51 protein-coding genes and 8 pseudogenes are annotated in these 56168 nt (G+C 70.5%); 36 read left to right on the top strand and 23 right to left on the bottom strand.

Features of this window, described 5'->3' with window-relative positions:
• Positions 1-2: 2 nt before the first annotated feature.
• Positions 3-818, bottom strand: coding sequence for a hypothetical protein (locus ACIRP7_RS41090; RefSeq protein WP_403670726.1), 816 nt, complete (start codon positions 816-818; stop codon positions 3-5).
• A gap of 459 nt (positions 819-1277) precedes the next feature.
• On the opposite strand from ACIRP7_RS41090, the gene ACIRP7_RS41085 reads away from it, so the two are divergent.
• The 3 genes and pseudogenes from ACIRP7_RS41085 to ACIRP7_RS41075 form a co-directional block, all read left to right on the top strand.
• The gene (locus tag ACIRP7_RS41085; protein WP_403670723.1) at positions 1278-2009 is read left to right on the top strand and encodes a Mu transposase C-terminal domain-containing protein; all 732 of its coding nucleotides are present in this window, start codon (positions 1278-1280) and stop codon (positions 2007-2009) included.
• A gap of 86 nt (positions 2010-2095) precedes the next feature.
• Complete coding sequence (locus ACIRP7_RS41080) at positions 2096-3064, top strand: TniB family NTP-binding protein (RefSeq protein WP_403670760.1); 969 nt, start codon at positions 2096-2098, stop codon at positions 3062-3064.
• Between the two features lie 922 nt (positions 3065-3986).
• Positions 3987-4097: pseudogene (locus ACIRP7_RS41075) on the top strand (AAA family ATPase); the annotation flags it as partial.
• Between the two features lie 98 nt (positions 4098-4195).
• Here ACIRP7_RS41075 and ACIRP7_RS41070 read toward each other — a convergent pair.
• The 6 genes and pseudogenes from ACIRP7_RS41070 to ACIRP7_RS41045 all read right to left on the bottom strand — a co-directional run bounded on the left by ACIRP7_RS41070 (position 4196) and on the right by ACIRP7_RS41045 (position 9348).
• Positions 4196-5326 (bottom strand): pentapeptide repeat-containing protein, encoded by a 1131-nt coding sequence (locus ACIRP7_RS41070; protein WP_403670720.1) that lies wholly within the window; start codon positions 5324-5326, stop codon positions 4196-4198.
• Between the two features lie 177 nt (positions 5327-5503).
• Positions 5504-6688 carry an IS701 family transposase gene (locus tag ACIRP7_RS41065; RefSeq protein ID WP_403670717.1) on the bottom strand — a complete coding sequence of 395 codons (1185 nt, stop codon included), beginning with the start codon at positions 6686-6688 and terminating at the stop codon, positions 5504-5506.
• A gap of 72 nt (positions 6689-6760) precedes the next feature.
• Positions 6761-6859: pseudogene (locus ACIRP7_RS41060) on the bottom strand (IS5/IS1182 family transposase); the annotation flags it as partial.
• Between the two features lie 201 nt (positions 6860-7060).
• Positions 7061-7831: an aminoglycoside phosphotransferase family protein gene (locus ACIRP7_RS41055; RefSeq protein WP_403670714.1), complete on the bottom strand. Its 771-nt coding sequence runs from the start codon at positions 7829-7831 to the stop codon at positions 7061-7063.
• 104 nt (positions 7832-7935) lie between these two features.
• Positions 7936-8868, bottom strand: a pseudogene (locus tag ACIRP7_RS41050) (IS5 family transposase).
• Positions 8869-9180: 312 nt separating this feature from the next.
• Complete coding sequence (locus ACIRP7_RS41045) at positions 9181-9348, bottom strand: hypothetical protein (RefSeq protein ID WP_403670712.1); 168 nt, start codon at positions 9346-9348, stop codon at positions 9181-9183.
• 109 nt (positions 9349-9457) lie between these two features.
• Between ACIRP7_RS41045 and ACIRP7_RS41040 the strand changes: the two genes are divergently transcribed.
• A complete protein-coding gene (locus ACIRP7_RS41040; protein WP_403670709.1) occupies positions 9458-10558 on the top strand; it encodes an IS630 family transposase in 1101 nt (366 codons plus the stop codon).
• 451 nt (positions 10559-11009) lie between these two features.
• Here the strand turns inward: ACIRP7_RS41040 and ACIRP7_RS41035 are convergent, their stop codons facing one another.
• On the bottom strand, positions 11010-11654 hold the full coding sequence (locus ACIRP7_RS41035) for a TetR/AcrR family transcriptional regulator (RefSeq protein WP_403670706.1): 645 nt from the start codon (positions 11652-11654) through the stop codon (positions 11010-11012).
• Positions 11655-11820: 166 nt separating this feature from the next.
• On the opposite strand from ACIRP7_RS41035, the gene ACIRP7_RS41030 reads away from it, so the two are divergent.
• On the top strand, positions 11821-12783 hold the full coding sequence (locus ACIRP7_RS41030) for a zinc-dependent alcohol dehydrogenase family protein (RefSeq protein WP_403670703.1): 963 nt from the start codon (positions 11821-11823) through the stop codon (positions 12781-12783).
• Between the two features lie 513 nt (positions 12784-13296).
• Here ACIRP7_RS41030 and ACIRP7_RS41025 read toward each other — a convergent pair.
• A complete protein-coding gene (locus ACIRP7_RS41025) occupies positions 13297-14643 on the bottom strand; it encodes a helix-turn-helix domain-containing protein (protein ID WP_403670700.1) in 1347 nt (448 codons plus the stop codon).
• Positions 14644-14837: 194 nt separating this feature from the next.
• Here ACIRP7_RS41025 and ACIRP7_RS41020 point away from each other — a divergent pair.
• Positions 14838-15570 (top strand): annotated as a pseudogene (locus tag ACIRP7_RS41020) (DUF4232 domain-containing protein).
• A gap of 254 nt (positions 15571-15824) precedes the next feature.
• Here the strand turns inward: ACIRP7_RS41020 and ACIRP7_RS41015 are convergent.
• Complete coding sequence (locus tag ACIRP7_RS41015) at positions 15825-16718, bottom strand: LysR family transcriptional regulator (protein WP_403670697.1); 894 nt, start codon at positions 16716-16718, stop codon at positions 15825-15827.
• A gap of 102 nt (positions 16719-16820) precedes the next feature.
• Between ACIRP7_RS41015 and ACIRP7_RS41010 the strand changes: the two genes are divergently transcribed.
• Complete coding sequence (locus ACIRP7_RS41010) at positions 16821-17921, top strand: alcohol dehydrogenase catalytic domain-containing protein (RefSeq protein ID WP_403670694.1); 1101 nt, start codon at positions 16821-16823, stop codon at positions 17919-17921.
• 377 nt (positions 17922-18298) lie between these two features.
• Here ACIRP7_RS41010 and ACIRP7_RS41005 read toward each other — a convergent pair whose 3' ends face one another.
• A complete protein-coding gene (locus tag ACIRP7_RS41005; protein ID WP_403670691.1) occupies positions 18299-18718 on the bottom strand; it encodes a hypothetical protein in 420 nt (139 codons plus the stop codon).
• Between the two features lie 7 nt (positions 18719-18725).
• Between ACIRP7_RS41005 and ACIRP7_RS41000 the strand changes: the two genes are divergently transcribed.
• Both ACIRP7_RS41000 and ACIRP7_RS40995 read left to right on the top strand, forming a co-directional pair.
• Positions 18726-19103: a hypothetical protein gene (locus tag ACIRP7_RS41000; RefSeq protein WP_403670688.1), complete on the top strand. Its 378-nt coding sequence runs from the start codon at positions 18726-18728 to the stop codon at positions 19101-19103.
• Positions 19104-19462: 359 nt separating this feature from the next.
• Positions 19463-20329 (top strand): hypothetical protein, encoded by an 867-nt coding sequence (locus ACIRP7_RS40995; RefSeq protein ID WP_403670685.1) that lies wholly within the window; start codon positions 19463-19465, stop codon positions 20327-20329.
• Positions 20330-20679: 350 nt separating this feature from the next.
• On the opposite strand, the gene ACIRP7_RS40990 is transcribed toward ACIRP7_RS40995, so the two are convergent.
• Entirely contained in the window at positions 20680-21435 is a 756-nt protein-coding gene (locus ACIRP7_RS40990) for a DeoR/GlpR family DNA-binding transcription regulator (RefSeq protein ID WP_403670682.1), read from the bottom strand.
• A gap of 48 nt (positions 21436-21483) precedes the next feature.
• Between ACIRP7_RS40990 and ACIRP7_RS40985 the strand changes: the two genes are divergently transcribed.
• From ACIRP7_RS40985 to ACIRP7_RS40970, 4 genes are all read left to right on the top strand, one after another.
• Entirely contained in the window at positions 21484-21867 is a 384-nt protein-coding gene (locus ACIRP7_RS40985; RefSeq protein WP_403670680.1) for a DUF4406 domain-containing protein, read from the top strand.
• Positions 21864-22538 carry an NUDIX domain-containing protein gene (locus tag ACIRP7_RS40980; RefSeq protein ID WP_403670678.1) on the top strand — a complete coding sequence of 225 codons (675 nt, stop codon included), beginning with the start codon at positions 21864-21866 and terminating at the stop codon, positions 22536-22538. The genes ACIRP7_RS40985 and ACIRP7_RS40980 overlap by 4 nt, the downstream gene beginning before the upstream one ends.
• A gap of 293 nt (positions 22539-22831) precedes the next feature.
• A complete protein-coding gene (locus ACIRP7_RS40975) occupies positions 22832-23041 on the top strand; it encodes a DUF6207 family protein (protein WP_403670675.1) in 210 nt (69 codons plus the stop codon).
• A gap of 125 nt (positions 23042-23166) precedes the next feature.
• On the top strand, positions 23167-23400 hold the full coding sequence (locus ACIRP7_RS40970) for a hypothetical protein (protein ID WP_403670673.1): 234 nt from the start codon (positions 23167-23169) through the stop codon (positions 23398-23400).
• A gap of 170 nt (positions 23401-23570) precedes the next feature.
• Here ACIRP7_RS40970 and ACIRP7_RS40965 read toward each other — a convergent pair whose 3' ends face one another.
• A complete protein-coding gene (locus tag ACIRP7_RS40965) occupies positions 23571-24560 on the bottom strand; it encodes a helix-turn-helix transcriptional regulator (RefSeq protein WP_403670671.1) in 990 nt (329 codons plus the stop codon).
• A 93-nt stretch (positions 24561-24653) separates the two neighbouring features.
• Here ACIRP7_RS40965 and ACIRP7_RS40960 point away from each other — a divergent pair, with 93 nt between their 5' ends.
• Together ACIRP7_RS40960 and ACIRP7_RS40955 are read left to right on the top strand one after the other, a co-directional pair.
• Entirely contained in the window at positions 24654-25052 is a 399-nt protein-coding gene (locus ACIRP7_RS40960; RefSeq protein ID WP_403670668.1) for a VOC family protein, read from the top strand.
• Positions 24979-25452, top strand: coding sequence for a helix-turn-helix domain-containing protein (locus ACIRP7_RS40955; RefSeq protein WP_403670665.1), 474 nt, complete (start codon positions 24979-24981; stop codon positions 25450-25452). Before ACIRP7_RS40960 ends, ACIRP7_RS40955 begins: the two co-directional genes overlap by 74 nt.
• 189 nt (positions 25453-25641) lie before the next feature.
• On the opposite strand, the gene ACIRP7_RS40950 is transcribed toward ACIRP7_RS40955, so the two are convergent.
• From ACIRP7_RS40950 to ACIRP7_RS40940, 3 genes are all read right to left on the bottom strand, one after another.
• On the bottom strand, positions 25642-26868 hold the full coding sequence (locus tag ACIRP7_RS40950) for a hypothetical protein (protein ID WP_403670662.1): 1227 nt from the start codon (positions 26866-26868) through the stop codon (positions 25642-25644).
• A gap of 31 nt (positions 26869-26899) precedes the next feature.
• Positions 26900-27949: a PP2C family protein-serine/threonine phosphatase gene (locus ACIRP7_RS40945; RefSeq protein ID WP_403670659.1), complete on the bottom strand. Its 1050-nt coding sequence runs from the start codon at positions 27947-27949 to the stop codon at positions 26900-26902.
• A gap of 504 nt (positions 27950-28453) precedes the next feature.
• On the bottom strand, positions 28454-28717 hold the full coding sequence (locus ACIRP7_RS40940) for a hypothetical protein (RefSeq protein WP_403670656.1): 264 nt from the start codon (positions 28715-28717) through the stop codon (positions 28454-28456).
• A 175-nt stretch (positions 28718-28892) separates the two neighbouring features.
• On the opposite strand from ACIRP7_RS40940, the gene ACIRP7_RS40935 reads away from it, so the two are divergent.
• The 16 genes from ACIRP7_RS40935 to ACIRP7_RS40860 all read left to right on the top strand — a co-directional run bounded on the left by ACIRP7_RS40935 (position 28893) and on the right by ACIRP7_RS40860 (position 47901).
• Complete coding sequence (locus tag ACIRP7_RS40935) at positions 28893-30734, top strand: phage tail sheath family protein (RefSeq protein ID WP_403670653.1); 1842 nt, start codon at positions 28893-28895, stop codon at positions 30732-30734.
• Between the two features lie 11 nt (positions 30735-30745).
• Entirely contained in the window at positions 30746-31267 is a 522-nt protein-coding gene (locus ACIRP7_RS40930; protein WP_403670650.1) for a phage tail protein, read from the top strand.
• A 4-nt stretch (positions 31268-31271) separates the two neighbouring features.
• Positions 31272-32003, top strand: a complete 732-nt coding sequence (locus ACIRP7_RS40925) for a hypothetical protein (RefSeq protein ID WP_403670648.1) — start codon at positions 31272-31274, stop codon at positions 32001-32003.
• A gap of 1298 nt (positions 32004-33301) precedes the next feature.
• A complete protein-coding gene (locus ACIRP7_RS40920) occupies positions 33302-33466 on the top strand; it encodes a hypothetical protein (protein WP_403670646.1) in 165 nt (54 codons plus the stop codon).
• Entirely contained in the window at positions 33463-34662 is a 1200-nt protein-coding gene (locus ACIRP7_RS40915) for a DUF4255 domain-containing protein (protein WP_403670643.1), read from the top strand. Before ACIRP7_RS40920 ends, ACIRP7_RS40915 begins: the two co-directional genes overlap by 4 nt.
• Positions 34659-34943, top strand: coding sequence for a hypothetical protein (locus tag ACIRP7_RS40910; protein WP_403670640.1), 285 nt, complete (start codon positions 34659-34661; stop codon positions 34941-34943). Before ACIRP7_RS40915 ends, ACIRP7_RS40910 begins: the two co-directional genes overlap by 4 nt.
• Positions 34940-35581 carry a hypothetical protein gene (locus ACIRP7_RS40905; protein ID WP_403670637.1) on the top strand — a complete coding sequence of 214 codons (642 nt, stop codon included), beginning with the start codon at positions 34940-34942 and terminating at the stop codon, positions 35579-35581. Before ACIRP7_RS40910 ends, ACIRP7_RS40905 begins: the two co-directional genes overlap by 4 nt.
• Before the next feature lie 32 nt (positions 35582-35613).
• Complete coding sequence (locus ACIRP7_RS40900; RefSeq protein WP_403670634.1) at positions 35614-35940, top strand: LysM peptidoglycan-binding domain-containing protein; 327 nt, start codon at positions 35614-35616, stop codon at positions 35938-35940.
• Positions 35937-37058 (top strand): hypothetical protein, encoded by a 1122-nt coding sequence (locus ACIRP7_RS40895; RefSeq protein WP_403670631.1) that lies wholly within the window; start codon positions 35937-35939, stop codon positions 37056-37058. Before ACIRP7_RS40900 ends, ACIRP7_RS40895 begins: the two co-directional genes overlap by 4 nt.
• The gene (locus tag ACIRP7_RS40890) at positions 37055-37594 is read left to right on the top strand and encodes a phage baseplate assembly protein V (RefSeq protein ID WP_403670628.1); all 540 of its coding nucleotides are present in this window, start codon (positions 37055-37057) and stop codon (positions 37592-37594) included. Before ACIRP7_RS40895 ends, ACIRP7_RS40890 begins: the two co-directional genes overlap by 4 nt.
• Positions 37595-37601: 7 nt before the next feature.
• Positions 37602-37955: a hypothetical protein gene (locus tag ACIRP7_RS40885; RefSeq protein WP_403670625.1), complete on the top strand. Its 354-nt coding sequence runs from the start codon at positions 37602-37604 to the stop codon at positions 37953-37955.
• Between the two features lie 5 nt (positions 37956-37960).
• Positions 37961-38323, top strand: a complete 363-nt coding sequence (locus ACIRP7_RS40880; RefSeq protein WP_403670623.1) for a GPW/gp25 family protein — start codon at positions 37961-37963, stop codon at positions 38321-38323.
• Positions 38320-41121, top strand: a complete 2802-nt coding sequence (locus tag ACIRP7_RS40875; RefSeq protein ID WP_403670620.1) for a putative baseplate assembly protein — start codon at positions 38320-38322, stop codon at positions 41119-41121. Before ACIRP7_RS40880 ends, ACIRP7_RS40875 begins: the two co-directional genes overlap by 4 nt.
• Positions 41118-44333 carry a putative baseplate assembly protein gene (locus ACIRP7_RS40870; protein ID WP_403670617.1) on the top strand — a complete coding sequence of 1072 codons (3216 nt, stop codon included), beginning with the start codon at positions 41118-41120 and terminating at the stop codon, positions 44331-44333. Before ACIRP7_RS40875 ends, ACIRP7_RS40870 begins: the two co-directional genes overlap by 4 nt.
• A complete protein-coding gene (locus ACIRP7_RS40865; protein ID WP_403670614.1) occupies positions 44330-46471 on the top strand; it encodes a hypothetical protein in 2142 nt (713 codons plus the stop codon). Before ACIRP7_RS40870 ends, ACIRP7_RS40865 begins: the two co-directional genes overlap by 4 nt.
• 68 nt (positions 46472-46539) lie before the next feature.
• Positions 46540-47901, top strand: coding sequence for a DUF6519 domain-containing protein (locus ACIRP7_RS40860; protein ID WP_403670611.1), 1362 nt, complete (start codon positions 46540-46542; stop codon positions 47899-47901).
• Positions 47902-47920: 19 nt separating this feature from the next.
• Here ACIRP7_RS40860 and ACIRP7_RS40855 read toward each other — a convergent pair whose 3' ends face one another.
• From ACIRP7_RS40855 to ACIRP7_RS40840, 4 genes are all read right to left on the bottom strand, one after another.
• The gene (locus ACIRP7_RS40855) at positions 47921-48304 is read right to left on the bottom strand and encodes a hypothetical protein (RefSeq protein ID WP_403670608.1); all 384 of its coding nucleotides are present in this window, start codon (positions 48302-48304) and stop codon (positions 47921-47923) included.
• Positions 48305-48562: 258 nt separating this feature from the next.
• On the bottom strand, positions 48563-49045 hold the full coding sequence (locus ACIRP7_RS40850; protein WP_403670606.1) for a hypothetical protein: 483 nt from the start codon (positions 49043-49045) through the stop codon (positions 48563-48565).
• Positions 49046-49097: 52 nt separating this feature from the next.
• Entirely contained in the window at positions 49098-49550 is a 453-nt protein-coding gene (locus ACIRP7_RS40845) for a peptidoglycan-binding protein (protein WP_403670603.1), read from the bottom strand.
• A gap of 111 nt (positions 49551-49661) precedes the next feature.
• A complete protein-coding gene (locus tag ACIRP7_RS40840; protein ID WP_403670602.1) occupies positions 49662-50939 on the bottom strand; it encodes an esterase/lipase family protein in 1278 nt (425 codons plus the stop codon).
• 269 nt (positions 50940-51208) lie between these two features.
• On the opposite strand from ACIRP7_RS40840, the pseudogene ACIRP7_RS40835 reads away from it, so the two are divergent.
• The 3 genes and pseudogenes from ACIRP7_RS40835 to ACIRP7_RS40825 form a co-directional block, all read left to right on the top strand.
• Positions 51209-51547: pseudogene (locus ACIRP7_RS40835) on the top strand (transposase); the annotation flags it as partial.
• Positions 51546-51743, top strand: coding sequence for a winged helix-turn-helix domain-containing protein (locus tag ACIRP7_RS40830; RefSeq protein ID WP_403670758.1), 198 nt, complete (start codon positions 51546-51548; stop codon positions 51741-51743). The pseudogene ACIRP7_RS40835 and the gene ACIRP7_RS40830, both read left to right, overlap by 2 nt.
• Positions 51740-52453: pseudogene (locus tag ACIRP7_RS40825) on the top strand (transposase). The gene ACIRP7_RS40830 and the pseudogene ACIRP7_RS40825 overlap by 4 nt, the downstream one beginning before the upstream one ends.
• Before the next feature lie 6 nt (positions 52454-52459).
• Here the strand turns inward: ACIRP7_RS40825 and ACIRP7_RS40820 are convergent.
• A complete protein-coding gene (locus ACIRP7_RS40820) occupies positions 52460-53152 on the bottom strand; it encodes a transposase family protein (RefSeq protein WP_403670599.1) in 693 nt (230 codons plus the stop codon).
• Positions 53153-53172: 20 nt separating this feature from the next.
• On the opposite strand from ACIRP7_RS40820, the pseudogene ACIRP7_RS40815 reads away from it, so the two are divergent.
• Positions 53173-53690 (top strand): annotated as a pseudogene (locus tag ACIRP7_RS40815) (transposase); the annotation flags it as partial.
• Positions 53691-54027: 337 nt separating this feature from the next.
• On the opposite strand, the gene ACIRP7_RS40810 reads toward ACIRP7_RS40815, so the two are convergent.
• Both ACIRP7_RS40810 and ACIRP7_RS40805 read right to left on the bottom strand, forming a co-directional pair.
• Positions 54028-54483, bottom strand: coding sequence for a hypothetical protein (locus ACIRP7_RS40810; protein WP_403670597.1), 456 nt, complete (start codon positions 54481-54483; stop codon positions 54028-54030).
• Between the two features lie 230 nt (positions 54484-54713).
• Positions 54714-54822, bottom strand: a pseudogene (locus ACIRP7_RS40805) (IS5/IS1182 family transposase); the annotation flags it as partial.
• Between the two features lie 282 nt (positions 54823-55104).
• On the opposite strand from ACIRP7_RS40805, the gene ACIRP7_RS40800 reads away from it, so the two are divergent.
• Positions 55105-56168, top strand: a 1064-nt coding sequence (locus tag ACIRP7_RS40800; protein WP_403670594.1) for an ISAs1 family transposase, incomplete at its 3' end; no start/stop codon positions are given.

Below are 56168 nucleotides of genomic sequence, written 5' to 3'. Positions count from 1 at the left end.
CATCACGCGCTGGTGCCGGGCACGTTCCGCAGCAGTGCGGAGGTCATCGCCAGCAGTGTCTCCGCCTCGGCCCGGTCGTACTTGAAGTCCTTGGTGACCGCGTCGTTGTGCAGGGTGCCGCACGTCTGGCCATATAGGGCGTCCTGGATCCGCCACCACCGTTCGGTCTGGTTGCACTGGCTGCCTTGTTTCTTCGCCCCGGGGTTGTCCCAGTCGACGTTCTCCCGGACCCACTCCAGAGCCCGTCTGACCTCCAGGATCGACGCCCGGATCTCCCCCACGGTCAGCAGCCGCTGCGCCTCCCGCAGCGTCCGTCCGACCTCGTCCCGCTCCGGATCGCCGAGCGGGTACGGCACGGCCATCTCGAACGCCGCGGACGGCCCGAGCTGCTGCTCCCACCGGCTCTTCGCGATGGTGATGTGCGCCGTGTCCTGTGTACTCCCCGGATACCCGGGGGCCTGCGGCAGCGTCGCGTTGAGGTCGATCTCAAACCGTACGTCGCCAGTACGGCCCGCCTCGATCGCGTGGACCTGCAACGACGTCAGCGGGAACGACAGGCTGATGCGGTGGACGGTCACCTTCGGGGTGTACGCCAGGTTCACCGTGGTCCGGGCGAGCCGCGAGCGCTGCCCCGTCGCCTCGAAGCCGAACAAGTCCGCCTCCAGGGCGAGGATCTTCCCGGCCTCGGTGAAGGGCGACACCCCGACGGCAAGCTGAATGCCCAGCTCGTGGGCTCCCAGCGCGTGGCGCAGCCACATCTGGTCGCTGCTGACCACCGCGGTGAACCGGATGCCGTCGTCGAAGCGGAGTTCCTGCATAGCTCCCCCCAAGGGCGGGTCGATCACCCGATTCTGCCGGGCGAGGCGCCGCATCACCGCCGTTTTCCCCCCAGCCACGGGCTCCAGCCCGCAGGCCCAACGAACCCAGCGGCCGTCGATCCGGGCTCGGCTCAGTCAACTACCAAAACAAGGAGCAACGTGGCGACTCCCGCCCAGGGACCCGCCGGATACGATCACAGCACATCCGACCCACTGCCCTACTTATAGCCCTCTCAATGGATTTGCAGGCTTGTCTCAATTCTTGCAGCCTTGCAGTTCAGAGCGCTGTTTGACCGTTAGATCTCACCTTGATCGTATTCTCACTCATTGCAGCATTGCAGGTCAGAGACTTGCCAGAAGGCCATCAGGCTGCAGTACAACTGAGACGACATACCCGACACCGAGAAAGACGCCTGCTACAGCGTCGCCCAACTGCAGGACCTCCTCGATGAGTGGCTGGTGCACTACCACCACCGCCCCCACGAAGGCCTGCGCCACCCGATGATGCCCCGCAAAGCCCTCACACCGAACCAGATGTGGGCCGCGCTCGTCGCCGTCGCCGGACACGTTCCCGTCCCGCTCACCGGCCGCGACTACCTCGAACTGCTGCCTGTGCGCTGGCAGGCCATCACCCCCGCCGGCATCACCATCCACCACCGCACCTACGACCACGATCTCCTCGCCCCGTACCGCGGCCAGGCCTCCCCCGTCGCTGGCCGCGGCGGGAAATGGGAGATCCACTACAACCCCCACGACGTCCGCCAGATCTGGATCCGCCTCACCGACGGCGACCTCACCGAAATCCCCTGGATCCACCGCGACCACGTCCACCAGCCGTTCAACGACCGCACCTGGCAGCACATCCGCGCCCACGTCCACCGCAACAACCACGACGACAGCCAGCAGCATGAGGCCGGCCTGGCCGACGCCCTCGACCAGCTCATGCGCCGTGTCCACAGCGGCCACGCCACCACCACCGAACAAGCCCTCCTGGCCCGCGCCACCACACTGCCGGTTCCCGCCGCACGGCACCCGCAATACGGCGCCGGCCCCGCCACCGGCGAGCCGGCGCAGCACGGCGAGGACGACAGCATCGACGACCTCGACGACCTTCCCGAGGACGACACCCGCCCCGCCGCGGCCGCCGGATTCGGGCTCTACGACGCATACGAGGAAGCCGACAAGTGGTGAACACCCGCCCCCATCCCGCAGCTCACCAACCGCGCAGCGCACCCGCCGACGCGGGCAGCGGCAACACGGCCGAGCCGTCCTGGCCCCTGACCACCTGGCAGGGCTGGCAGCGCTTCGCCACCACCGAGCCGCCCGCCCCGCCCCAGCCCGGCGAGGCGCCCCACAGCCGCGACGAACGCCTCGCCTACCACTCCGCGTTCGTCACCATCCGCACCCCCGCCATCAGCCAGCTCGCCACCCAGGTCCGCACCCTTATGGTCCTCGGCCGCCACCAGCAGACCACCGCACGGCCCTCGCTGATCGTCACCGGACCCGCCGCAGCCGGGAAAACCACCGCCCTGCTCAACGTCGGCCGCACCTGCCACCTCGCCCACACCCGCAAAAACCCCGCATCGCCCGGATCATCCCACTCCACGGCACCCGTGGCGTACGTCCTGGTCCCGCCCGGCGCCACCGCGAAAACCCTCATCACCGAATTCGCCCGCTACCTCGGCATCCCCACCACCACCCGCATGACCCAGACCCAGATCACCGACGCCGTCTGCCACACCTACACCCAAGCGGGCGTCCAACTCGTCCTCATCGACGAGATCCACCGCCTCAACCCCCGCACCACCACCGGCGCCCAGGCCGCCGACCTGCTCAAAGACCTCACCGAACGCCTGCCCGCGACCTTCGTGTACGCCGGCATCAACGTCACCGACACACCCCTGTTCAGCGGCACCCGCGGCGCCCAGCTCGCCGGCCGCGCCACCCTCATCACCTGCGGTCCCCTCCCCGCCCGCCACGGCACCCGCCAGCCGTTCCGCGACGTCATCACCGACATCGAGAACGCCCTCGACCTCCACCACCACAAACCCGGCACCCTCCCCCGGCACGCCCCCTACCTCCACCACCGCACCGCCGGCCGCATCGGATCCCTCACAAGGCTTATCCGCCAAGCAGCCATCACCGCCATCCATGACGGCACCGAACGCATCACCAAAGCTGCCCTCGACGCGGTACAACTCGACCACCTCGCCGAAACCCACCACCGCCCCACCCGCAGCCGCTAACCCCCACCCACCGAACAGGCAAAACAGCACTGACCAGCACAAACACCAAACGAGCCTTTACACGCTAGGACTACCTACAATCCACCCCGCCACACTCCACACAGAACACATAACCCCAGCTCAGACCCCCGCCCACCCCGACCCAACCGCCCACTCGACCTCTCAGCAAACCCACAACACCCCAGGTCAGCAAGCACTCGGCACACCAACAAACCCCCCTCCGAGCGTTACTGGAGTCGGAGGCGTAACGCACGAAGCGCCGGAACTTCCCGCAGCCCGCCGGGCCCAGCTTCGTCGGCTTGGACTTCATGTACGCGCGGTTGAGGCTGCTGACCAGGCGCTCGCCCTTGGCACCGACCGGCTCGGCGAACTGGTCAAGGAGTACCCGGGACACACCATGCTGGTCAGGCTTGAGTTGCTGCGAGGCCTTGGATGCCTCCCGCACCAAGCGGTCGTATTCGGCCGGTGTGGGCGGAGGAGCGTATCTGAACGAAAGCACGAGTACTGGTTTGTACGTGGGAGTTTGTACGTGGGAGCTGACACCGCTTGTCGCTCAGAGCGGGGAACGCCCGGTTTCGACAAGGGGCGATGTATCTGAGTTCTGGCAACACCCGGGGCCTTGCGGTGGGAGCCTGGGGGTGCTCTGCGGGATGAGGGTGCGATGGCGCCACCGAAGTCCAAGGTCGATCTGTATGCGGCGATCCGCCGTGATGCCCGGGCGGGGACGTCCTACCGGGCCTTGATGCGCGAGCACGGTGTCGGATTCCGCACGGTCAAAGCGGCGTTGGAGTCGGTGTGGCCGGAGCCCCGGAAGAGGCCGCGGCCCCGGGGGACACGGCTGGATGCGTACAAGCCGTTGATCGACCAGATGCTGCGGGTTGACCTGGACGCCCCGCGCAAGCAGCGGCACACCGTCAAGCGGATCTTCGACCGGCTCACCTTCGGCGGCAACATCATCGAGACCGGCACCGAGTCCTACCGACTCGCCAGCACCAGGGCCCGGGCCGCCGGGCAGGACGCTGCCACGAGCTGACCACGGACCCCACAGAGGAGGAGTTAGTCGGCCAGGTCTTCCCGCGCGCAGCGGGCCCTTCGGTCACGGCATGGACCGCAGGGGCGGGTGCTGCGTCGTTATCCCTGGGGCTGGAGCAGTGGCGGAGGTTCGGGGCCGGGATCCTCGGTAACAACGACGCCGGCGGCCGCGTGGTCGAAACCGGCTGGCCAGCGAGTGTGCTCGCTGGCCAGCGCGCCGGTCAGACGTGCCTGCAGCAGGTCGGCTGTGCTCAAGTCGGAGCCACGCAAGTCGGCGAGGCGCAGGTCGGCGCGGCGGAAGACAGCGCCGCTGGCGTCGGCCTTGCGCAGGTTCGCCTCGCGCAGGTCGGCCTCGGTGAAGTCCGCGTCTCGCAAGTCCGTTTCGACCAGCCGGGCGCCCCGCACGTCGGCCAGAACGCAGCGGGCCCGGCGCAGGATCGCCGTCTTGAGGTCGGCGTGCCGCAGGTTGACCGAGACGAGAGACGCCTGCGTCAGGTTGGCGTGGTACAGGCCCGCCGCCTCCATACAAGACCGGTCGAGGTTGACCTCATGCAGCCACAGTCCGTCGCAGTCGGCCCGGCGCAGGTCCGTGACGCTGAGGTTGACCCAGGACTGCTGCCGAGGCTGCAGCAACAACACGCCGAGCCCGGTCAACGCCACCTGGGCGTCGGCGGCGCGGACCTCCAGCGGCACAACGTCGTTGATAGGCACGTCCGTCGCTGGAGCTTCCGGTCCGGCGGGCGGCCACGGCAGGTGTGTACGCAGGTAAGCGGCCTGGATGGAGACGACGGCCTCGCGGTCACGGGCGGAGTGCTCCGCGATCCGCCACAGTGCGTGGAGTCCGCCGATGCGTGTTTCCAGCTTGTCACTGCCGAGCTGATCGACGGCTGTGCTGAACCGGTCGGTGATATAGCCCTCCTGGGTGGCGCGCAACCCGTCCTGGCTGACGCGCAGTTGCCGCCACGTGGCGAACGCGCCGAACAGCACGACCATGCCGCCCACGGCCTGCAGAAGTGTCGTACGGACGTCGTTCACCGCTTTCAGCCGGTCCTGCGCGGCGACGCTCGCCCCGGCAAGATCGTGGTCGACCACCACACCCGGTAGAACGACGAGCACCGCGCCCAGAACGGCCAGCCCCGCTGTCCCGGCCAGCAGGGCTGCGACCGCACGATGCTTGACCAGCCGGTCGCGCCACGGCCTGCGACCGCGGCCCGGATCCCCCATCTCCATGGCATGGGAGCCTAGTACTGCAACGGTGCTTGTTCTGATTGCTGGGCAGTGTTCAGGGGCTGTGTCCGCGTCGTTTGTAGTGGCTGATGCGGGCTTGGTGCTGGCGTCGTCGGCGCCAGGTTGACCAGTGCAGGATGTGGTCAACCGGTGCTGGTCGGCGGTTGGTGAGGCGGGTGATCAGGCGTCGGATTTCGGCGAGGCTGAGGTGGATGAGCTGGGAGGATCCGTTTCTGCTTTGTCCGTGTCCAGCTCTCGGGCCCGCAGGACGGTCAGGCAGGCGTGGGCGGCCATGGCCAGGGTCATGTGGCGGTGCCAGCCGGGGTAGCGGCGGACCTGGTAGTCGTCCAGGCCGCATTCCTGTTTGGCGTTCTGGAAGCATTCCTCGACTGCCCAGCGGCTGCCCGCGATGCGGATCAGCTCGTCCAGCGTCGTGTCGGCGGGACAGTAGGCGATGTAGTAGGAGATCTCCTCGGGCCTGCTCACGCTGCGGCGGGCAAGGACCCAGTGTCGGCGGTCCTCGCGCTGCCAGGGCCGCACCTCGACGCGGGCCCAGTCGAAGATCCGCCGGCCGTGGGCTCCCTCGCCGCAGGAACGGCGTCTCCATTTCTGCCGCGGCAGGCCGGGGAACAGGTCGTGGACGGGGTGGTCGATGGACCAGCGGGTGACGACGGTGTCGTGCCGGGTGGTGGCCATGACGTGGAAGACATCGGCCTGCTCCAGCTCGAACCGCCAGCCCTTGCTGTAGCCGTAGGCGGCGTCCGCCGTGACCCAGCTGAACGGGATCTTGTCGGCGATGGCCCGGCGGACCATCGCCTTGACCATGGCCACCTTCGTGGCGAAGCCGACCGTGTCGTCGATGCCCGCCCTGCGGCAGCGGTCCCGGTCGTCCGTCCAGGACGTGGGCAGATACAACCGTCGGTCGATCAGCGTGCGTCCGTGGCCGGAGGCGTAGGCGAGGAACACCCCGATCTGGCAGTTCTCCGTGCGGCCGGCGGTCCCGGAGTACTGCCTTTGCACCCCAGCCGAACGGACGCCCTTCTTCAGAAACCCGGTGTCATCGACGATCAGGACGGCGTCCCGGTCTCCGAGGTGTTCCACCACATAGCCGCGCACGTCGTCCAGGACCTCGTCGGCGTCCCACTCGATCCGGTTCAGCAGCCGGTGGATGCGATCGGGCCCCGCGTGCCCGGCCTCCTCCGCCAGCGTCCAGCCGTTCTTGCGCTGCAGCGGCGCAACCAGCCCACGCATGTAAGCCAGCGCCGACTGACGCGGCTCCTCCCGGTTGAAACGGTGCACGAACCGCTCATGCAGAGCACCCAGTTCACCCGCCCACAACCTGACATCAGCAAGATCCCCACCCATAACCACACCAACGACCGAGTTGGCCAGCAGTCACGGCAAAGACCGTTGCAGTACTAGGCAGTGTCCTGGCGATCACGAGCGGAGCCAGATCCTGAGGGCCGCGGCAGTGACGGTGCCGAGGTGAACATAGGCACGCTTGTCGTACCTGGTGGCCACCGCGGTGAAGTCCTTCCAGGAGCGTCTCCGAGCGAATCCCGCCGTCACGCCTCGTCGCGCACCTCAGCCCCTCGCGGGAAGACCGCACAGCAGGACGGCGCACCGCCGTCGGCGAATCTGACGGACACCAACCCACGCCCGGACCGGCCCGCCCGGCGGGACAGCCGTGCCGGTGGTCCGTTCGCGTATGCCGCCGCGCTGGACGGCAGCGAGCTGCTACTGGAACAGCTGCCGGTGCGACTGGCTCCAGGCCACCTTGCGCTGGAGTTCCTGCAGATAGCCGTCAGCTACCCAGGTGGCCTGGGGCTGGTGCCCGTCGGCGGCCAGTCGGCGTACGTGATCGATGTTCTCCCGTTGCCTGTCGATGACGGCCTCGACGATGCCCTCGGTGGAGGACAAGCCGTAGGCGGAGCAGAACCGCTGCAAGCGGTGCCGGCGGTCGGGCGGCTGCGGGAAGTGCAGCCATCGGATGCTCTCGGCGTCGTCGCGGAAGGGGGCGATGTACTGCAGCGCGTAGGCCACATCGTGCAGACGTGCCGCTGGGCGGGCAAAGTCGAAGTCGATGATCCCCACAGGCCGGCATCCCTGCCAGACCACGTTCCACGGGCCGAAATCGCCATGGCAGATCACGTGACCTGCGGCCGGCACTGCCGGACCGGTTGCCCAGGCGGCCCCGTCCGGCGGACGGAAGTCCGTGGTCGCGTCGTGGTAGTCGCGCAGTAGCCGGGCGAAGGCGGTCAAGCCCTCGTCCTCCACGACTCTGTCCCAGCCCAACGGCCCTGAATCGCCGTCGATATAGGTCAGAACTTCGCGGCCCTCCTCGTCGAACCCCAAGACCCTCGGAGCGCAATGGAAACCCACCGCTTCGAGATGGCGCAGAAGCGCGTGGACCGTCTCAGTCCACGGCTGCACGGGTCTGCGGACCGTGTCGCCGATCCGCACGACCTGCCGATGAGCGTCATCCTGCAGAACGTCCTCGTTGGCCACCCCGAGAGGCTACCCACCCGGCCGAGGAAGGGGGCACTCGAATGCACTCGACGTGGACACCGCGTCTCGGGCGGGCCTGCAGCGGCTAGGACTTGTTCGCCCGATCATGTGCGGAGCCAGATGACGAGGGCTGCGACGGTGGCGGTGCCGAGAAAGACGTATCTGCGTTTGTCGTAGCGGGTGGCCACGGCCCTGGCTTGCTTGAGCCTGTTGATCGCCCGCTCGACGGTGTTGCGCTTCTTGTACCGCTCTTCGTCGAAGCCGGGTGGCCGTCCGCCGCGCGAACCTTTGCGCCGGCGGGCGGCCTGGCTGTCGGTCTTCTCCGGGATGGTGTGCCGGATGCCCCTGCGGCGCAGGTACCGGCGGCGCGGGCCGTTGCTGTAGGCCTTGTCCGCGGCGAGGCTGTCGGGCTTGGTGCGGGGCCTGCCCGGCCCGCCGCGGGGGACACGAATCTTCTCCAGAACGGCCTCGAACTGGGTGCAGTCCGCGCGCTGGCCGCCGGTGACGACCAGGGACAGCGGTCGGCAGCACCCGTCGGCGCTCAGGTGGAGCTTGCTGGTGAACCCGCCGCGCGAGCGGCCCAGGCCCTCACCTCCTGCACCACCTCCACCAGGCGGGCGAGCAGGCTCTGCCACGGCGTCTCGGCCTGGTGTTCTGGGACTTCTGCCCCCTTTGAGCCGGAGGCCGGCGGCGGATCGGTGCGAGCACCGGCCGCATGCTGGTGCGCACGCACGACGGTGGAGTCCACCGCGATGTCCCAGTCGATCTCACCGGCCGCGTCGGCCGCGGACTGGACCTGCTGCAGCAGACACTCCCCGGTGCCGTCGGCCGACCACAGCCGGTGGCGTTCATAAACCGTCTTCCACGGACCGAACCGCTCGGGCAGATCCCGGCCACTGCACCCCGGTCCGCACCCGGTGCAGGATCCCGTCGATCACCTGCCGGTGATCCCGCCACCGGCCACAACGCCCGTTGCTGACCGGAAGGAACGGCCGCAGCCGTTCCCACTCGCCATCCGTCAAGTCACCCCGCCCCATGCCTGACACAACGAGCCAACAGTCAGACAGTCACATGATCGGGCGGACAAGTCCTAGGCGCCGCCCAAAAAACGATCAAGGTGTACGACCTCGAGCGGCTGTGCTCAACTGCCACTGGCCCGACGGGCAATCACCGGACGACGCAGGGCGTTGCCAGTTCTCATCGACATTCTTGAGCCCTGTGATCGCTAAGTGCTGCCCGAAACCGTCGATAAACGTTGCCCACTCTCGTCTACGAAACCAACCCGCTGACCAGCCGTGGTCGGAGTCATGGCCAGGGTTGGCGGCAGCGTGGTCGGTGCCGTGGTCGGTCTACTCGGTGGTGTGGTCGGGGTCGGGGAGCTCTGGCGGGAAGTGCCGCTCCAGGATCCCCACCCACGTGTGCAGGCCGATGAAGCCGGTGGTGCCGGCCTGCGCCTGGACCAGCTCGATCAGGACATCAATGAACGGCTGGGCGGCTGTGCCCGGCGGTTTGTTCATTGGTTGCGGCAGCAGTTGGTGATCGTCAAGCTAGTGGCCCGTCACGATTGGTCGGCCGGTTAATTGATCTGTCGCTTTTGAAGCGGCAGGCTGCCTCCAGGCTGTGATCATGGAGGTAGTCGTGGGGCGTCGTCCGGAGGTGTTCGTCCGGCAGGTCAGTCTGGAGGAGGGAAGGCGGCTGCAGCGGATCAGCCGGACCGCGAAGGATCCGGTGAGGCTGCGGCGGGCGATCGTGGTGATGATGTCCGCACAGGGCCAGTCGGTGCCGGACATCACCGCGTTGATGCAGGTCAGCGCCGACTACGTGCGTGATGTGATCCACGCCTTCATCGAGCGGGGGTTCGACGCACTGGACCCAAAATGGAGCGGGGGACGCCCCAGGGCGATCAGTAACCGGGTGCGGGAGCACATCTGCCTGATCGCCCGGACGTCCCCCACCGACTGGGGACTGGCCGGCTACTCGACCTGGAGCCTGGCCAAACTGGCCGAACACCTGGTCAAGCAGAAGGTGGTCCCCACGCTCAGCCGCGAGACGCTGCGGCGGATACTGCACGAGGGCAAGGTCACCTGGAAGACGACGACCACCTGGAAGTCCTCCAACGACCCCGACTTCATCACCAAGATGCACCGGATTCTGGCCCTCTACGACACCCCGCCGGACGACGGGCGCGTCGTCTGCGTGGACGAGTTCGGCCCGCTGAACCTGATGCCCCGCAAGGGCAAGGCGTGGGGACCTGTCCGTTCACCGCGCCGGCTGCGGGCGACCTACAACCGGTACAACGGCGTCATGCACATGCTTGCCGCCCTCGATCTGGCCACCGGCAAGATCTACTACCGCATCCGCAGACGCTGGCGCGAGTTCCTCGGCCTGCTCAAGGCCCTGGGGGCCCGCTGGCCCGGGGAGAAGCTGTACGTCGTGCTGGACAACTTCTCCCCGCACAAGCACCCCAACGTCCGGGCGTGGGCAGCGGCGCACGACATCGAGCTGGTCTTCCTGCCGACCTACGGATCCTGGCTGAACTGGATCGAGTCCGAGTTCGCCGCCCTGCGCTACTTCGCCCTCAACGGCACCGACCACCGCAGCCACAGCGAGCAGAACGCCGCTATCGCCGCCTACGTCCGCCGGCGCAACGCCAGGACCAGGCCCAAGACCCGGTTCGCTCCCGACTCGCCCATCCGGGAATGGACCGAGTACCCCGCGGCGGCGTGATCCTCCCTACAGCACCGGAAACCGCTGTTCGGGCAGCAACCGAGGACGGCCCGAGCCGCGCCGGTGGGCCTCGACAACGGCGCGTGTGCGTGATCGGCAACCCGCTTACACCACCTTCGTCAGCACGCCGAGGCCCAATCCGACGCGCTGCCGAGCGGCGGTAAGTGGGCTGGGTGTGGTGCAGGTGCGTCAGAGCCTGCCGCACCCCCGCGGCTGACCGTGCCACGCCGCCCAGCTCGATGGAGCCGATGGGGATGGGCAAGACGGTGATGTCACCGAGGCGGACGCTCCCGGCAGGTCCCTCTCGCCTGCCCACAGCGACCGGCCGCCTTATCCGACGGCACCACATCCCACGACCGCGCTGCCAGTGAGCCCCTTCCCACCTGGCTGCGGCATGGACCCGACAGGGCTGTTTGTCTGGCGAGGATCGACGAACCTCCAGGTGACGGATCTACAACGTGCTGGGCGAGTGGGCGAGCTGCAGGCGTGGTGCCGGCGGCAGCGGCGTAGGCGCTCCCACCTCTGGTGCGGCGCGGAACGCCTCGATCACGTAGGCGGCGAAGCGGCGGGAGGTCGTGACCCGGGCGGCACGCGGCGTGTCCTGGAGGCCCCGGTGGGCCATGAGCATGAGGATCAGGTCGTCGATGACGAATTCGGGGCGCAGCTGGCCGGTCTTCTGGGCACGGCGAGCCAGTTCGCCGACCGCGCGCAAAGTCTGCTCCCGGTCGGCGGCGAAGTCCATGGCCTCGGGGAAGGCCGTCATGAAGGCGTCGGCGAATCCCCGGCTCTGCGCGTGGAGTTCGCAGATCCGCTCGACCAGGCTCCGGAATCCGTGCCACGGGTCCGAGTCCGCAAGGGCCTCGCGGACGGCGGCCCGGCAGGCCCGCCGCTGCTCGGCGAAGGTCTCCACGATCAGTGCCTGCTTGGTCGGAAAGTGCCGGTACAGCGTGGCGGGGCCGACGCCCGCATGGCGGGCGACCTCGCGCATGGGCGCACTCAGGCCCTCTTCGCCGAACACCGCGCGGGCAGCGTCCAGGATACGGGCCCGGTTGTCGCGGGCGTCGGAGCGCACGGTCTGAGGCAATTGGTTGGTCATCGTTTCTCACTTTAGCCAAACGGACGGGGGCGTCCGTTACGGTCCGATGGCGGTGCTGCCGCTCCGCCCCGGCACTTCCCCGGCGATGCCCGGCTCTGGGGGCGGGCTCGACGTCCACGGTCCGCAGCAGCTGCGGACCGTCCCTCAACCGACCCAAGGAGCAGAAGTGAAAGCCGTCGTGATCAGGACGTTCGGCGACCCCGATGGCCTGGAGGTCGTCGATGTGCCCGCGCCTGTTCCTGCCCCGGGACAGGTGCGGATCGCCACGGAGGCGATCGGGGTGGGCGGCGTGGACGCCGTGATCCGCCGGGGAACGCTGGCCGCCTACGGCTTCCGGGAGGGCCATCTCCTCGGCAGCGAGGTCGCGGGAAGAGTCGCCGCGGTCGGAGAGGGCGTGGACGCCTCGTGGATCGGGCGGCGGGTGTGGGCGTCCACCGGCCTGTCCGGCGGGTACGCCGAGCAGGCCGTCGCCGCGGTCGAGGACGTCCTCGCACTGCCCGACGATCTGACCGGCGCCGACGCGGTGACCCTCGGCGGCTCCGGCGTGGTCGCCCACTTCGCCCTGGAACGGGCCCGCTTCACGCCCGGAGAGACGGTGCTCGTACGCGGCGCGGCGGGCAGCATCGGGATCACGGCGGTCCAGCTCGCAGCCAGGCATGGCGCGAGCGCGGTGGCGGTCACCACCTCGTCGGCGGACCGTGGCACCCGCCTGCGAGACCTGGGCGCCACCCATGTCCTCGACCGCACCGGCGAAAGCGGCCCGAACGCACCTGCGGGCTTCGACGTGGTGATCGACGTCGTGGGAGGCCCCCAGCTTCCCCTCTTCCTGGACAAGCTGAACCCCAACGGGCGGTTTGTAGCTGTCGGTGTGGTCGGTGGGCAGCCGCCGACGAACTTCGGCATGCGGCTGATGGACGTTTTCCGCAAGTCGTTGTCGTTCGCCACATTCAGCTCTGACACCGTGCCCGGCCCCGACCGGCAGACCGTACGGTCGTCCCAGTTCGCCGATGCCGCGCACGGCGACCTTCGCACGGTCGTGCACGAGGTGCTGCCTCTGGACCAGGCAGCGCTGGCCCACCGCCGGATGGACGCGGGGGTGGTGTTCGGCAGGGTCGTGCTGGCGCCCTGACCCGGACCTTGGGCGAACGGGGAGTCAGCCGACCAACACGCTCACGCATGGCTCGGCGCGGGTGGCCAAGGGGAAGTCCGGGAGGGCGTCGGCGGCCGGGTCGCGGTGAAGATCCTGCACGGCAGACGTCACGTGGCCGCGCGGAGTCGGCCGGGCGACGACCACCACCTGCTGATCCCTCCAGACACCGCTGGCCAAGGAGGACTGCGCGGGATCCGCACGCCTCCAACCCTTCCTTCCGGCGCCCGGCCGGGCATCGTCTCCGCCGCCGTCTTCCCCTGGTGCGACCGGACCAGGCGCTCACGTGTCCCAGTGCGTACGCACTGTACGCACTACAGGCCGGCTCGGGCTCGGCCTGCTGTTCACCGGCGCCTTGCCGTCACGGCGGCGGTGACCGGCATTTTCGCAACGGGTCCTGCAGCCGGCGATGAGCACGCCGGGAGCCGGCGGCCGTCCGCCGGCCCACTGGTGTCAGGCGGCCGCATGCAGCATGCAGACGCCCGCGCGGAGCGGTCAGCTTGTGCGGGGGATCCAGTCGCTGCCGCCCAGGGGGTAGTCGTAGCCGGGACGGTTGACGTCGGCGCTGGTACGGAACGGGGTGCCGTCGTTGTCGACGCGGACGGTGCCGTGGCGGCTGCCGCTCGACCAGTCGAGGGTGAGGTCCCAGCGGACGTCGTGCGCCTTGGTGTGGGCGGTGACGTAGAAGACCTCGGGATCGGACTCGCTAACGCTGTAAGGGAAGGCGCGCTGGCCGTTCTTGACCGTGACGGTGGGGCTGCCGCTGTCCAGGTCCACGTCGAAGGACTTGGTCTCGACACCGCCTCCGCAGCCGACGCCCATCGCATAGTCGTTCCAGGCGAGCGGCGCGTTCCTGGACTCGATGGTCACGTGCAGCGCTTCCAGGACGACGGTCCGCGAGCCGGCGCCCTGGACGGTGAGGGCGACGCGCTGCTCGTCCGAGGAGACCGCGCCGTACGAGGCGGCCCAGCGCGGGGCGTTCTCCTCGTTCGCGGGCGGCCCCATCTGCGCGGGCGCGTTGTCGACGAGGAAGTGCTGGCTGCATGGGTTGTCGTAGACGTAGGGGCGGGTGCGGACGGTGATCGGGACCGTGGCGCTGCCGGCAGTCGGCGCGGCGGACGTGTCCGGCGCGGGGCTGCTCGGTGTGGCGGAGGCTCCGACTGCCTGCCGATCGCCGGCCGTGCCTGCGCCCGCGCTGCGGGTCGGTGCGGTAGACGTGTCCGGCGTGGGGGTGTCCTGCGAGGCGGAGGCTCCGCCCGCCTTCCGGTCCGCCGCGTCGCTCAGGTTCCCGTTCGCGCTCCCGTCGTCGTCGCCGGCCCACGGCGGATGCACCGCGAGCACCGCGGCCACCAGTACGGCTGCGGCGGCGGAGGCGACCAGCGCCGTACGGCGCCTACGCGGTGCGGCGGACCCGCCCGGCACGCTGACGACGACCGGCTCGTCCGGCACGTCCGGCGCATCCTGGACGTCGGCTCCGGGCGCCCCGGCCGCCTCGCCGGCCTCGGCCGCCTCCGGCTCGCGGGCCGCGAGGACCTCACCGGCCCGGCCCTCCCCGCCTTCGCGCCGCACCTGCGACGCCGCCGCGCGGGCCGCGTCCGCCAGGACCCAGCGGCGGTGCAGTTCCACGAGTTCCTGCGGCGTCGCCTTGCACACCCGCGCGAGGCGCTCCACCGGCGCGTAGTCGTTCGGGACCGCGGTGCCGTTGCAGTACCGGTGCAGCGTCGACGCGCTCATGTGCAGCCGCTTCGCGAGCGTCCCGTAACTCAGTCCCGAGCGGTCCTTGAGCTCCCGCAGCAGCGTCGCGAACCCCTCGGCCGGCCCGGCCCCTGCCGCCCCTGCCACCTGATCCTCCATCCCGCAGCGTCCCCCCGTGTCCCGTTCCGGCGTTCCAGGAGCACTGTATTCAACCTGGTCAGTGCCTGTTTCCGTCATTCCAGTATCCCCCTGCCCGGCAGGCGTGGCAGCTGGGACGGATCACCGAACAAGATCCAGCCATCCAAGCACCACACCAGTGTCACCAGCGAAAGAGGTACGCAATGTCCGGCACCCGAACCTCCGGTATCCGTCTCGCCGCCGCTGCCGCGACCGTCGCGATCGCCGCGCTCTCCCTGACCGCATGCGGCGACGACGGAACGGGCGCCCGCGCCGAGGACACGGGGATGGGCGTCGCGCAATCCACGGTGCCCACCGGCGGCGCCTCCGCCCCGATTCAGTCCGCGTCGCCCTCCGTGGCGAACCCCGCGTCGTCCAAGGCGCCCGGCAGCTCCGGGCACGCGGGGTTCCGGCGGCTCGAAGCCGACGACGCGGCACACCACCGCCAAGGCTCCGGCCTCCTCCGGCAAGCCGGTCACCTGCGAGGGCTCCAACACCAAGACCGTCGCGGCCCCGCTGAACCGCCCGGTGAACCACATGCTGCTCACCGTCACCAACACCGGCAGCAAGACCTGCTACCTCTACAACTACCCGGCGCTGCAGTTCACCGGCGCCCAGGCGGTGCCGCCGGTCATCGACGACTCCCACCCGCAGGCCGTGGTGACGCTCGACCCGGGTGAGTCCGGCTACGCCTCGGTGAACCTGTCCGCCGCGGACGGCAGCGGCACGAACGGCTACACGGCGAGGACCCTGGCGGTCTACTTCTACGGCCGGTCCGGCAACGAGAGCGTCGGCGCCGCCGCCCACCCGTCGCTGCCCGTCAAGGGCCTGTACATCGACAGCACGCTGAAGACCACGTTCTGGCAGCAGTCGATGGACGACGCCCTGAACCGGTGACGCACGGGCCGCGTCGCCCGCAGGTGACACAATGGCTGGGCTACTCGAAGAACTTCGGGCCCCAGCCGGTGTCACTGGCCGCGCCCGGGACGTCGGCCCGGGTGTACGACGTATTTCCCCACCAGATCTCGCCGTCGGGCAGGACCAAACTGTGGCTGCCGGGGCCGTCTACGGAGTGCGTCGGGCCGCCGCCGGAGCGCAGCCGCAGATCGCCGGCCCAGCCCGATCAGACCCGACCGCCCCGGCGGCACGTGTCAGACGGTCGAGGTGATCGCTCGGGTGACGGCTGTGATCGGCGGGGTGGGGCGGCCGGGCAGGCGCGCCACGAGAACACGGCGGATCTCAGGAGGCGCGCCTTCGACGTTGAGCAGGCTCACCCCGGGCGGTAGCACCGGCGAGAGCCGGGTCGGCACCGTTGTCACTCCGAAGCCGCCCGCGACCAGTTGGAGTTTGGTCAGCCAGTCGCGTGCGCGGTGGACGATGTGCGGCCGTCCAGGCAGGCCTGGCCAGACGCCGAGCAGTGGCTCGGAGTTCGACGACGGGGTGGCGATCCACGCGGCGTCGACCAGTTCGTCGACATGCACCGCGGTGCGGCCGGCGAACTTCCCCGCCGAAGACGTCGCCAGGACCAGTTCGGTGTCCACGGCGGTCTCGACGTGCAGGCGCGGCGACTCGCTGTCCAAGGGACGGTGGGGCGGACGGGACGTCAGCACGGCGAGGTCGATCGAGCCCGCCCGCAGCGCCCGGGTCAGGGTGGGCGTGGTGCCCTCGGTCGTCGTGACCGTGATCTGCGGGTCGGTTGCCGCGAGGCGGGTGAGCGCGGCGGGCAGGATGACGGCGCCCGCGCTCAGGAGCACTCCGAGCCGCACCAGTTCGGTCCCCGGGACGGTGCCGGTGAGGTCGGACTCGGCCGCCGCGAGGCAGTCCAGGATGGTTCGGGCGTGGCGCAGCAGGGTCAGGCCCGCGGGGGTGAGCCGCACCCCGTCGGGGCGGCGGTCGAACAGGGTGGTGCCCGCGCTCCGTTCGAGTGAGGCGGCCTGGCGCGAGACCGCCGACTGGGTGTAGCCGAGCCTGGTGGCTGCCGCGGTGAAGCTGCCGGATTCCGCGATCTGCTGCAGGACCCGCAGACTCGTACTGGAGATGTCCATGCGGTATACGCATACCAGAGATGCCAGATCATCGCTTCCCGCATGGCCCAGGGGCTCCTAGTGTCGATGCCGACGGACCTGGACGAACATGGAGACCACCGCATGCGAGCTGCAGTATTGACGCGGTTCGGCGCCCCGCTCACTGTGCGGGAGATGCCCGACCCTGAAGCCGGCGGCGGTGAGGTGGTGGTCGAGGTACTGGCCACCTGCGTCCCGCCGTACGCGGCCGAGGTCTTCGGCGGTGAACGCAACTATCCCCTGGCCCCTCCCGTCGTGCCCGGGGTCGGCGGCGTGGGACGGATCGTCCGCGTCGGCCCGGACGCCACCCGGCTGCGCGCCGGGGACCTGGTGTGGTGCGATTCCACGGTGCGTTCGCGGGACGACGCGCTGACGCCCGACATCGCGCTTCAGGGCTGGAGCTCCCGTGGCGAGGGCGGCGCGCGGCTGGCCCGGTACTTGCACGACGGGTCGTTCGCCGAACTCATGCGGGTCCCGACGGAGAACGTCTTCCCGCTGCCGGCCGCCGCAGGGGACGACCCGGCCCGCTGGGCCGCGCTCAGTGTGCACACCATCCCTTACGGCGGGCTGCTGGCAGGCGGGCTCGCGGCTGGTGAGACGCTGCTCGTCAGCGGGGCCACCGGCAACCTCGGCAGCAGTGCGGTCGCCGTCGCGCTCGCGATGGGGGCGGGCCGCGTGGTCACGCCGGGCCGCAACCAGGCAGCGCTCGACCTTCTCGCCGACAGGTTCGGTCCACGTGTGCGCCCGGTGCCGCTGACCGGGGACGAGGCTGTCGACCGAGCGGCGATGTCCGCGGCGGGCGACGGCCCGATCGACATGGTGATCGATCTACTCCCGCCGAGCGCACCCAGCTCCGCGGTGCGTGTGGCGGCCATGGCCGTGCGGGAGTACGGTCGCGTCGTCCTCATGGGCGGCGTCGGCATGCTCGGTGGCGACGCCCTCGCGCTCCCGTACCGGTGGATCATGCGCAACTCGATCACCGTACGCGGCCAGTGGATGTACCCGCGCACGGCGAACGTCGGCATCATCCGGCTCCTCACCGCGGGCACGCTGGACCTCGCCCCCGAACGCGTCCAGTCGTTCGGCCTCGATGCCGTCAACGACGCCGTCGCGTACGCCGCCTCACACGGCGGCCCGTTCGACCGCACCGCACTCGTCCCAGTGGCAACCGTCAGGCACCCTTGAGCAGGGGCCGGCCCCGCCTTGTTTCTGCCTGATCTGGGCACAACTCCCGGCGCCCTCACGGCGTTGGGCCGGCCACGCTCGCCGGGGATCTGGCTCAGGCGCTCCCGGAAATGATGAAGAAGTGTGCCCGGCGGGTCAGGGTGTCAGGGGTGCGAGCACCTGGTTGTGGGTGTGCTGGTAGATCACGGAGGTACGGAATCCGACGACTTCGCGGCGCTCGGTGAACTTGTCCATCGGTAGAGCAGGTAGTTGAGGAACTTCACCGAGGATCCGGCGATCGGGAGTGCCCACATGCGCTCGGATACGAGCGGAGACAGGACCTCAGGCATCGGTATCCCTTCCTCGTCGGCTACAGCGGGACAGTTGGTGGACGTGTATCACCCGGTGCGCTTCCCTCTGTTGTAGTACCCCTGTTGGGTGAACTCGAGGTCCAGCTCTTCCTCGTGCACCTCGGGTCCGATGGCGTTGGGGAAGGCCTCCGGATCGCGATCGTGCTGGGCGGCGATCTGATCGAGGACGGTGTGCTGGGCGGTGCTGTTGCCGTGGAACCACAGGCGAACGTGCAGCTGGATCATGCCGTTTCCGGCTTGTTCCACCCACTTGTAGCCGACCAGCGCCCGGACCGCACGGTTCACCGTGGAACGGGTGATCCGCTTCCCGCCCTTCTTGGCCGCGAGCTTGTTCAGGCCGTCGGTGATCTCCTGTTGGGTGTACGCGGCGATTCCGGTGCCGCGCTCCTGGACGTGGCCGGCCGTCGTCGGCCTCGCCACTCTGGCCGTCACCACGTACTTCTCCATCGATCACGTGCGTAAAAGCCAGCGCACCAAGCAGGCCAAGCGCTTCCAGGCCGACTACGGCCTTCTCAACGAAACCGTCGTCATCCTCGACAAGCTGGCCAGCACCGCCGCGCAGAAGGCCGATCTGACCACCCTCAGCGAACTCCTTAGCCGGATCAAGCAGGCCGAACGCCGCTTCCCTGAACTGCCCCTTGGCACCGTCGTCGTCTACATCGACGCCTACAGGAAGACCACCCTCCCAGAGGACTTCCGGCGCAAACTCAGCGCCAAACGCATCCTCGTGGACGACCTGCTGGACCTCTCCCGCCAGCAAGGAGCTGCCATCGCAGGAGCCCTCGCAGCCATCGCAACCGTGCAAAGCGAGATCGACCGCCGCACCAACTGACCACAACAGCCCAACCGCACCGGCCACGTCGCCGCCCATTGTGATCGGGCGTGCTCGAGCACGGGCCGCGGAAGTTCGGTGCCGTACGCATGGGTTTGGTTGAGTAGCTTCCTCAGGCCGACAGGGGCGTGGTGCCAGTGATCGTCCAGGCTCACTTGCGTACTGAGGTCGTCCATGAGCTGGGAGGTGACCCAGGCGGCCTCCGTGGGCCGGTCCCCTCCGCCGGGGCGTTGATCCGACCGGACACCTCCGACTGGACCGCCACCCCCGCCAGCTCGCGGGGATGAGCATCGTCGGCAGCGGCGAGGCCCCGTTCTGATGCAGCAGACCGAAGGGACGACATGCGGATTCCGGAAGGCATGACCGAGGACCAGTGGTGGTGGCTCCGCATCCGGCACCCGCGAACCCGGTGCTTCTTCCTCCACTGGCCGGAGGCCACCCCAGCCAGCCATCAGAACATCCGGGTCTACAGCCGCGATGGGATCGACTGGGCGCGACTGGTCCGGAAGGTCTGCCATGCGTGTAAGCGAGGGGTCATCTCGAAGATCTCACTGACGCCCGACGTGCAGCGGCAGGGCCTTGGATCCCTGTTGATCGACCGAGCCCTGATGGACGGTCCCGCGTCCAGCAATAGCAAGGAGGTCGACTGCACCGATCAGTCGCTGAGCCAGGCCGACTGGATGAAGTACTGCTCCGGCAAGGCCGACACGGGTGGGGACGGTAGGGCGGGCACGCAGACGCTGGCGTTCGGGAAGGCTGCCATGACGGTCGGCGCCCAGACTCCCGCCGATGGGAGTGCGGGTGGCGAGGCGCTTGAGGTGGCGCCAACGACGGTGGTCTATCAGGCGGAGACGATGGGGAGCGTGTCCGTCAACGGCACGTTCGCGATCATCACGGTGAAGGATCGTGCGCCTGCTGGGTCGGCGGCGGAGTCGGCGCCGATCGAGCTTGGCGGCTGGCAGTGGATCGCCCCTGACGGCCAGGCCCTCGCCGAGGGCGAGAACGACGCCTCCTCCATTACGCCCAACGGGTTCAGTGGGGGCGGCACGATCCCTGCCGGCGCCTACAAATGGCGCACGATCGCCTTCGACCTCACCGAGAAGCAGCGAGGCGGCACGATCCTCTACACCGACGGCGACGGTGCCACTTTTCGGTGGAAGGTGCCTGCCAAGGACAGCGGACCCGAGTTGGCGCAGTTGAAGAAGGGCATGGAAGGCAACTACTAGGCCGTGCCCGCGCTGGCTGGACGCCTCAGGCGGCAAAATCCCGCTAACCGCCGACCGCTTCCCTGGCCGCCGCACCACCGGCGGCCCTGGCGCGCCGGCTCCGCCCGGCGCGGAACCCGGCGAGGGCGCCCCGATCCCCGGCAGCGTCCACGCACGCCTATTCCTGCCCTCACCCTCCTCAACTCCAGCCAGGGCATGGGCGAAGGGGGTCGCAACGGTGGCTCTGTTCATCAGAACAGCAGATGTCCACCACTTCGGGAGGCACTGCGCGTGGAGATTGTTCGATTCACTACGGGCCCAGCACCTCAGAGGGCGCTCCTGCCGGTCCGAGATCCCGGATTCGGCTCTCATCAGGCTGCGAGGACCTCCACGCCGAGTGTCTTGACTTGCTCGATGACCGTGTCGTGGGGATCGGCGTCGGTGATCAGCCCGGTGATCTTCTCCCACGGCAGGACGCGGTAGGGCGAGGCCGTGCCGATCTTCTCGCAGGAGGCGAGGATGTAGGTGTCCGCGGCCCGCGCGGACAGGGCACGCTTCATCGCCGCCTCCTCGGCGTCCCCCGTGGTCAGTCCGGCCTCGGGATGGACACCGGTGACGCCGAGCAGGCACAGGTCGGCGGAGACGTTCTGCGCGGCCTCGACCGCGGCGGCGCCGCAGGTGACCGCCGAGTGCTTGAAGACGCGCCCTCCGAGGAGGAAGAGCTCCGCCCGCGGGTGGTCGATCAGAGCGGTGGCGATCGTCGGACTGTGGGTGATCACCGTGCAGGCGAGGTCCTTCGGGAGCGCCCGCGCCACAGCGAGGGCGGTGGTGCCACCGTCGAGGATCACCGAGCCGCCCGGCCGCACCAGTGCGGCGGCCACTGAGGCGACCTTCCGTTTGCCGTCCGGGGCCACCGCCTGCCGGGCGTCGTAGTCCACCACTGCGGGAGACGCGGGCAGCGCGCCACCGTACACCCTTTGGCACAACCCCTCGGCGGCGAGATCGCGAAGGTCACGCCGCACGCTGTCCTCGGAAATGCCCAGTTCGGCGGCGACATCCTTGGCCAAGATCTTTCCCGTACGGGCGAGCAGGTCGAGCAGGTGCCCGCGTCGTTCAGCAGCCAGCATTCACGTTCCTTCCTGTTCTTGCACGATTCTGCATGTACCTTAGCCGCCATGACCGACAAGCCCCTGCTCATCCTCATCGCAGGTCCCTACCGTTCCGGCACCGACGGCAACCCGCAGGCCATGGCCGCCAACCTCGCCCGCCTGGAAACCGCGGCCTGGCCCGTCTTCGCGGCCGGACATCTCCCCATGATCGGCGAGTGGATCGCCCTGCCCGTCCTCCGCTCCGCCGGCGCGGCCCCCACCGACCCCCTCGCCGACCAGGTCCTCTACCCGACCGCCGACCGGCTGCTCGCCCATTGCAACGCCGTGCTGCGCCTGCCGGGCGAATCCGCCGGCGCCGACCAGGACGTCGCCACCGCCCGCCGCCGCGGCCTGCCCGTCTACCACGACGTCGCCGAGATTCCGCGCCGCACCCCGCAGGAGACCATGTGACGAGCAGCCCGGGTGTCGACACCCCCGATCACCGCGGACGCACCGCTCTCCACCTCGCCGGACGCGACCTCGACCGCAACCCCGACGTCCGGATACGCGACGTCGAACTCACCTCCCAGGGCTGGCACGTCCTGCGCCGCACCACCTTCGACTACCGGCGCCGCGACGGACGGTGGGAGACACAGCAGCGCGAGACCTACGACCGCGGCAACGGCGCCGTCGTCCTTCCCTACGACACCGAACGCAGCCGCGTCCTGCTCACCCGCCAGTTCCGCTACCCGGCCTACGTGAACGGCCACCCCGACGGCATGCTCATCGAGGCGGCGGCCGGACTGCTCGACGCGCAAGACCCGCACACCGCGATCCGCCGCGAGAGCGCCGAAGAACTCGGCATCAGACTCGGCCCGCTCACCCACGTGCTTGACGCCTACATGAGCCCGGGCTCCGTCACCGAGCGCCTCCACTTCTTCGCCGCCCCCTACACCCCGGCCGACCGGACCGGCACGGGCGGAGGAATCGAGGAAGAGGGCGAGGACATCGAAGTCCTCGAACTTCCCTTTGCCGAGGCCCTCGCCATGACCCGCGACGGACGCATCACCGACGGCAAGACCATCCTGCTCCTGCAATGGGCAGCCCTGTGCGGGCCCTTCGCCCGACAGCAGAACGTCTGAAAGTCCGCCTTCGTCAGATACGCCCAGGAAGGCAGAGCGTTCGATTGCGGGACGGCTCAGGTGCCTCCCGAAGTGGTGAACATCTGCTGTCCGTTCTGACGAACAGAGCCACAACGGGGATGTCAGCGGCCCGACCACGCCGTAAACGCGTGGTGACCTGGGCGGACTCCAGGACGCGGTGAAGGCCCGCGCAACCTCTACCGCAACTCCTAGCGCAACCCGGGGCCCTACGCGGTCGGGTGAAGACCACGGGATCGGAGAACTTCTGCACGCCCCGGCGCGTAGTGCCAGGCATGAGGGAGATCACTGACGCGCACGTGGCAGAACCGGGCCTGGCCGCAGTGGAGGTCGCGGCCGCCGATGACGAGACCGCCTTCGCCATCCAGGAGCTGCTCGCCGCGCGGTGTGCGATCGTACCGGCACCACCGAACGACCCGGGAACCCGGCGAGCCCGGTGTACGGCTGCACTGCTCCTGGATCCGCGCCAGGAGCCCGGCTCGTAGCACCGTGGTGCGGCGCGGCCGTGTCCCGCTGACCAGCCGTGTCAGGCTCATGGTCGGGCCGGTGGTCGTGTGTGCTCACGCCGCTCGGTTTGCGGACGGACGGGCCGGGTGGAAGGCATGGGGCCGTGACGTGGACGCTGCCGGAACCGATGCTCGCCGCCCCTGTGTCCGACCCGACTCTGCCGCCTGGGTGGGCGACAGAGCCGAAGTGGGACGGGTTCAGGGCCCGGTTGTCCGTCGACGCGGGCCGGGTGGTGCTGCGCTCCAGGCGCGGCACCGAGATGCTGCCGGCGTTTCCAGAGATCGAGGCCGGGGCCGCGCAGCTGCCGGACGCGACGGCGCTGGACGGCGTTATGTGACCTGCACGGGTGTCTCAGGTGCTCGGTGTCTCAGGTGCTCGGTGTCTCAGGTGCTCGGTGTCTCAGGTGCTCGGTGTCTCAGGTGACTTGCCCTTGACCGGGACGTGACCCGTGTTGCCCCCGTCCGTCTCCACCTAGGTGTGCCATCTCATGACATTGGTTCCTCGGAGTCAGGTTCGGCGGGCGTAGGACGTGAGGCGATCGGCGAGCGCGATGACGAGGTCGCGTAGTTCATCGGGGCGCTCGATGACGAACGGCCGGTCAAGTGAGGCGAGTACTGGAGGCACCCAGTCGAGCCGCTCCGCCCGTAGCTCGACGCGCAGCCAGCGCTCGGTCGCCTGGTCCTGGCCTGCCGCGGGCTCGTGCTCCTCCAGGCTCGCGACGCCGGCGGGAAGGTGGGCGCGGATCTGCTCAACTGTCCCGTGGATCCGCAAGGTCACCTCATGCCGGTACTCGGCCGTGGCGAACCCTGACAACACGCGCTGTGCCGGGCCGGGCCCCACGGGCGCTTCGAATGAGCCGGGCAGGGTCCGCGGGTCTGCGATGCGATCGAGCCGGAAGGTTCGGTCCTCGCCGATCCGGGCGTCCTTGCCCGTGACGTACCACCGGCCCGCATGGGCGACGATCCCGTACGCGTGCAGCGTGCGTGCGCTGCGCTGTCCGTCGCGGTCGGTGTAGTGGATCGAGACCGGTCGGCGGTGGCGCACCGCATCGGCGATGGTGAGCAGGACCCCAGCGTCCGGGGTGTCGAACTCGCCGGGCTGGTCCGTGAAGGCGAGAGCCTCCAGAAGTGTGTCGAGCCGGCGGGCGATGTGCTTCGGCAGCACCCGCCGGATCTTCGCTGATGCCGTCTCGTTTGCCGTGCGCTCCGTCGTCGTCAGCCCTGCCCGGCGGCCGGCGACCAGGCCGAGCAGCACGGCCAGCGCCTCGTCGTCGCTGAGCATGAGCGGAGGCAAGCGGTACCCGGGGGCGAGCCGGTACCCGCCGTAGCGGCCGCGCACGGATTCCACGGGCACATCCAGGTCGATCAGCTGGTCCACATACCGCCGCACGGTGCGCCCTTCGACGCCGAGCCGGTCGGCCAGTTCGGCCACCGTCCGGGTGCCACCCGATTGCAGCAACTCCAGGAGCGTCAGCACGCGGGCAGTGGGTCGGGGCATGTGCACAACCTAACGCGAATACAGGACCGATTCTGTCCACTATTTCTCCTAGCCTGCGCAGTGCACGCCTCCAGCACAGCCAAGGAGATCCCCATGGACTTCGTCTCGATCCGCATTATCACCAGCGACGTAGCGCGTCTCGTCGAGTTCTACGAGCGGGCCACAGGGGCGCGGGCGTCGTGGGCCACCGAGGACTTCGCCGAACTCAAAACCGCGGGCGCCACCCTCGCGATCGCCGGCACCCGCACCGTCCCGCTGTTCGCCCCGGGCTCTGCCCGCCCGGCGGACAACCACAGCGTGATCACCGAGTTCCTCGTCGACGACGTGGACCGCGTTCGCCAGAACCTGACCGGCTTCGTCACCGACTTCGTCACCGAGCCCACGACGATGCCCTGGGGCAACCGGTCGCTGCTGTTCCGTGACCCCGACGGCAACCTCGTCAACTTTTTCACCCCCGTCACCCCGGCGGCCATCGAAAAGTTCGCACGCTGACGCCACGCACAGCCGCTCACGCGGGAGCCCTGAGGTCCCAGGGCTCCCGGTGAACGCGGCCGCCGAGTCCGGGAGCGCCGCCGGCAGGGGACATCGGAACGCACCACTGACCCCCGAAGGACGTCTGCGCTTGTGCCTGCGGGTCGACATCGGACGTCCGATCGCACACGTCGCTGCGGAAGCCGGGATCTCCCGCCGCTGCCTGGCCGAGTGGTACGCCCGCTGGCGCGGGCACGGCGAGACCGGACTGCTCGACCACTCCTCCCGCCCCGCCAAGGCTGACACGCCCCCACGCCCCGCAGCACCATCACGAAGCCGCGCGCCATCTCCCCGCTCCGAGACCACCCACTGCGGTGATCTGGCAGTGAACAGGGGCCTGGTGATGAGACACACGTGGTAGCTCGCATAAATGGCGAGTTGGTCGTATGGGGCACCGCGGGTCGGCTCGCCTTCGAGCATCGCCCGGTCCTGTACACGAAGAAGGTACGGGGCCGGGCTTGCTTGCCACCCGCCGTGGACTCGGCCCGTCTGCCGGACGGTCTTGGCCGGGGGCAGCGGGCTATTTCGCCGTCTGCATGGCCGGGTGTCATCAGTCCACGGAGTACGCCTTCTCGCCCACCATGAAGGGCGCGTCGGTCGGGCCTTTGATGTAGGGGCTACGCCAGATAAGGCGGTGCTCCTGAGCGCTGGGGTACCACTGTCGGACCTTGTGCATCCGGACCGTCCATCGGTGGTGGTAGGCCCGGCTCGTCTGGCCGTCCTCCGCCGAACGCTGCGCGGGCACCTGGTTGGCGAGGCGGATAACGCGGACGTCGGGGTCCGCCGGCTTTGCCCCAGGCTGGCTCCGGGGGCTGTTCTGGCCGGGTTCCCGCGGGGTGCCGAGGACTGTGACGCCCTGGGCGGCGAGCCGCCAGAACGCGAACGCATAGCGGGAGGCGAAGTCGTCGTAGGTGTCTGTGATGCGCCCGCCGTCCCACCGCCCTTCCTCCGGCGGCTGTGCGCTGTGCTGGGCGACCTGGTTCAGGACGGTATTGAGCCTGCGGTGCTCTTCGGAAATCTCGGCGTGCCGCTCGCCGCTCTCAGCGGAAAGGGCGCCGTCTGCCCGCAGACCGTAGATTCCGTCAGGGACAAGCGGGGGAAGCGGTGAGCCGGTGGCGCGCGCCTGGGCGACGGCAAGGCGCCAGGACTCCGGCTGTACGGGGCCGTCGCGGTCCATGAAGCACGTGAGCTGGACCCCCGGATACTGGGCGTCGGGCAGGACCTGGTCCTGGGTGACGAACTGCCAGCCGAACGCGCGGATGTCGGAGAGGGAGCCGCCCCGGTTCTCCACCACAACCGGCTCCGGCAATACCAGTAGCCCCGTCGGCATGGGGATGTCCCTGTCCTTGTTGAGGGTGGCGACGTCAGCGGGCTCCAGGGTGGCGGCCGCCGCCATGACCGCCGCGTGCGCGGCCGGCGAGATGACGAGGACCGCGGCGCCGTCGAGAAGCTTCAGAACCTGCCGGATCTGCCACCGCGCCGCCTCAATCGGGCTGGACGGCCACGGCCGCCCCATCCCCTGCTTGCCGAGCATCATCGCGAACGCCATGTTCTCGCGGTGCTGTTCAGGCACGTCGCTGTGGTGAAGCACGGTGCGTAATTCCGCCATCCGGTTGCTCACGTTCGACGCCATCATCGTGCGTACCCACATGTTGTCCTGCAGGAGCCGGCGGCTGTCGGCTCGTGTCTGGTGTGCGGCGCGGGCCGCCTTGGCGGCGCTCCAAGTCGACGAAGTGTCGCGGCTGCGCTGCTTCTTACCTCGGCTCGCTTTACCCAACTTCTTCCCCTCCCGGTCGCTCCGACAGGTGCTACCCGAGGCTGCCCGCCGGGACACCGGAGGATCCGGACAGAAGGATCAGTCGGGGTTGGACCGGCGGGCGCGGCCGCGGCGGATGACCTCCCGTGGCGACGCTCACGGTGAAACCGCCGCCTGGGGCGGGTTGCAGGGTGCCGAAGACGCAGGTGCAGAACCGGCTGCCCATCGAGGGATCGAGGAGCAGGGCGCTGTTGAGGGCGTCGAGGACTTCGGTGGGGTCGTCGTGGTGCTGGGCGGCTGCGCGCAGGGTGTAGCGGGTCAGGGAGGTGACGGCGGCGGCTTCGGCGCCCTTGCCGCACACGTCCCCGAGGAAGAACGCCCAGCGCTGTCCGCCCAGGGAGAAGACGTCGTAGAAGTCACCGCCGACGTCCCGGGGCGAGTCGGTCTGGTAGTGGCAGGCCAGCTCCAGCCCCAGAATCGGCGGCAGGACGGGAGGCAACAGGGTGCGCTGGAGGGTGGTGGCGAACGCGGTGATCGCCTCCGTGTCCCGCTCGGCCCGCGTCCGCGCTTCCTCCTCCGTCTTGCGGCGTTCCTGTTCCTCGCGCAGCAGCCGCAGGCCCGAAAGTCGCAGCTCCATGGCGTCCAGGACCACCGCGGCCAGGTCGGCCAGGGTTTCGGTGTCGGCCTCGGTGATCAGACGCGGTTTGGTGTCCAGGACATTGACCGTGCCCAGCCGGTGGCCGTCGGCGGTGATGATCGGCGCCGCCGCGTAGAACCGCACCCCCAGAGGACCGGTAACCAGCGGATTGGTGCAGGCGGTCGGATCGGTAAGGGTGTCGGGGATCACCAGCGCGTCATCGCGCAGGATCGCCGACCCGCACAGTCCCGGGTCCCGGCCAATCTCCGCGACCCCTTCCAGGCCGTGAATGGCCTTGAACCAGATCCGGTCGGCATCGACGATCGTCACGCTGGCCACGGGGACATCGAACAGGCGGGCGGCCATCGCCGCGACCCGGTCGAACGCCCCGTCGGGCGGCGTGTCGAGGATGTCGTAGCGGCGCACCGCCTCCATCCGCGCCGCCTCCACCTGGGCCGGCGGCACCCGCCTCAGCCGCGGCTCACCCCGACGAAGCCTCAGGGACACCTGCCATCGCTCAGCTTCTGTCCTCCGCGACGGAACCGGTCCCAGCGCCCAGTCCTCGACCACCGACCCTACGACAGCAGCGAAACCCGCCTCTGCCTCCTGCGCATCAACCACTCGCCCACGCTGTTTCTCCACATGAACGCGCCAATAGCCAGCAAGAGCTGGCCCGATGGCAATCGGTCCACGTCCGATGTCACAGGACACACGGTGAGCGTGACGGGTGGCTGGGACCTCTCGCTTCCCAGGAGTGCTGGGGGACTGGGGTGTGTCAGTTCCGGAGCGGCGGCCAGACGTGCGGGCCGGTGCACTGCCCGCAGGCGGCGCAGCCGGCGCACTCCATGCAGAACTGCTTCGGGAAGCGCGGGCACGAGCAGATCGGGTTGTCGTCCGGGTCATCGTCGCCCTCGAACCAGGGCTCCCCGAGCGGCGGCGTGTAGTCGACGTGGACCTGGCCGTCGGCCGTCAGGTCCTCGTACCGAGTGCCACAGCCCGTCGCCTGGCCGAGGGCCTGGCGGCCTCCCGCCGCCGTCGATCCGCGTCCGGTGCCAGCAGCCGGTCCCATTCCCAGTACCGGTGCAGCTTGTGCACCAGGTCGTCGGCGTCCTCGGTACGGCGGTCGATCTCCAGCAGCACCGGCACCCCAGCCGCCACCCCGTACACCAACAAGCCGCCTCCGAGCGTCACGTCCCTGTCGGACGCCATGCCGCCGACCAGTGGGCAGGTCATCACCTGATCGAAGCAACCGTCGGCGCACAAAGCGCGGTGATCCGATTTGTCTGTATACGGTGATCGCGGATGACGATCAACGTCCTGCCGGGCCGACGTCCGGCAAACCCACGTCCCTCGCATAGTCCCCGCAGACACCAGGAGGGCGCATGCCGGACGGAGAGAAGGTGCTGGCATGCCGGTGAACGTCACCTACCCGGGCGTCTACATCGACGAGGTCAAGAGTTCCGTCAGGACGATCACGGGCGTTCCGACCTCGGTCGCCGCGTTCGTCGGACACGCCCCGCGCGGTCCGGTGGACCGGCCGGTGCACATCACCGGCTGGGCCGACTACGAGGCCAACTTCGGTGGCCTCCAGGCGCACTGCCCGATGAGCTACGCGGTGTACCAGTTCTACCTGAACGGCGGGAGCGAGGCAGAGATCGTCAGAGTGGTGAAGGAGGACGAGCAGATCGTCCACCTCCCGCTCACGTCGGGCCCGGCCGCACGACAGCCCGCCCGGTCGTCGTCCCCGCCAGCGGAGAGCGGCGAGGGAGGGGAACCCTCCCTCGCCGGTGGGGAGGACGCTGCTTCCGGCGAGCAGAACAGAGGACGGGGCGGAGCGGGCGGCGCCGCCAGGTCGGCCTCCGGTCGTCCGGGCGCGGAACCCGCCGGCTCACCAGGCCTCGTCGCCGCCTCGCCGGGACGGTGGGCGCGGCACCTGCGCGCCCGTGTCGACCACGACACCTCCGAGTTCAAACCGTCCGAGGTGGAGGCCGACCCGGACCTGCGGCGCGAGCTGTTCAACCTGACGGTCCGCGACATGGCGACCGGCGCCGAGGAGCGGTACCTCAACGTCAGTGTCAAACCGGGCAGTCCGCGCAGCCTCGCCCAGCTCCTGGAATCCTCCCAACTCGTCCGGGTCGCCTCCGGCGCTTCCCTCGACACGGTGCCACCGGCCAACCCCGCCCCGGAGGACGGTTCCGATCCGTTCGCCCCCAAGACGCCGGACGCGCCGGAGGGGCAGGTGCCGTACTACTACGCACCGGTCGACGTCGACGCGAGCGGCGCCGACGAGGACCCTCTTCCGCCGCCTTTGACGGTCTACGCGGGCAAGGCGGCGAAGAAGACCGGCCTGTACCAGTTGTTGAAGACGGATATCTTCAACATGCTCTGCCTGCCGGACGCCCACTGGCTCGACGAGCACGAGCCGGGCGCGGCCAAGTCCTTGCGGGCCGATGCGCTGCAACTGTGCCTCCAACGACGGGCCGTCCTCCTGGTCGACCCGCCCCGGTCATGGACGAGCGCGGCACCGAGTGGCGATTCCAACGCCGGTGTCGTGGCCGCTGTCCTCGCCAGTGCGGAGGATGTCGAAGCGGGCGACGGCGGTAGGAACGCCGCGGTCTACTATCCCCGTGTCCTCGCGCCCGACCCGCTGCTCGGCGGGGCCGTCCGGCCCTTTCCACCCTGCGGGGTGATGGCCGGCGTCCTGGCCCGCACCGACGTCCAGCGAGGGGTGTGGAAGGCCCCGGCCGGTACAGACGCCTCGCTGAGCGGTGTCAGCGACCTCGAAGTGCCACTGACCGATCTGGAGATCGGACGCCTCAACCCGGTCGGCATCAACTGCCTGCGGCGGCTGCCTGCGGCCGGCCCGGTTGCCTGGGGAGCCCGCACCCTGCGCGGGGCCGACCGGCTCGCCGACGAATGGAAGTACCTGCCGGTCCGCCGCCTGGCCCTCTTCATCGAGGAGAGCCTGTTCCGGGGCACGCAGTGGGTGGTGTTCGAGCCGAACGACGAACCGCTGTGGGCGTCCGTCCGGCTCAACGTCGGCGCGTTCATGAACTCGCTGTTCCGCGCCGGCGCGTTCCAGGGCCGGACTCCCCAGGAGGCCTACCTGGTCAAGTGCGACAAGGACACCAACCCGCAGAACGACATCGATCGCGGAGTCGTGAACATCCACGTGGGCTTCGCCCCTCTGAAACCCGCGGAGTTCGTGATCGTCCACATCCAGCAACTCGCCGGTCAGATCCAGGTCTAGGAGGACGACCGATGCCGGAAGTCACACGCCGCGATCCCTTCAAGAACTTCCGGTTCCGGGTGAAGTTCAGCGGGGAGACGGTCTACATCGCCGGAATCAGCAAGGTCAGCGGGCTCAGGCGGACGACCGAGGTCATCCGGCACCGCGACGGCGGAGACCCCGGCACCAGCCGCAAGCTCCCCGGCCGCACCGAGTACGAGGCCATCACCCTGGAACGGGGATGCACCATCGACACGGCCTTCGAGGGATGGGCCAACAGGGTCTGGAGCCTGAAGAACTCGGCGGGCGGCCTCGAGACCTCCCTCAAGGACTTCCGGCGCGACCTCATCATCGACGTCTTCGACGAGGGCGGCCAGCAGGTGCTGTCCTACTCCGTCCACGACTGCTGGGTCTCCGAGTACCAGGGCCTACACGAACTCGACGCCGGGTCCAACGCCGTCGCCTTCGAGCGGATCAAGGTGGAACACCACGGCTGGGTGCGGGAACACACCGACCCGCCGCAGGTGCCGCAGTTCACCGATACCTCCGGGTGACAGCATGCCGCGTCGACTGACAGAGGCGAACGTCCTCGAGGTCTGGGAGGGCGGACTCGACAGCACGCCAGCGGCCCGCGCCCTGCTGATCGCCTCGATGGCGATGGCGTCCCGCGGCGAACAGGACGTCGCCGACCTGCCGTTGAGCGCCGTCAACACCCTCCTCCTGGACCTGCGGTGCGGCGCGTTCGGAGACGCGCTGCCCTGCACGACCGACTGCCCGGCCTGCGGCGACAGCCTCGACGTCACCGTGGCGGCGGAAGAACTGCGGCCGGCCGCGGCGGGCGGTCGGACCGGTGAGGCAGTCGCCGTCCCGGCCACGCTGACGACGGGCGGCTTCACGATCACCTACCGTGCCCTCACCGGTCGGGACGTCCGGGCCGTCGACCCCACGGCACCCGGGGCACGTCGGACTCTGGTGCGCCGATGCGTGCTGAGCATCAGCCCGCCCGTCGACGACCTGCCCGACGAAGTACTCGACGGATTGGCCTCGCGGTTGGCGGAGCTCGACCCGGGGGCCGACACCATACTGACGCTGGACTGCCCGCAGTGCGAGCACCGTTGGGAGGCCGCCCTCGACATCGCCGACCACGTGTGGACCGACGTGTCCGGCTACGCGCGCAGGGTCCTGCACGATGTCCACGCCCTGGCGCGGGCCTACGGCTGGTCGGAGGCCGACGTGCTGTCGGTCAGCCCGGCGCGGCGGCAGTTCTATCTGAAGGTGAGCTCCGGATGACCGACTTCGTGGACCGGCTGCTCGGAGCGCCGGGCCCGCGCCTCCGACCGCTGGCACCCAACGTCTTCGACCCACGCGCGCCACGCCTGCCGGGCGGCGCGGACCGGGCGGACGCGGACCTCGTGGAAGGTGGCGAGGAGTTGACGGCGGCCACGAGTGCGGCGACGGCGGCTGACATGTCGCCTCACACGGCGGCTGTTCCGGCGACTGCAGCGACGGCGACTGATGCGGCCGGTTCGACTCCGCCGACCTCGCCGGATCCGCCGTCCCTGCCTGTGGCTGTCGCCGGAGCCGGTGATGACGACGATGACGACACGGACAAGGGGGTGGATCCTGGTGAGCGGGTCGCGTCCGTGCCCCCGTACGTCGGCAACCCGCAGCCTTCCCGTACCGGCGCCGTGACTGGTGACCGCACTGCGTCGGCCGACCCGTCACCGACGGACGAGGACCGCACCCGTTCCGCCCACGGGCAACCGGGGCATGGTCCTGCGCAGCCCAACCGTCCCGACCGCCCCGACTCCCCCCACCGCCCCGATCGCCGTGACCACCCGCATCGGCCCACCGTCGGACCGGGGCATCGCGCGTTCGCCTCCCCGCCGCTGGCCGATGGGCCTACGTCCGCCGCCGATACGCCCACCCGGACCGACCCGACGGGTCTCACTGCCACGCCGTCTTCCGGCGAACTGCAGGCCTCGCCCTCCGCGCCGTCAGCAGCGCACTCCGTGTCGGCCTCTCCCCCGCCCTACCTGCGCTCACGTGGGATCCGCGAGTACCCGGACGTGTCATCGCAGGAGCCGATGCCCGGCCCCGAGGCGGCGCGGGAACCGGAGCCGTGGCCGCAGCCGGGCGTGGCTCCCGATGTCCCGCGCGCTCCAGGACAAGGACCTGCCGTGCGACGTGCCCACGTCGGTGGCTCCGCCGGGACCCCCTCCGCGCCGACACACCGCAAGTCGACCTCCGCCACGCTCCCCGTGGCACCAGCGGCCGCCGACACCGCCGCGGCCACCAAGGTCGCTGAGATCATCGAGGCCGCTGAAGCCACCGCGGCGTCACCGGGCTGCCCCGCCGCACCCCGCGTTGCCGGGAGCGCGCCGTCCCCGCAGTCGTCCGCCGCCTACCCCGTCGCGGACACGCCCCGGACGTCTTCGCCTCCGAGCTCGCCTTCCGCACCCGCCCGACCCGCCCGTACCGCGACGCCCGTCACCAGTCGGCCCGCCTCCGTGACGCGCCGGCCCCCCTCCGACTCGCCGGCGGCGCCCGGCCACCCCGTAGCTCCACCGGTGCCAACCGCGCCGGGCGTGGGAACCCCGGCCCCGGCCGCGCAGCCCGCGGAGACCGTCGTACGCGTCACCATCGACCGTCTGGTCGTGCACACCACGCCCGCCGAGCCTGTCGTCGACGCCTCGGCTCCGCAGCGGCGTTCGCGGCTGAGCCTCGATGAGTACCTCGGGAGGCGACCGTGAGCGACGCGCTCGCCATCGCCGCGGTGACGGAAACCCTGCGGGCCGTGCTGGGGGAAGCCGTCCAGCGCGCGGTGTCGGGCGCGAAAGTGACGGTCCGTCACCCCGAGGGCGCGGGCGACGCCGACGCCGCGCGCACCGGACCGGCGCTGAACGTCTTCCTGTACAGAACCGACGTCGACGCGGCCTGGCGGAACACCGACCCCGTCGGCACGCACCCCGGTGAGACCCGCCACCCGGCGCTCGCGCTCGCCCTGCACTACCTGTTCTCCGCGTACGCGCCGCCGGGTGACGACTCCACCATTCCGGAGCGGCTGATCGGGGCGGCGATGTCGGCGCTGCACGACCGGCCCGAGCTGCGCACGGACGATCTCAAGGCCGCCGCAGACTTCAGCGATCTGCACCTGCAGCAGGAACCGGTGAAGCTCACGCCGTCGGCGCTGACGGCCGACGAGATGTGCCGCCTGTGGACGTCCCTGGGCGGCGGCTACCGGCTGTCGGTGGCCTACGAGGCCCGCGTCGTGCTCATCAACAGCTCCGCTCCCGGACGCACGCCCCTGCCGGTGCTGCGTCGCGGGGAGGCCGGGGCCGGGCCCGTGGCGGCGCCGACGGCGGCGGCGCCGTGGCCGGTGCTGGATGCCGTCCGGCCCTCGGTCGCCGCACCGGGATCCGACATCGTGCTCAGCGGCAGCGGGTTGGCCGCGGGAGCGCCGAGCGTACGCCTGACGCACATGTTGCTCGGCGGGCCGCCGGTCGTGCTGCCGGCCCGCGCCGACAGTGCCGACGCGGTGCGCGCCACTCTGGGCGAGGACCTCGGTGCGGGCTGCTGGTCGGCGGTCGTCGTGCTCACCGCTGCCGACGGCGGCGAACGAACCACCCGGCCTCGGACACTGCATGTCGCGCCGCGTGTCACGAGCCCCCTGCCGCTGACCGCCGTACGGGACCCGGAGGGAGCCGCGGTGCTGGAGGTGCGTTGCGCACCCGCTGTTCACCCGGGCCAGCGGGTGGAACTGCTCGTGGGCAGTCGGCCGGTGCGAGCCGAGCCCTTCACGCGGGCCACCCGAACCCTGCGGTTCCGGCTGGCCGCGGGCGCGCCGGGGCGGTATCCGCTGCGCCTTCGCGTGGACGGGGTGGACAGCCCGCTGACCGACGGAGACACCGAGCGGTTCGACGCCGACACGGCGGTGGTGATCACATGACGACCAGCCGTGTCGAACTGCGCATCCGCCGGCTTGAGCTCGATGCGGCCACCGCGCCGTCCCGGGCGGCGCTGTGCGCGGCCGTGGAGGCGGAACTCGCGGTGGGGCTCGGCCTCGCCCCCGCCAGCGACGCCGACCGGGGGAGGGCCGGCCGTTGCACCGTACCGGCGGATGCCGCGGTCGCTGCCCTCGGCCGGCAGGTCGCTCTGGCCGTCATGCGGGAGCTGGGCGTCCGCGAGCCGGCGCGGCCACGACCGCGGGCAGGTGAGCGCAGGCCATGACCTCACCCGCGCCTCGGCGGGGCGGCATCGTCTTCCTCGATCCCGAGCAGGGACGTGTGCTGCGCGTCGTTCCCTTCCAGTACAACCCCGATAGCATCACCCACACGCTCCGCCCGCGGGGCATCGGCGCGGATGCCGGGGACCGGCTGGAGGCATTGCGGTTGCAGGGACCGCCCCGCGAGACCTTCCGCATCGACGCGGAGTTCGACGCCACCGACCAGCCGGGTGCGGCGGGCGGTCCCGCGCCACCCGCGGAATCCGGGCTGTTCGGGATGCTGTCCGCGCTGGAGACGGCCGTCAGTCCCACGGCCGAGCAACTGACCCGGCAGAACGATCTGGCCGCCAGGGGAATCCTGGAGATCGCCCCCGTGCAGGCCCCACTGCCGGTGCTGGTGCTCGGCCCGCGCCGGGTGCTGCCCGTCCGGATGCTCGACATCGACGTGACGGAGGAGGCGTACGACGGGGAGCTGAACCCGATCCGGGCGCGAGTGACGCTCACGGTGCGGATCCTCACCGTCGACGACGTCGGCTTTAGCCACCGGGCGGGCGGTCTCCACCTGCAGTACCAGCAGAGCAGGGAACGCTTCGCGGGACTCGTCGGATACGGCCCCGGAGCAGTCGGCTACGCGGGGGGCTGAGCCGTGCACCACCAGACCGGAGGAGGTCGGGCATGATCGAGCCCAACAGCAGGTACCACGCGGTACCCACCACCACGTACACGTTCCCGGACGGCAGGACCGTCGCCCACCTGCGCCGCCGCTTCCTGCCCCGACCCGAGGAACTCACAGCCGTGGGTGAGCACGTCGTCGCCGCTGGGGACCGGCTGGACCGGATCGCGGCCCGGCGGTACGGGGATCCCGAACAGTCGTGGCGGATCGCCGACGCGAACAGGGCGATGCGTCCGGACGAGTTGACCGCCGTGCCCGGCCGGCGGCTGCGGATCACCCTGCCCGCCGAGGCGTCCGCGTCGGGCGTCGGCGGCGGGTCGGCCCGGTGACGGCCCACGCCCTGCACCTCATGCTGCTCGTCGGGGACGTCGTGCCCGCTCCGGCCCCGGCGGCGCTCGTCGACGCGCTGCACGGCGCGCGGATCACCTCCGCCAGCGGCCGAACCGGCGGCTTCCAGCTGACCTTCGCCGTCAGCACCGGATCCGAGCCGGCCCGGGCCGTCATGCCGGACGGGGCGCTGCACCCGAAGAAACGCGTCGTGGTCGCCGTGGTCCTGGCGGGCCGGTGCCATGTCCTCATGGACGGGGTGATCACACATCAGGAGATGCACGCCGCGCGGGAGCCGGGCCGGTCGTTCCTCGTCGTCACCGGCGAGGACCTGTCGGCGCTCATGGACCTGAAGCATGTCAGGCGCGCGTATCCCGGGCTGGCGCCGCACCTGCGGGCGGCCACGGTCTGCGCCTCGTACGCGCAGTACGGCATCACACCGCGGGTCGTGGCTCCGGTGCTCACCGACCAGCCGAACCCGCTGCTTGACATTCCGGTCCAGTCGTCGACCGATCTCGCCTATCTGCGGTCGCTGGCCGCGGATGTCGGACATGTCTTCCACGTCGAACCCGGCCCCGCGCCGGGCGTCAGCACCGCCTACTGGGGCCCGCAGAACCGCGACGGTGCCCTGCAACCGGCCCTCACCACCGGCTGCGGCGCCGCCGACAACGTGGAGGAACTGACCTTCGCCTTCGACGCCCTCGCCGACTCCGACCTCCGGACCCACCGCCTCGAACCGCCGTCCACGACCGCCTCCGAGATCACCGCGCCCGAGCCGCGACTGCTGCGCAAGAGCCTCGCGGCGAGCCCCGCACAGGTCCTGCGCACCGGCACGCTCGGCGGCCAGACCGGCCGCACCCTGACCAGGACGCTGCTGGCCGGACTCGGCAGCCGACTCGCCACCGACGCCGTCACCGGCCGCGGCACGCTCGACGTGCTGCGCTACGGCCATGTCCTCGGCGCCCACGGCCTGGTGGGCGTGCGCGGAGCCGGACGGGCGTACGACGGACGCTACTTCGTGGCAGGCGTCACCCACGACCTCACCCGCGACACCTTCAGGCAGCACTTCACGCTGGTCCGCGACGGACTCGGCGCCGACACCCGGACGGTGACCCCATGACAACAGCGACAACAGCCCAGACGAGGCAGTGGCACGGCATGTACGAGGGTGTCGTCGTCTCGGCCGTGGACCCGACCGGAGTCGGCAAACTCCTGGTGCGTGTCCCCGAGGTACTGGGCGCCGAGGCCGCCGTGTGGGCCGCACCCTTGACCCCGCTGGCCGGCTCGGACTGCGGCATGTACGTGGTGCCGCCCCCGGACTCCGGGGTGTGGGTGCGGTTCCTCGACGGGGACCCGGAGCGGGCGGTGTGGGTCGGCTTCCGGCGGGGCGGGTCGGGGGACGTCCCGTCGGCCGCCAAGTCCGCGCCGCCGGGCGTCCCGCAGATCGTCCTGGCCACACCCTCCGGGAACGCCCTGGTGATCAGTGACGTGCCGGGCCCCGGCGGGGGCATCAAACTCCAACTGCACGGGGAGAACGGCCCGTTCATCAGGATCAACGAGACGTCGATCGAGATCTCGTGCGGGCCCGGACTGGCCACCGTCCAACTGGCCGGACCTCAGGTCACCGTGAACAGCGGCGCGTTGACGGTGCTGTGAGGAAGCCATGCCCGGACTGTTGCTCCACTACGGCGCCCTGATGATGTGCGCCCACCCGCCCGGCCTCGTGACCATCCCCGCACCGGTCCAGCAGCGCGTCCTGGTGGGCCCTCACCCGGTCGCCACCAGCGCCGACACGTTCCTCGTGGCCGGGTGCAGCTTCCCGGCCGCCACACTCGGCGCGCCGCCCTGCACGAGCATCACCTGGCTGCACACCTCGACCCGGGTGTTCGTGGGCGGCCTGCCGGCCCTGCTCCAGCCGTCCCCGCCCGTCGGCGTCGCCCCGGCCATCGGTGTGGGCACACCGCCGCCGAACCCCCCGACGGTGCAGGCGATGCAGCTCAGGGTCCGGGGGATGTGACTGCGATGGACATCGAGTTCCCCTACCGGTTCGACGCGCGCGGCCGCACGGCGACGGCCAGCCACGCCGACCATGTGCGGGACATGGTCGAACTGGTTCTGTTCACGAGTCCGGGAGAGCGCGTCAACCGGCCGGACTTCGGGTGCAACCACCTCGACCTGGTCTTCGCCGGCAACAGCCCCGAGCTGGCCGCGACCCTGGAGGTGACCGCGCAGGCGGCGCTGCAGCGCTGGCTCGGCGACCTGCTCACCGTGGAGTCCCTCACCGTGACCTCGGAGGAGGCGAAGCTGCACGTCCACGTCGCCTACGTCCTCACCGCGACCGGCGAGCACCGTACCGTCACAGTGAGCGGAGGAGCACTCTCATGACCGTGCTGGACAGCCCGGACGACGACCTGCGCGCGAGGGGACCGGCCGGTATCGCGGAGGTACGGGCGCACCCGGACCGGCGGACGTTGACCGTCACGTTTTTCGGCGCCCTTCCACAGCGCGTGAACCGCAACAGTTTCCTGATCGAGGGCGGGCGGCGCGTCGGCGGCGTCCGCGTCGTGCGGGTCACCCCCGAGGCCGGACCGGAGCCGGACGGCGACGGCGTGACCCGGCTCCGGCTGGACCTGGACCGGCCCGGCGACGACTCCACGTACCGGCTGCGGCTGCTGGGACGCGGCTTCCACGGCGCCCACGACCGGGCGGACTTCACCTTCCACCCCGGTGTGCGCCGTCCCCCGCAGGGCGCGCCGCGTACCGTCCCCGCGGACGGGCCGCCCGCCGGCCCGGCACCCGCGATCGACTATCTGGCCAAGGACTACGCCAGTTTCCGCCGCCTGCTCCTGGAGCGTCTGTCGCTCACCCTGCCGCAGTGGACCGAGCGGCACGTACCCGACCTCTGGGGCACTCTGGTGGAGCTCCTGGCCCACGTCGGCGACCGGCTCAGCTACCAGCAGGACGCCGTGGCCACCGAGGCCTACCTGGACACCGCCCGGCTGCGCACCTCGGTGCGGCGGCACGCCCGCCTCGTCGGCCACGCCATGCACGACGGCTGCGCGGCCCGCACCGTCGTCTGTGTCGAGGCGTCCGCGCCACTGACCGTGCGGACCGACGACCTGGCGTTCACCGCGCTGCCGGAGGACGCGGGCGCGCGGGCCGGCGGCCCGACCATGCCCCGGGAAGCGCTCACCGCCGGACCGCATCCGGTCTACCAGCCGCTGGAACGGCGCACGGTGCGGCTACGCCCGGAGCACAACGGCGTACCTCTGTGGGCCTGGGGGCAGGACGCGTTCCGGCTGCCCGTCGGCACCACCCGGGCCGCCCTCCTCGACGGGCACGGCGGACAGCGCGCGCTGCACCTGAAGGCCGGTGACCTTCTCGTCCTGGAGGAGACGCACGGCCCCGGTGGCGGCGCACCCGACCCCGGCCACCGGCAGGCCGTCCGCCTCACCCGCGCCACCTGCGACGTCGACGCGAATTCCGGCATCCCCGTCGTGAAGATCGCCTGGGCGGACGAGGACGCCCTCGCCTTCCCGCTGTCCGTGCGGAACTCTCCCGGACCCGACGGCCGGCCCGGCGCATCCGTCGTGGCACGCGGCAATGCCCTCCTCGTCGAACACGGCCTGGACAACACCTGGCTGCCCGGCGGGGACACCGACGGGACCATCAAGGTGCCGGAGGCGCCGGACGGACCGGACGGTGCCGCGCGGACGCGGCCCTTTACGGCGACGGTGCGCGGCACGCCCGTCACCTGGTCGCCACCGCACCCCCGCCCGGCCGACGTCGCCGCTGCGCAGGCCCGCCGGCTGCTCGACCTCGCGGGCGAGGCACGCGACCGCCTGCGCGATCTCCACCACGAGGCGGCCAGGCTCGACGAGGACGACCGTGGCTTCCTGCGGACGTGGTTCGGCGCTTCCGTGGTCGGCGACCTCGCCGACGCCGCCGACCGCCACGAGACCGTCGCGCGGCTCCTGTCCCGCTTCGACGAGTTGCTGGAGCCCAAGCTGCGCCGCCTGGACACACTCGTGCGCCGGGCCCGGTCCGGATACGTCCTCGATCCCGCGGACGCGACCTGGGAACTCGGACAGACCTGGGGCCACGGGGCCGCGGAGGCCCTGCACCGCGACAACCCCGCGCTGCACGGCCCGGCCCGCTCCGCTCTGCGCCCCGATCCTCGTGAGGCGCTGCCGGTGCTGCATGTGACGGAGACCGACGAGACGGACGGTGCCGGGGCTCGGTGGACCCCGCGCCGGGACCTCCTGGGGAGCGGTCCCCGCGACCGCCACGTCGTGGGTGAGACCGACGACGACGGGGTACTCACCCTCCGCTTCGGAGACGGCCGGTGCGGACAGGCGCCCCGCCCGGGAACCCAGCTGCGCGTCACCTACCGGGTTGGCAACGGCCGGTCCGGCAACGCTGGCAGCGAGGCCGTCAACCGGATCACCCACCGGGACACAGAGCTGCCGTCCGTGACACGCGTGCGCAATCCGGTGCCGGTGACCGGCGGCACCGATCCGGAGCCCGTGGCCGAGGCGCGGCTGGCCGCCCCCCGCGCCCCCTTCCGCACGCTGCTGCGCGCCGTCACCGCCGAGGACTACGTCACCCTGGCCGCGGGCCATCCCGAGGTGCAGCGCGCCGCCACCACCCTGCGCTGGACGGGGAGCTGGTACGAGGCCGACGTCGCCCTCGACCCGGCGGGCACCGCCGTGCCGTCGGCGTCGCTGCTGGCGGACGTGCGCGCCGTGCTGGACCGCTACCGGCGCATCGGTCACGACGTCGTCACGCGCCCCGCCCTGCTGGTCCCGCTCGACGTGGCGCTGTACGTGCTCGTCGACCCGCACTACGTCACCGCCCATGTGCGGGAGGCGCTGCTGCGCGGCTTCCTGCCGGGACGCCGGCCCGACGGCACGCCGGGGTTCTTCGACCCGTCGGCGCTGACCTTCGGCACCCCGGTGCGGGCCAGTGCCCTGGTGGCGCTCTGCATGGGCGTGCCCGGCGTCCGGCACGCCGAGGTGACGCTGCTGCGCAGGTTCCGGGCCGCCGGAGCGGAGGCCGAGGGGGCGGACGTACCGCCCTCCGGGGAGCTGCGCCTGCGCCCTCTGGAGATCCCGCGGCTCGAGGGTGACGTCACCCGCCCGGAGAACGGGCGGCTGACCCTGCGTCTGAGAGGCGGACGATGACCGGCACCCCCACCGGTGGACAGGGTCCGGGCGGGCGCGGCCCGGCCCGGGTGTGGAACCGGCCCGGACTGCCCGCACTGTCCTATCGCGTGGGCAGCCACCAGGAGTTCCTCGACGCGATGCTGGCGCGGCTGTCCCCGGCCGGCGACCGGACGCCGCTGGCCGCGCTGACCACTCGGGAGCCGGACGATCCCTCGATCGCCCTGCTCGACGCCTGGGCCGTCGTCGCCGATGTGCTGACGTTCTACCAGGAGCGCATCGCCAACGAAGGGTTCCTGCGCACGGCGACCGAGCAGGAGTCCTTGACCCGGCTCGGGCGGCTGGTCGGTCACCGGCCGCGCCCGGCTCTCGCGGCGGCCACCCATCTCGCCTACACCCTGGACGCCGGGACGTCCTGCGTCGTACCGGCCGGCTCGCAGGTCAGGAGCGAGCCCGAACCCGGCGGGCTGCCCACGGTGTTCGAGACCACCCGGGACCTCACCGCCAGGGCGGAGTGGAACACGCTGCCCGTGCGCACCACGCTCCCGACCACGCTCACGCCCGACGTCGCCACCGGCATCGGTTCGGTCGACGTGGACGGGGTGCAGCACGCCCTGCGCCCCGGTGACCGCCTGCTGTTCACCTATCCCGACGCGCGCCTGAACCTCACGCGGCTCGTGGCGGGCGTGGAACGGGATCCCGCGCTGGGGCGGACCACCGTGCGGCTGCGGGTTCCCGACCCGCCGCGGCAGCTGGACAACGCGGTGGAGGCGCTGAGGGAGGACATGGAGGAAGCCGCGGAGCGGGCGTCGTCGCGGGGGCCGTTCGAGGACCTGCTGGACATGCTGCGGGACGTGCGGCAACGCGCCGAGGAGCTGCGCGATCCGCACACGCTCGCGGCCCGGCTGGACCGCAGGCTGCGCCGGCTGCGTGAGCGTCTTTCCGACCTCGGCGACGACGTGGACGCGGACGCTCTGGCCGAGCGGGCCGCCGTACGGCTCGCGACCGTCCAGGATGCCGTCCGGCGCCTGACCGAGGAGCCCGCGCTGACGGCACCGGCCGGCGGGGAGGCGCTGCTGCGGGACCTCGGCAGCCCCGGCGGGCGGGTCGTGCACGCGGTGGACCCGCTGCTGCACGCACTCGGCCCGGGAAAGCCGCCGCCCCAGCCGTCTGTGGCGGTCACCGACGCCCTGGGCGCCGGGTCCGACGCGCTGCCCCGGCTGCTGGCGGGCAACCGGCCCGGGCTCACCGAGTCCCTGTTCCAGGCGCTGTCCGCCGCCTCCCTTCCGGCCACGGCGCCGCCGGGCGTGCAGCACTTCCGTGTCACCGCCACCCCGCTGGGCGCCTCGATCCCGGACGACGGCCGGGTGAAGCGGCTGCTGCGCGCGGCGGCGCCGTCCCCGGCCGAGGGAGGCGGCCCGCTCGCGAACGACGTTCTGCTGCTGGACGCGGTGCACGAGGAGATCCAGCCGGGCAGCTGGATCGCCGTGCAGGTGGCGGGCCGGATGCGCATCCGCGTCATCCGGGTCGTCGAGGTGGGCAGGCTGTCCGTCGCCAACGACCAGGACGCCCTGCGGGTGACGCGGCTGCGGCTGGCCGAGCCGTGGACCGAGGACTGCGAGGACATCTCGGTCCGGCGGGCCACCACCGTGTGGGCGGCCGGCGAGCCGCTGGTGCTCGCTCCTTCGCCCGACACCGCCGACCTGGCGGGCGGCACCGTGCCGCTGGACGGAATCTTCGAGGGGCTGGCCCCCGGAAGGCTGCTCGTCGTCTCGGGCGAGCGCGCGGACGTCGTGCCGGAGGACGGTACGGCCACCGGTCGCCGCGCGGGCGTGCCGGGCTCCGAACTCGCCGTCCTCGCGGGTGTACGTCACGCCTTCGACGGCACTTCCTGCGACGACCGGGTGCGCAGCACGCTGCTGCTGACGGCGCCGCTCGCGCACCGCTACCACCGGGACACGGTCGTCGTGCACGGCAATGTCGTCCCGGCGACCGCGGGCGAGACCGTCACCGAAGTGCTCGGCAGCGGTGACGCCGCCCGGGCCGGCCAGGTACTACCCCTGCGGCAGGGCCCGCTCGTCTGGCTGCCGTCGGCGAGCGCCGACGGCGGCGAGGAGGCCCTCACGGTGCGCGTCGACGACGTGGCGTGGCGGCGGACCGCCGACCTGAGCGAAGGGGGGCCGACGGCGCGGGTGTTCAGCCTGCGTGCGGGCCCCGGCGGGCGGGCCGCTGTGGAGTTCGGGGACGGCCGGCAGGGCGCCCGCCTGCCCTCCGGCACGGAGAACGTCACCGCCCGCTACCGCATCGGCGGCGGACGCGCCGGCAATGTCGCGGCCGGCCGGATCAACCAGGTCGTGAGCAGACCACTCGGCGTCAGCGGTGTCACCAACCCGCTGCCCGCGACCGGCGGGGCCGACGCCGACGGCCCGGCGGAGCTGCGCCGGGCCATCCCCCTGCGGCAGGCCGCCTTCGACCGGCTGGTGTCGGTGCGTGACTTCCAGTCCTTCGCCCGCGCCTTCGCGGGCGTCGGCAAGGCCGTGGCACGCCGCTGCGTGGACGGCGGCCGCCCGGTCCTGCACGTCACGGTGGCGGCCGCCGACGACGCCCCGCTGGACGCCTCCTCGCCCCTGCTGAACGCGTTGCGCACGGCACTGCGCCGGTATGGCGACCCCGTGCTGCCGGTGCGGGTCGAACCGTGCGAGCGCGTACGGCTCGTGGTGGTGCTGGGCGTGCGCACGGCCCCCGGTCACCTCCCGGAGAAGGTCGAGCGGCGAGTGCGCGAGGCGCTGGCCGACCGCCTGGGATTCGCGGGGGCGCACCTGGGCCATCCCGTGTACCTGAGCGCCGTCGTCGCCGCCGCGCACGCGGTTCCCGGCGTCGACTTCGTCGACGTCGACGCCTTCGGGGGCGTACCCGAGGGCGCGGACGCGGCCTCCGTCGTGCGGTTCGCGGAACACCCCTCCGTCGTTTCGTGCGTTCCCGCCCTGCCCGCCGGCCCGCGCGCGGGCCGCGACCCGGTGCCTTCCGGCGCCGCGGAGGGCGGCACGCCGGACCCGGCCGCCGCCGTCGACGCCGCGCAGGCCCCGACGGTGCTGCTGCGGCATCCGGTTGCCGCACGCCCGGTCGGCCGCCGGACCGCCGGGGCCGCGCCGCGCCCGGTCATGCGCCCCGCCCAGCTGGTCCTGCTCGACCCAGCCGTGCCCAGCACTCTGATCCTGCGGAGGATTCCATGACCCCCGACGAGCTGTACGCGCTGCTGCCCACCGTGCACCGCCGGCGCGACGCGGAGGAAGGCGGGCCGCTGCGCGCTCTGCTGACGGTCGTCGCCGAACAGGTCGCCGTCCTCCAGGAGGATATCGAACGACTCTACGACAACTGGTTCATCGAGACCTGCGACGACTGGGTCGTGCCCTACATCGGGGACCTCGTCGGGTACGAGATCCTGCCCGGTATCGCCGCCGCCCTGTCCGACGACACCTCCCGGGGCACCGGCCTGCCGGCCGCCGCGGTACCGCGCCGCGATGTCGCCGACACCGTCGTCAACCGCCGCCGCAAGGGCACCCTAGCGCTGCTGGAGGACCTCGCGTCGGCCGTGGCCGCGTGGCCCGCGCGGGTCGTCGAGCACCGCCGTCTGCTGTGCGTCACACAGCCCGTACGGCGCTGCACCTCCGAGGCCGGGTCCGGGCGCAGCAGATCGGCGCGCGGCGGACTCGTCGAAGTGCGCCGCCCCGCCGCCCTGGACCGACTGGGCGGCCCCTTCGACGAGTTCGCCCGCACCGTGGAGGTACCGCGCGCCGGCTCCGCCCGCCGTCCCGGCCGCTACGGCATCCAGTCGGTCGGGCTGCACCTGTGGCGGCTGCGCCCCTACTCCGTGACACGCGCCCCCGCGTACTGCCTGGACCGCGACCGGGCCTGCTACACCTTTAACGTGCTCGCCATCGACACACCCCTGTTCACCGCCCCCGTGCCGGAGCCGTCGAGCTGTCACGTCGCGGACGAGACGAACGTGCCGGAGCCCATCGGCCGCAGGGCCCTCGCCGAGCAGCTCTACGACTACTACGGGCCCGGCAAGAGCCTGTGCGTGTGGACCGGCCCCGACGCCGTGGACGATGTGGTGCCCCTCGACCGGATCGTCGCCGCCGACCTGTCCGGCTGGCAGTACCGTCCCCGTGCCGGACAGGTGGCCGTCGACCCCGTCCTCGGCCGCCTGATGCTCCCGCCGGGCACGGCTCCCGCCCACGGCGTCCGGGTGACGTACCACCACGCGTTCTCGGGCGACCTCGGCGGCGGCGAGTATCCCCGCCCCGAGCCCGCGCCGGCCGACAGCGCCGAGCGCTACCGGGTGGGTCCCGACGAGGACCATCGCAGCATCGCCGACGCGCTCGACCACTGGCAGGCGGCGAAGCAGGGTCACCCGCACAAGGCGGAGGCGATCGTGGAGATCACCTCCAACGATGTCTGGACGGATCCGGGCGATATCCGCCTCGCCCCGGGAGACCGGCTCACGCTGCGCGCCGCCGACGGGGTCCGTCCCGTCGTCCGGCTGCGCGGCCGGCACGGCGACGACCGTACGCGCGCGCTGACGATCACCGGTCCCGAGAACGGGCTCCCGTCTGAGGCCACGGCGCGCATCGTCCTCGACGGGCTGCTGGTGACGGGCGGCTGCGTGCGCGTGCGGGGCGGCGTAGACCGTCTCGTCGTCCGGCACTGCACGTTCGTGCCGGGCTGGGAACTGGAGGGGCAGGGCATGCCCCTGGCGCCGGGGGCGCCCAGCCTGGACATCGCCGAGAGCCCGGTCCGCACCGAGATCCGGCACAGCGTCCTCGGCGCCGTCACGGTGGCGGGCCGCGACGGGGGGGAGCCCAACCGGGTCGACGTGTACGACAGCGTGCTGGACGCGACCCTGCGCGAGGCGACGGCCCTCGGCTCTGCGGACGGTGGCCCCGCGGACGTCGTCCTCACGGCCCGGCGCACCACCGTCATCGGGTCCGTGCGCGCCCGAGTGTCGGATGTGCTGGAGAACTGCCTGCTGGACGGCGAGGTGCGGATCGACCGATGTGACCGGGGCTCCGTACGGTTCTGCTGGCTTCCGCCGGGCTCAGTGACGCCGCCCCGCTTCCACTGCGAACCCGACCACTCCGGCGATCCGGAGCGGGTGGTGCTGCGTTTCGCCAGCTCCCGGTACGGCTCACCCGACTACGTGCGGCTCGCCGACACCTGTGCCGAGAAGATCCGCCGCGGCGGCGACAACGGCTCGGAGCCCGGCGCGCTGCACCACCTCTTCCAGCCGCAGCGGGAGGACAACCTGCGCACCAGGCTGGCCGAGTACACGCCCGCCGGATGCGACGCCGGGCTCTTCTTCGCCACTTGAGTCCCGTCCGGAACCGCCCCGCTACCACCCCATACCGTCCACCCTCGGACCAGGCAGGAAGCACACGCATGCACGGCGACTTCTCCCGCGTCATCTTCGATCCCGCTCGGCGTTTCTCCTCCGTACTGTCCCAGCAGGGCCGGGTCCAGCTCGACGCCGACTTCAACGAGCAGACGGCGATCCTCCTGCGCTACGTGCGCACCCTGGCCGCCGACGTGCTCGGTCCCGCGGCGTACCCGCCCGAACCGGACGGCATCGGTGGGTTCGGGATCGACCGCTACGACGGGGATACCTTCACCGTGGCCCCGGGGCGCATGTACGTCGACGGCATCCTGTGCGAGTGCGACGACACCGACTACTGGGACCAGCCCGACGGTCACCTGGACCCCGAGCGCGACCAACTGCCCACCGGGCCCTTTCTGGTGTACTTGCGGGTGTGGGAGCGGTTCGTCACCGCCCTGGAAGCGCCGTGGATCCGGGAGACGGCCCTTGGTCCGAACGGCCCGGACACGACGGCGCGCACCCGGGTCGTCTGGCAGGTATGCGTGCTCCCGCTGGAGTCGGGCTCGTTCACGCCCGACATGCACAGCGCCGCACGCTTCCTGCGGGACCGCGTCCGTGGCCGTTTCGAGCCGCGCGGCATGCTCGCCGCGCGGACCCGGCCCGAGGAGGCGGCCGCCGCGCCGAGCGAGCCGGTCCCGTCGTCGGGCTACCGGGGCCCGGAGAATCAGTTGTACCGGGTGGAGGTGCACCGGGGCGGCAGGGAGGGCACGGCGACCTTCAAGTGGTCGCGGGAGAACGGCTCCGTGGTCCTGCCCGTCCGGGGCGTGTCCGGGACGCAGGTCGAACTGGAGACGCTGGGCCGGGACGACAAGCTGGGCGTGGACGTCGGTGACGTGGTGGAGATCGTCGACGACGCCGTGGTCTGCCGCGGGGCGTCGGACCGGCCCGACGAGGACTGCGGCCGGCTGTACACCATCCAGAAGATCGACTACGACGGGTACCGGGTCGCCCTGGACGGTGATGTCGCCGACGACCCGTTCCACCGGTCCGCCGGCCAGGTGCCGACTCGTCATCCGCTGCTGCGCCGCTGGGACCACGGAAGGAGCGGGTGGGACGGCGGGCATGCGGATCCGATGGGCCTTCCCCTGCGCGAGGGAGAGTGGCTGCCGCTCGAGGACGGCGTCGAGGTCCGGTTCGAGCCCAGCCAGGACAGGCCGCGCGTCTACCGCCGCGGCGACTACTGGCTGATCCCGGCCAGGGTTCTCACCGGTGACGTCGAGTGGCCCTGCGGTCGCCAGGGGCAGCCGCTCAAGCGCCGCCCGCACGGCGTCCACTACTACTACGCCCCGCTCGCGTTCCTGGAGCCGCGGGACGGCGACGACTTCCGGCTGGTGGATCTGCGGGTGCCGTTCGCCCCGCGGCGATAGGGCCGGCGCGGCGACCGGGTCAGCGCCCCGCGAACGCGAAGAGGTACACGGCCCAGGCCGCGAAGAGCACGAACGCCAGGATCCCCAGGACCACGGGCGTGGTCCGGGCGGACACCTCCGCTCCCGTCGTCAGGTTGTGCAGACGCTTGACCCGCAGCGTGCCGCGTTTCACCTTGCCCTGGGCGCGCACCCGGTCCCCTTCGTTGACGGCGCCCTCAAAGGAGTAGCCGCGCATCTCGACGGGGACGAGCCGCAGGGGACGTTCCTGCCAGTCGTGCACCTCCACGCGGAAGTTGCACACGACGGTCGAGCTGGTGTTGCCGGAACTGCCCTGCACCTCGGTGCGGATCCGCACGTTCCGCGCCACTCCCTCGACCAGGCCGCTGCCCGCCAGGGTGCCCACCGGGAGCGGCGGGACGGGCGGTCGGGGAGGCGGATCGTTCCGGACCGGAGGCGGTGTGGCCGGGGGCGGTGGGACCCGTCTGGGTGGGGGCGGAGGCGGGGGTGGAGGCGTCCAGAGGATTCTCCGCCGTGCCGGCCGCGGTTCCGGCCCCTCGCCGTCGTCGTACAACGGGACCCAGGCACCGCAACGACGGCACCGCTGCGCGTCGGGCGGCACCTCGGTGCCGCACATCTCGCAAGCCCAGGCGCCGTCCACGGTCTAGTCGACCCGGTTGGTGACGTAGTAGACGGAACCCTCCACGGGTGACGTGGCGAGTTTGGCGATGGGTCCCTCCCCACGCTCGGAGACCTCAATGCGGATCGAGCCCAGCAGGTCATCGCTGGAGACGTCGTCGAAGTCCCACAGGGAGAGGTTCTGCACGAACTCGACCGGCACGGTCACGCCCAGGGGCTGGGTCTGTCCCGATCCGACCGTCCCCGTCGAACCGTTGCCGGGCCAGACCGCGTTGTCGAGGTCTCCCTCGGTACTCGTGGTGATGTACAGGTTGTCGGGGTCGCCCCGGGCGGCGTCGATTGCCGCGACGGCCTGGGGAACGGACGCGACGAAGTCCTGCAGGGAGGTCCCGATGCTGCTCAGGGGGATCTTGCCGGCCAGGGCGCCCACCGCCTGGTTCACGGACGCGTCGGTGCCGGTGGCCGCGTGGATGCAGTAGGCGTCGAGGATGGTCGCGGTGGCTGACATGGTGCTTCTCCTGTCGTGGTGCTGTGGTCCTGGTGTGTCGTCCTTGGTGCGGTCAGCCCGGGACTTCCATGAGCCGCCGCCATGTCTCGTTGCCGACCATGCCGTCCGCGGTCAGACCGTGGTTCGCCTGGAACCAGCGCACGGCCTCGTCGTTGCGCGGGCCGAAGTTGCCGTCGACCTCAAGGGGCGGGGTGCGGCCGAGTTCGTTCAGGCGCCGCTGGATGTTCTCGACCCCTTCTGCCACGGTCCCCCGCCGGGCGAACGGCTGGTCCGCGGCGACGCGTTCGGCGCGTCCGGGATGGTCGGCCAGCCATTGCGCGACGTCTCCCGGCAGAACGCCGGGGCCGTGGGTCTGTCCGGGCCGCCATCCCTCGATCTGCTGGATCACGGAGGCGAACGCAGTGAGTTGGCCGTCGTCGAGGGAGCCCAGCGTCGTGTCGGTTCCGACGCCGAGGGCGCCGGCGACCTTCTGGGCGAGGATATTGACGACATCGGCGGGTTCCATGTCCGGTGCTTCAGGCCAATGCATGCTTGCCTCCGAAAGTGGAGCGGGGTGGCTGGTGGTCCTTTGACACGGTCATTTCCACGGTGTCGCGGTGAGCCGATCGCGGCCCTCTCACCCAGAATCGACCGTGCCGAGTCGGGCAGGGGGACGTGGACCCGCCACACTCCGCCGCCCGATTCCTCGTCGTCGGCGGGGCGCGGCGTTCCGGTGGGCCGGTGGTCGCGGATCGTGCCGGCGATGACCGAGTTCCAGTCCGCCCACACGCCGGGACGGCCGGTCGGCGGTCTGCTCCAGGTGGTCCTTGAACCACAGGAGCCCGTCACGCATCCGCAGCGAGATGATCCGCACCTCCAGGGCGTAGCGCATGGTGGTGCTGTCGGCGGGACGGGAGGCGCCGCTTCGCAGGAAGGTGGTGGCGAGGGTGACGGGCGCGGCGGACGCGCCGTCGGCATCGGGCGGCGGCAGCGGGAGCGGGCACCACTGGGCGGCCTGCCGTTCGTGCATGACGACGGGCAGGCCGCGCACGGCCAGCTTCACCTCCGCCTGCCAGGTGGCGTGCTCGCGGTCGCCGGACAGCCGGTGGTCGACGAGGTCGGCCTCGACCCTGGTGTCGCCGAAGAGGAAACGTCGCAGGTTCTGGTAGCCCTCCTCGGAGTTCACCAGCCCGTACCGGCCGCTGTGGCTGCGGTGTACGTAGGCCCGGTGGGCGCGTGGCACGTAGGCATTGTCGATCTGCACCAGCCCGTCGCTGCGGGCGCCGACAGCGAACGAAGACAGGCCGAGCGCGACCTCGTATTCCGTGGGATTGGTGCCGATGAGGCAGAACACGCGCGAGAGGGGGAAGGAGCCCGGCCCGTCGGGCATCTCGCGCGCGCTCCAGCCGTGCGGCGGATCGGGCTGTCGTGCCAGTACTGCCTTCGGGGTCAGGTACTCGTACATGCGCCGCCGTCCGAAGATGTCCGCCCCGTTGATGCCGATGGCGTCGCGCAGCTGCTCGACGACGCCGAGACCGACGTCGAAGGTGATGCCGCCGTGCGGGGTGCCGTAGGTGAACAGTTTGTCCACGCAGTCCGCCGGTGCGCGGCCGAGGTCGGGCAGGATCTTCTGCAGCAGGCAGCGGCAGACGAGCCCGCCCATGGAGTGCGCCACTAGGTGGACCCGGGGTGCCTTCGTCTTCGCCCTGAGGGTGTCGATGAGCCACAGCAGGTCGGACGAGGCGTCTTCGAGACGGAACTCGCGGGGTGCGCCGCCCCACGTGGTCGCGGACTCGTCGTAGAAGCGGTGGACCCAGATGCTCGCGGCCGGGATGTCGTCGTGCGTGTCGAGGTAGGCCTCCTGGCTTCCCTGGACGAGGATCTCGTAGCCCTCGTCCAGGAGCAGGCGCAGCAAGGGGCTTTCGAACTGGTGGAATTCTGGTTTATTCTGCGGCCCCACCCTGACATGTGTCGATCCCTCGTTGAATCCGTAGAACGAATCCTTGACGACACTGTTCACACCGGAGGTACCGCCTGCGTATCCCCTGACGTAGACGATGGGGATCTCTACCATGTTTTTCAGTCTAGGCTCCATGCGGTCCGGCAGCCACTGAAGAATTCGTTTCGAATTCCACCAACCTCCGTTTCGGGAAAGCTGATTGCAGCAGCCGCCATCGAAGACGGTTGGCAGGAGACTGGGAAAACAACGGATCGGCCGCTTCGGAAATCGCCACGCTGCACCGGCTGCGTGAGCGCGATCCCGAACTCGACCGGCTCACTCTTCACGTCAGGAAGTTCGCCGCGATGATGACCGGCCGCCACGGCGACCGCCTCGAAGAGTGGATCACCGACGTCGAACGGGACAGTCTGGCTCCGCTTGCGGGCTTCGCCCGCAACCTCCGCCGCGACTTCGACGCGGTCCGCAACGGGCTGTCTCTGCCGCACAGTTCCGGCGCCGTCGAGGGCAACATCAACCGGCTGAAGATGCTGAAACGCCAGATGTTCGGCAGGGCCAGTCTTGATGAGAATGGCCTTGTCGTCGATCGCGCAGATGCTGCACCGGCACAGCTTCAGCCACCAGCTCCCGGCCCGCCGCGCGGTGGAGGGCAACAGGGAGGCCGTCACCCGCTGGGTGAAGGAGACCTGGCCCCAGGTGGAAATACCGCGGCGGCGCTCGGGGGCTGGATCTGCTTCGAAGACGAGGCCGGCTTCTCGATGACGCCGCCCACGATGCGGACCTGGGCCAGGCGCGGGCACACGCCCGTCATCCGGGTGCGGGGACGTTCGCAGCGCCGGTTCTCGATCGCCGCTCTGACGCGTAAATACCAACCGGCGTGGGCAAAACCGCAGGTAGCTGACCAGCTGACCTCCGCCTCCTGCGTTGCCGCCCCCGCGATGCAGTGTTGATCAAGGGCCACGGGGTGTTCAGCGCGCCCATTTACCCGCCCCACGGCGGGCGGCGAAGCCGCCCTGGGTCGCTGACCTGCTACAAGCAGGGCGAGCGGTCGCGTCTGATTTTCAGGCCCAAGCGGCATGTCGACCACCAACAGGGCGGCAGACGCATTTCACCTGGACCGAGTACCGGGACCTGCTGATCGATGCCCACCAGCAGCCCGGCGCCCTAATCGTGCTCATCTGGGACAACTTGAACGTGCACAAGGATGCCAGGCTGGAGGCGTTCATCGACTCCACGACTGGATCACCAGCTGCTTTCTGCTGGCCTATGCACCTGACCTCAACCCCGTCGAGGGCATCTGGTCGCTGCTGCGACGCAGCAGCCAGGCCAACACCGCCTTCACCGACCCCGACCACTTGATGCGAACCCTCAGACAGGGCCCGCGCCAGATCCAGTACTGCAACAACGTCATTGATGGCTGCCTCGCCGGAACCGGCCTCACCCTGACGACATCACGCCAACAAAGTCAGTGAGGTCTTTCAGCGTTGCCGCTCCAGGGTGAGGACGGCGGCGGCGATTGACGTCATTCGATTCGGGCTGCACCGGGCCCTGCGGAAGATCCGCCATGACTTCAGTCGTGCGACACCACGCTCGATCGGTGCCCGCGCTGCGGACAGCGCACGGTTGATGGTCTGTTGCGTGGGTGTGAGGTCACGGCCCGGCGGGCGTCTGAGGGCCGTCGTCACCCACGGGCCGGCTCCCATATAGGCACGGTCGGCGAGAACCGGGACGCCCTGGCGCTCACAGATCCGGATGATCCTGTGGGTGCGGGCCGCAGTGAGGTCGTGCGCACGGCCGGGCAGTGCGGGCGAGATCCACAGCAGCCGCCCGGCAGGGTCGGTCACCACCTGCACGTTCACCCCGTGCCGACGGTGCTTGTGGGAGAAATCGGCCCGGCTGTCGCCGACCCGGTCGCACTCCGCCAGCGTGCCATCCAACAGGACGTAGTCCGGATCGGCCTCGCGCAGGGCACGCAGCAGGCCGGGCGCGCGGTCGGCCAGCAGGTCGACGACGGCTGCCACGTAGGCGTGCGCGGTGCCGACGGAGATACCGAACCCGGCAGCGAGCTGGGCGAGGGTGTCGTGCCGGCGCAGGTACACCAGGCCGACCAGGGCACGCTGGTGCGGCGGGAGCTTGCAGCGGCGGTCACCCTCGCGGGTGACGATAAGCATCGTGACCCCTTGTGACTGCTCTGCCGGGCGAGAAGCGAGCCGTCAAACTCGTGTGCGACCTCGCGCATCAACTCCTCGCGCTCGACGAGTGGATCAAAGACACCGACCGGGAGATCCGCGGAGCCTTCCACCTCGACGAGCGCGCCGAAGTCATCCATCCCTGCCGGGCATGGGACCCATCCTCGGAGCCGAGTTCCTCGCCATCGTCGGGGAGCTGTCCAGCTACGCAGACGCCGGCCGCCTGGCCGCACACGCAGGACTGGCCCCGGTGTCACGCGACTCCGGCCGTCGGACCGGTAACCACCATCGGCCCAAGCGATACCACCGCCGCCTGCGACATGTCTTCTACATGGCCGCCCAAACCGCCATGATGCGCCCCGGACCCTCCCGGGACTACTACCTCAAAAAACGCGCCGAAGGACTGATCCACACCCAGGCACTGCTCGCCCTCGCACGCCGCCGAGTCGACGTCCTCTGGGCCATGCTCCGCGGCAAGAGGCACTTCACCCCCACCCCACCAGCTCCCAAGTCGGCTTGACACCATCATTGAGACTCACTCGACCAGGGCATGAGGCAGGTCGAGTGCGGCAGAATACGGAACCAACGCGGCTCCTGTGCCTGTGGGTTGAGACTTCGAACACCTCCCCCAACGGCACGGGAGCCTCGTGCGTTGCGCACACCGCCGGCATCACCCGATCAGTGGCAACTTTGAAACAGCTCAGTAATTCACACCACCCGAGTTACATCGTTGGCTGGCCCCCCCCCGGCGCGGTTCGCATCCTGTCGGGGGCGGGGGACGAGCGGCGAGACCCCCACCTGTCTTGGTAGGGGGCTCGTCCAGTAGCGGCACGGGCGGAGATGTGCCCTTCGCGGGCTCAACGGCTCTTGTACATCGTGACCGTGAAGCTGACCTTCTTACCGTTGTGGTAGTCAGTGCTGTCCCACACCGAGATGTGAGACCTGTCCTGCATCCGCAGCTGCAGCACCTCATCGGCGTTGCTCCAGTTGTATCCGACGAACTGGAAGTTCGGCTCGGGACTGTCTCCCATTCTCCTGTTTCCCCAGCTGCAGATATGCGACGAGTCATTCTCGCAGACGGACCAGGCCCTGGCGTACAGGTGGCAGTCCTCTCCCTGCCATACGTCGATACGCTCCAGCCTGGCGTCGGACGAGCGCCATGTGCCGTTGAACCGGCTGGCGGAGCACGAGGCGGCTGCTTCTTTCGTCGAGGTGACGGTGAGCACCACCGAGAGGGAGAGCGTCAGGGCGGCCGTCAAGAGCACGGCCATGATCTGGCGTAGTGGAATGCGGGCAGAAGAAACCTGTGTCATCGTGAACCTCCGATAGCGGGTCGCAGCGCGGGGCATCCCGCCGTCACACGACGCGTCGTCCCCCTACTTCGGCTGAACGCCACCCATTCGGGTTCAGATCATTCAGCTCTTTACCCCTACCCATTCCAGAGCAGCACTCCGCAATCTTGATCGCAAGTCAGCAGAATTTTACATTTCGCGCACGATTCAATAATGAATGCGATCCAAAGTGGATCGGTCAACGAGCTTCCTCAGCCTTGACGCTCCAGGGTGAGGATGACTTTTGGCGATTGACGTCATGCAGTTCGGACTGCACCGGGACCTGCGGAAGATCCGCCAGGATTTCAAGCGGGCGACGCCCAGGGCTCCGTCAAGTTCCGTGCTTGCGTGGAGGGTTGACGATCAGGCCGGTAGGGGCGGATGGCAGAGCAGGCACGGGGGTTCGTGATCATTGTGGTGTCGAAGCCAGATGCTCACGAGGACGTCCCGTGCCTGCTGTTGCAGCTTCCCCTATCCCTGCCGTGTTGGAGAAGCTGGGGCCGCTGGATGCGGACCGGATCGCCGACCTGGGCCCCTACCTCGAATCGGTTCCGGATCCGCGCTCACCCGGGCCGGTGGTACTCGCTGACGGCGATCTTGCTGATGTGTGCTTGCGCGGCCGTCTGCGATGCGAAGAGCATCGATGAACTCGCCGAGTTCGGCGAGCGGGCCACGAACTCGCTGTTGGCATCCCTCGGGGTACGCCGTCACCTGCTCGGCTGGCGGCGCAGCCCCAAGCCGGTCACTCTCGGACGCGTCCTTCAGGCACTTGACGGCGACGCCCTGGACCAGGCTGTGGGCGCCTACCTGGCCGACCGGCACCGCATCACCGCGTCCGCGGACATGCCCGAGACCCGATCGCGGCAGATCATCGCCGTGGACGGCAAGGCCCTCATGGGCTCAGCCCGCCTGGCCGCGCCGCGGCGCCACCTGCTCTCGGCGGTCACCCACGACCGCGTCGCCACGATTGCCCAGGTCGAAGTCGGTGCGAAGACCAACGAAGTGGGCCACTTCAAACCCCTGCTGGCACCGCTCGACCTCGCCGACACCGTCGTCACCTTCGATGCCCTCCACTCGGTGAAAGCCAACATCACCTGGCTGGTCGAGACGAAGAAGACCCACTACATCGCCGTCATCAAGACCAACCAGCCCACCGCCTACGCCCAACTCGCCGCCCTGCCCTGGACCTCGATCAAGGTCCAGCACACCGCCTCCGCCACCGCCCACGGCCGCCGCGAGTCCCGCTCGATCAAAACCTGCGCTTTCGCCGACCACCTCGGCGGCATCGCTTTCCCCCACGCCTACCTCGCCATCCGGGTCCACCGCCGCCGCAAGCCCACCGGCCGGCCCGAAACCCGCGAGAACGTCTACGCGGTCACCAGCCTCGCCGCCCATCAAACCCGCCCCATCGACCTCGCCGCCGCCATTCGCGGGCATTGGGGAATCGAAAATTCTTCCCACTACATCCGAGATGTCACGTTCACTGAGGACGCCTCGACCATTCACACCGGCACTTCATCCCGCGTCATGGCCACCATCCGCAACCTCGCCATGGGCACCCTGAAGATCCTCGGAGCCGACAACATCGCCAAGACCACCCGCGCCATTCGCCACGAACCCGAACGAGCACTCGCCATCCTGGGCATCACCAACAACCCAGACACTCA

Source organism: Streptomyces sp. NPDC102270 (assembly GCF_044766405.1).
In the GTDB taxonomy this organism is placed as follows: domain Bacteria; phylum Actinomycetota; class Actinomycetes; order Streptomycetales; family Streptomycetaceae; genus Streptomyces.
Note: the sequence above shows the minus strand (reverse complement) of the source record. Positions and strands in the feature narration are given on the sequence as shown.

What these genes read in the sequence shown, in the direction of transcription:
- ACIRP7_RS41090 (WP_403670726.1), bottom strand. Translation starts at nt 818, where the DNA reads ATGCAGGAACTCCGCTTCGACGACGGCATCCGGTTCACCGCGGTGGTC.
- ACIRP7_RS41070 (WP_403670720.1), bottom strand. Translation starts at nt 5,326, where the DNA reads ATGGAGATGGGGGATCCGGGCCGCGGTCGCAGGCCGTGGCGCGACCGG.
- ACIRP7_RS41065 (WP_403670717.1), bottom strand. Translation starts at nt 6,688, where the DNA reads ATGGGTGGGGATCTTGCTGATGTCAGGTTGTGGGCGGGTGAACTGGGT.
- ACIRP7_RS41045 (WP_403670712.1), bottom strand. Translation starts at nt 9,348, where the DNA reads ATGAACAAACCGCCGGGCACAGCCGCCCAGCCGTTCATTGATGTCCTG.
- ACIRP7_RS41040 (WP_403670709.1), top strand. Translation starts at nt 9,458, where the DNA reads ATGGAGGTAGTCGTGGGGCGTCGTCCGGAGGTGTTCGTCCGGCAGGTC.
- ACIRP7_RS41035 (WP_403670706.1), bottom strand. Translation starts at nt 11,654, where the DNA reads ATGACCAACCAATTGCCTCAGACCGTGCGCTCCGACGCCCGCGACAAC.
- ACIRP7_RS41015 (WP_403670697.1), bottom strand. Translation starts at nt 16,718, where the DNA reads ATGGACATCTCCAGTACGAGTCTGCGGGTCCTGCAGCAGATCGCGGAA.
- ACIRP7_RS41010 (WP_403670694.1), top strand. Translation starts at nt 16,821, where the DNA reads ATGCGAGCTGCAGTATTGACGCGGTTCGGCGCCCCGCTCACTGTGCGG.
- ACIRP7_RS41005 (WP_403670691.1), bottom strand. Translation starts at nt 18,718, where the DNA reads ATGGAGAAGTACGTGGTGACGGCCAGAGTGGCGAGGCCGACGACGGCC.
- ACIRP7_RS40995 (WP_403670685.1), top strand. Translation starts at nt 19,463, where the DNA reads ATGACCGAGGACCAGTGGTGGTGGCTCCGCATCCGGCACCCGCGAACC.
- ACIRP7_RS40990 (WP_403670682.1), bottom strand. Translation starts at nt 21,435, where the DNA reads ATGCTGGCTGCTGAACGACGCGGGCACCTGCTCGACCTGCTCGCCCGT.
- ACIRP7_RS40985 (WP_403670680.1), top strand. Translation starts at nt 21,484, where the DNA reads ATGACCGACAAGCCCCTGCTCATCCTCATCGCAGGTCCCTACCGTTCC.
- ACIRP7_RS40975 (WP_403670675.1), top strand. Translation starts at nt 22,832, where the DNA reads ATGAGGGAGATCACTGACGCGCACGTGGCAGAACCGGGCCTGGCCGCA.
- ACIRP7_RS40965 (WP_403670671.1), bottom strand. Translation starts at nt 24,560, where the DNA reads ATGCCCCGACCCACTGCCCGCGTGCTGACGCTCCTGGAGTTGCTGCAA.
- ACIRP7_RS40960 (WP_403670668.1), top strand. Translation starts at nt 24,654, where the DNA reads ATGGACTTCGTCTCGATCCGCATTATCACCAGCGACGTAGCGCGTCTC.
- ACIRP7_RS40940 (WP_403670656.1), bottom strand. Translation starts at nt 28,717, where the DNA reads ATGACCTGCCCACTGGTCGGCGGCATGGCGTCCGACAGGGACGTGACG.
- ACIRP7_RS40935 (WP_403670653.1), top strand. Translation starts at nt 28,893, where the DNA reads ATGCCGGTGAACGTCACCTACCCGGGCGTCTACATCGACGAGGTCAAG.
- ACIRP7_RS40930 (WP_403670650.1), top strand. Translation starts at nt 30,746, where the DNA reads ATGCCGGAAGTCACACGCCGCGATCCCTTCAAGAACTTCCGGTTCCGG.
- ACIRP7_RS40925 (WP_403670648.1), top strand. Translation starts at nt 31,272, where the DNA reads ATGCCGCGTCGACTGACAGAGGCGAACGTCCTCGAGGTCTGGGAGGGC.
- ACIRP7_RS40910 (WP_403670640.1), top strand. Translation starts at nt 34,659, where the DNA reads ATGACGACCAGCCGTGTCGAACTGCGCATCCGCCGGCTTGAGCTCGAT.
- ACIRP7_RS40905 (WP_403670637.1), top strand. Translation starts at nt 34,940, where the DNA reads ATGACCTCACCCGCGCCTCGGCGGGGCGGCATCGTCTTCCTCGATCCC.
- ACIRP7_RS40900 (WP_403670634.1), top strand. Translation starts at nt 35,614, where the DNA reads ATGATCGAGCCCAACAGCAGGTACCACGCGGTACCCACCACCACGTAC.
- ACIRP7_RS40890 (WP_403670628.1), top strand. Translation starts at nt 37,055, where the DNA reads ATGACAACAGCGACAACAGCCCAGACGAGGCAGTGGCACGGCATGTAC.
- ACIRP7_RS40885 (WP_403670625.1), top strand. Translation starts at nt 37,602, where the DNA reads ATGCCCGGACTGTTGCTCCACTACGGCGCCCTGATGATGTGCGCCCAC.
- ACIRP7_RS40880 (WP_403670623.1), top strand. Translation starts at nt 37,961, where the DNA reads ATGGACATCGAGTTCCCCTACCGGTTCGACGCGCGCGGCCGCACGGCG.
- ACIRP7_RS40875 (WP_403670620.1), top strand. Translation starts at nt 38,320, where the DNA reads ATGACCGTGCTGGACAGCCCGGACGACGACCTGCGCGCGAGGGGACCG.
- ACIRP7_RS40870 (WP_403670617.1), top strand. Translation starts at nt 41,118, where the DNA reads ATGACCGGCACCCCCACCGGTGGACAGGGTCCGGGCGGGCGCGGCCCG.
- ACIRP7_RS40865 (WP_403670614.1), top strand. Translation starts at nt 44,330, where the DNA reads ATGACCCCCGACGAGCTGTACGCGCTGCTGCCCACCGTGCACCGCCGG.
- ACIRP7_RS40860 (WP_403670611.1), top strand. Translation starts at nt 46,540, where the DNA reads ATGCACGGCGACTTCTCCCGCGTCATCTTCGATCCCGCTCGGCGTTTC.
- ACIRP7_RS40850 (WP_403670606.1), bottom strand. Translation starts at nt 49,045, where the DNA reads ATGTCAGCCACCGCGACCATCCTCGACGCCTACTGCATCCACGCGGCC.
- ACIRP7_RS40845 (WP_403670603.1), bottom strand. Translation starts at nt 49,550, where the DNA reads ATGGAACCCGCCGATGTCGTCAATATCCTCGCCCAGAAGGTCGCCGGC.
- ACIRP7_RS40830 (WP_403670758.1), top strand. Translation starts at nt 51,546, where the DNA reads ATGAGAATGGCCTTGTCGTCGATCGCGCAGATGCTGCACCGGCACAGC.
- ACIRP7_RS40820 (WP_403670599.1), bottom strand. Translation starts at nt 53,152, where the DNA reads ATGCTTATCGTCACCCGCGAGGGTGACCGCCGCTGCAAGCTCCCGCCG.
- ACIRP7_RS40810 (WP_403670597.1), bottom strand. Translation starts at nt 54,483, where the DNA reads ATGACACAGGTTTCTTCTGCCCGCATTCCACTACGCCAGATCATGGCC.